We start from the raw sequence: 55878 nt of genomic DNA on the forward strand, positions 1-55878 counted from the left end.
CGCGACCAGCTCGGCCGCCGGGTACTGCTTGGGATCCAGCAGCGTCGTGCCGAGAAAGGCCACCTTGTCGTTCTTCGTGAAGGTGATGACGCGGTAGATCGTGTGCTTGGGCAGGGTCCGGCCCTCCCGCGCGGCTCGGAGCCGGACTTCCTTGCCCGGACGCGCCATCGACAGGTACGAACCGTCGGGAAGCTTCTCCTGGAGGGTGCCGAGGTGATTGGACTGGAGCCTGACCAGCAGGTCCGCGCCGGTCACGGTGAAGGCGTGCGCGAACTCGACCGACCAGAAGCCGCGGTCGGCGATGACCAGGTCTCCCGAACCGGTGTAGCCGGCCAGCGGGTAGGCGAGGCTCCGTTCGCCGTCGCGGTGGCCGCCGAGGCGGGCATCAAGCACTCCGTGTGTTCCGATCTAGTGATCTGGTTTTGAGGTCGTGGGTCGCCACGTGAGGCGTCCCCTGTTTCAGATTGCGGTGTTCGCCTGCGGCAGGTCGCGCGTTCGCGCTGTCCTGTGGGCATGGGTGATACCCGGCTGGAACCTGTCGTGCTGTCGGAGGCCGAGCGGCTGACGCTGGAGAACTGGGCCAAGCGCCGCTCGACCGCGCAGGGGCTGGCCGTTCGCGCACGGATCGTGCTGGCGTGCGCGAACGGCTGGAACAACACCGTGGTCGCCGCGCGACTCGATGTCGGCAGAGGCACCGTGCGCCGCTGGCGCACACGGTTCGTGGCCCAGCGCCTGGACGGACTCGCGGACGAGCCGCGGCCCGGGGTGCCGCGGACCATTACCGACGCCCAGGTGGAAGAGGTCGTGGTCCGCACCCTGGAGCAGACTCCCCCGGGCGGGACGCACTGGTCGAAGCGGGAGCTGGCCAAGGTCGTGGGAATCTCCCCGGCGAGCGTGCTGAGGATCTGGCACGCTTTCGGCCTCCAGCCCTGGCGCACGGAGACCTTCAAGATCTCCCCGGACCCGTTCCTGATCGACAAGGTCCGTGACGTCGTCGGCCTCTACCTCGCTCCGCCGGCCAACGCGGTGGTCTTCGCGGTGGACGAGAAGCCGCAGATCCAGGCCCTTCAGCGGACCGCGCCGGTCCTGCCGATGGTCCCGGGAGTGCCCGAGCGGCGGAGTTTCGACTACGTCCGGCACGGCACCGTCGACCTGTTCGCCGCCCTGAACACGGCGACGGGCAAGGTGATCACGAAACTGTCCGCGCAGCACCGGGCGGTGGACTTCCGTGACTTCCTCGACGAGATCGACCGCCAGACCGACAAGCACCTGGCGGTCCACGTGATCTGCGACGACCTCTCCGCCCACAAGGCGCCGGTGGTGCACAAGTGGCTCCTGGCGCATCCCCGCTTCCAGCTCCACTTCACCCCGACCTACTCGTCGTGGATCAACCAGGTCGAGCGGTGGTTCGCCGAGTTGGAACGGCGCTGCCTTGAACGCGGCGTGTTCTGTTCCCTCGACGACCTCAAGGCCGCACTCGAAAACTGGATCAAGGTCTGGAACGACGAAGCCCGGCCCTTCAAGTGGACCAAGACCGCCGACCAGATCCTCGACCGGATCTGCCGCTACTGCGACAGGATCTCCGAACCAGATCACTAGGCGAGGACCACCGCCCTCACCTGGGGGAACCCGAAGGGGAGGCCGCCCGTGGTGGACGGGCCGTCGAAGCTGTCGCCGTTGCTCACCGAGTCGGGAAGGTCGAACTGGGTGCCGTCCAGAGCGAGCAGCCGTAGCCCGCGCCACCATGCCCCGGGTGTGTCCGGAGTGGCGAGCGGACCGGCCACCTCTCTGAACAGGGTCTCCAGCACGTCCTCGCCGAGCCGGGACCGCGCTCGGCATAACGAGGACCGGTTCACCCTGGCCAGGGCCCGGCTGCCCGGTATCCCGCTGGTCAGCACGCGCAGTACCTCCTCGTACGACTCCCGGGCGAACAGGCACAGGGCCAAGACGAAGTACACGACCAGCCGTGCCGGTAGGAGGCGGCGGCGTTGTTCGGTTCGGTCGTGCTTGGCTATCGCCGCGTCGACCAGCTCAGCGGTGAACACCTTCGTCAAGATCCCGAACCGCACCCGTTCCCCGGCACTGCTCTGCCCCTCCACACAAGGTCAACGGCACTTGACGCTCTGGGGGCACGTGAAGTTTCCCCATGATCTTAGACACTCGTTCGTTATGCCGCGAGGGCGTGTTGATGCCGCTGCCTGGTCTCGGCCGGGGTGAGGTAACCGAAGATCTTGTGCTTGCGCAGGCGGCGGCGGTTGTAGAAGGTCTCGATGAAGGTGAAGACCTCGGCGCGGGCGGTGGCCCGGTCGGGCCAGGTCCGGGTTCCGATCTCTTCCTTGAGCAGGGCCCAGAAACTCTCCGCCGCGGCGTTATCGAAACATGATCCGGTGCGTCCGCAGCTCTGCCGTAGCCCCAACTCCCTTATTCGATCGCGGAATTGAGCTGAGGTGTACTCGCTTCCGCGATCGCTGTGGACCACGCATCCGGGCTCCAGACCGCCTCGGCCGTGGGCCATGGCGAGGGCGTCGACGACGAGCTCGGCGCGGTGGTGGTCGGCCATGGCGTAGCCGACGATCTCGCGGGTGGCCAGGTCCAGCCAGCAGGCGAGGTAGAGCCAGCCCTCGGCCGTCGGGAGGTAGGTGATGTCGCCGACCAGCTTGGTGCCGGGGCGCTCGGCGTGGAAGTCGCGGCCGATCAGGTCCGGGGCCGGCTTCGCCTTCGCATCCGGCCGGGTCAGCGAGCGGTGCTTGCGGCGGGTGACGCCGCGGATGTCGCGCTCGCGCATGACGCGGGCGATGCGCTTGTGGTTCACACGGTGCCCCAGACGCCGTAGTTCGGCGTGGATGCGCGGGACGCCGTAGGTCTTGCGGGAGGCGATGTGGAGCACGGTGATCTCGTGCGCGAGTGCGTCGTCGGCCGCCTGGCGCTCTCGGCGGGCGGCCTCGCCCTCGTGCCAGGCGTAGTAGGAGGAGCGGGTCACGCGCAGCACCCGGCACAGCAGCACGATCGGGTAGTTCGCCTTCTCCGCGTGGATCAACCGGTACAACGTGGTCACCGGTCGCTCTCCTTCACGAAGAAGGCCGTCGCTTTTTTCAGGATCTCGATCGTCTGCTGCTGCTCGCGGTTCTCCCTGCGCAGCCGGCGCAGTTCCTCGCGCTCGGCGCTGGTCAGCTCGCCCGTGGCGCCCTCGCCCCGGCCGGCCTTGGCCTGGCGGTACCAGCCCCGCAGGGACTCGGAGCTGATGCCGAGTTCCCGGGCGACGGCGGTAACCGTCTTTCCCGAGGAATCGACGAGCGCGATCGCGTCCCGCTTGAACTCCTCGGTGTACCGCTTCGTGTACTTGCTTCCCACCTGGTGCTACTTCCTCTGGAACCTCAGGTCCCAGTCTCCAGGTGTCCACGATCAAGGGGAAGCTTCACACGGGCGCATCGGGCCGGTCGCTTCTCAGCCCTGGCCGATGTCGAGCACTGCGACGACTCCCTCAAGGATCTTGACGAACTCCTCCACCGGGATCTCCACCACGAAGACCGCGCCCGCGTCCTCAGGATGGTTGAGCAAGTGTTCCTGACGCCAGAACTCCAGCGTGATCACCAAACGGTCCTCTTCACGGAACAGGTGCGTCGTCACGTTGTCGATGGTGGGCCCCCAGAGCAGGGTCCGGAACTGGCTACGCAGTCCGTAGTCGGCCTCGGTCTCATCGTCATCGCCCGCACGGTGCATGAGACGCCGGTGTGTGGCCTCGGCGGACATGCCAGCGAACGGCATGGGGGAGCCTGCGCCCGATCGCAGCCAGGCGGCCGTGTCCAGCACATCACGGCGGAACTGCGGGACGTATGCCGTGTTGTCGTCGCAGGTCAGCCACTTGCCAGCGGCCCAGAGGTCCACTCGGCACAGCTGGCCTTGCTCGCCGACCTCGGCGGCGAACCTGAGCTTGTCTCCCAGAACCATGTTCACGTCAGTGACCGTCGCAGGTTCAGCCCTTCACACACAACCGAATACCCCGGCAGCATCCGTTCGCATGTCATGCGGGACGCTGCCGCCTGTCCGTGAACAAAGCCACGTAGCGCGAACAGCTAAAGCAACTGCATTGGCCGGCGAAGGCCCCCGCGACCACCGGCCCCGGCCACACACCACCCACCGGGCCGAAAGTTCCCAGGCCCTCGCCGGAGTCGATCCGGCGGGGGCCTGTTTTGCATTCTGGGCGGGCGGGCCTCAGATCACGTTGTTGAACTTGGTGCCCTCGCCCGAGTACAGCGATGTCGTCTGACGGCTGAAGGGGGCGGTGGCGGAGCCGGTCGAGCGGTAGACGTACGTGCCGCCCGACCCGTACGCGATCAGGTCCGGGCGCCCGTCGTTGTCAAGGTCACCGGCGCCGACGAGCTGGGAGAAGGCGCCCCAACCGCCGCCGACCTTCACGCGGGTGGAGAAGCCGCCGGTGCCGTTGCCCTGGTACAGCCAGAGGACGCCGTAGGTGTCGCGGGCGACCAGGTCCCCGGGGGCCGTACCGGCGATGCTGCCGACGGCCGTGAGTTGGTTGTAGATCTGCCAGCCGCCGCCGACCTTCACCCGTGGCGCGTACGGCTTCGCGTAGTCGCCGGTGCCCTTGTAGAACCACAGGACTCCGGCGCCGTCCGTGGCCACCAGGTCGGGACGGCCGTCGCCGTCGAGGTCAGAGCCGCCGGCGAGCTTGTTGTAGATCTGCCAGCCGGTACCGACCTGCACGCGCGGCGCGAACGTGCCGTCGCCCTTGGCCAGGTAGAGCCACTGCACGCCAGAACCGTCGACCGCGATCACATCGCCGGGGGCGGCACCGCCGACGTTGCCGACGGCCTCGATCTGCTTGTAGATCCCCCAGCCCGCACCGATCTTGGTGCGCTGGGCGGACTTGACCTGGCCGTTGACCGGACGGTCCCGCAGGTCGTCGCGCCACAGCACGCCGGAGGCGTCCCGGGCGAGGACGTCCGTGGAGCCGTTGTTGCTGTAGTCGTGCGGGTTGGCCGTGCGGACGACGTTCATCAGCCAGCCCTGGTAGGCGGGATCGCCGACGCCGTCGAGCAGCGTCGCCTCGGCCTCCACCCCGTACGTGCCGTTCGGCGCGTCCACCCCGCCGATGACACCGTCCCAGGCGAAGGAGAAGCGGGTGCCGGACGCGGGCGCGGTCAAGCGCTTCGTGAACTCCTTGCCGGTGACGGTGTGCGTGAGCGTGACGTCCAGGTAGGCGTCGGCCCGCGACAGCGTCCAGCCCAGGGTCACCTTGCCGCCGGTCTTGTCGAGGTCCACCGTGCCGGGGACGTGCACCTGCTGAATCTCCAGCGGGGGCACCACCTGGCCCGTCTCGGCGACCTTGGTGACTGTCGGGGTGCCGTCCGTACCGGCCGCGACGCGGAACAGCCCGTCGCCGTCGGCGTCCCGGCTGCCGCTCAGCACCGCGCTGCCGTCGGCCGAGGGCGCCGACTCCAAATCCGACGCCGTTACGCCGAGGTCGCGGGTCTCGCCGCTGGTCAGGGAGACGGCCTTGGCAGGTGCCCAGTAGGCGCCGTACACCAGCCAGTCGCCCACCAGCTCGTAGTACCACTCGTCGGCGCCGTGGCCCAGGAGGGTCTTCTTCTCCTCGCCCGTCTTGCGGTCGACGGACGTGACGTAGACCTCGTCGTTGTCCGTCTGGTCGAGCCAGGCCACGTGCGAAGCGGAGAACGTCAGGTGGCCGGAGTCGTTGTTGTACCCGGACTTGGTCGAGGAGTAGGTCTCCGTCACCGTCCCGGCCGCTACGTCGACCAGGGCCCGGTGGCCGGTGCGCGCGTCCGGCGGGCCCGCCGCGTACCTGACGAGAACGGAGCCCCCGAGGACCGTCGAGCCGCTGAACTCGGTGGCGTCCGTCGGCACGCCCGTAATCTTGCGGGTGGTCGTCGTGGCGCCGTCCTTGGTCACGACGTGCAGTTCGGCCTGGCCGGCCTCGTTCATCACCTGCGCGAGCACGCTCGTCGGGCTCAGTGTGGCCACGTAGCTGCCGTTCAGCGCGCCGAGGTTGATGTCCACGCCTGGGGCTGCCGGGTCGGCCATGTTCCACAAGGTGATCGACTGCATGAACACGGGCCAGCTGTCATCGCCGACGACGGCCACGTCGTTGCCCGCCAGGGCGTAACCGCCGTCCTTGGGATGCCGGAGCCGCTTGGAGGCTCCTCCGTCGTACGGCGTCCAGACCAGGTCCGTGATGCGGTCGACGTCGTCGTAGTCGTACGTGAAGAACCCGCTGGTGCCCGCGCCCGCGAGGTAGGAGCCCTCGGGGTAGACGGGAAGAGTGGCGTCGGCCTGCTCGGACGAGGCGGATGTCGTCGCGAACGCGGCCGGGGCGGTTGCCAGCGTGCCGGCGCCGAGGGCGGTGACCGCGAGGACGGCCGTGACGGCGGTGGCGAGGCGGCTGCGGGTGGTACGGAGTTGCAAGGTGAAGCCCCCACGAGTCTGAGTCGGACACGGAAATGCCGTGTCCGACTCAGACTCGCGAGCGGCTCGAATGGTTGTATGGAAAGCCCGGGGGTTTCGGGTCAGTACCCCGCTGGGCAATCTTCATCACTCCTACCCGCAGTGTGTTATCGACCCTGCCGTCATAGGCATGGCACCGATCGCGAGGCACCCCTCCTCGCACGGCTGGGGCAACGAGGGCACCGGACGGTAGTCGGTCCCCGCGGCAGCGATCCAGAGGAAACACCCCGCCAGAAGCGCGGCCACAGCCGCGCCGGAGATCATCAGTCGGTGCATGGACGGACCCACGCCCTGCCCGGGGCCCTGCGTCATGCCGGGCTCGTCCCTCGTCGGGGTGGTCACGGTCACGTGGCCGTGTACGGCGACGGTGAGCGCCAGGTCGTGCAGGTGCCCGGACTCCTCCTGCAGTACGACGCGCGCAAGACTGGATCGCTTGCTTCTACGCCGCTTTCGCAAGCTCGGCCTCGGCATACGCCCGGAGCTGCTCAGAGGAAATCTGTGCCAGCTGATCGAGTGCCGACTGAAGCATGGCCTCAGTCCCCAGGACGGCGGGGTCCGGCACGTGGAGACCCAGACGGCGGCGGATGGCCCCCTGCCGGGGCTCCGACCGCCGATGGAAGTCAATGTTCCGCAGCTGGCTCACCAGGTCCTCGATCAGGCTGGGCGTGTAGAAGTGGGTGGTGCTGGCCGGGCGCTTGACCCTGCGCCATGTCTCCATCCACTTCTCCCGGTCGCGATTGAGTACGCCGCACCCCTGGATGAAGGCGGCCATCTGCCTCTCGTCCACCGGCAGCATCTCCCGGTTGAGGATGCGCGAGATGCTGCTGAGCGGCAGCATGTGGGCGCCGCCGGCAAGGTTCTGCATCTGTGCGTACGGCTGTGCTCCGAGGTTCACATGGAGGGCGGCCAGGCCGTTGAGCAGCGCGGCAGGCGTGCTGATGCCCTCCACGTACACCTTCCTCCGCCCTCCCCGCTCATCGCGACGGGCCTTGAGCCGCAGGATGAGGTCCCTGACGTGAGTGTCCGTCCTACTTCCGCAGGCGATGAGGTAGGCGGTGATGGTCCCCTCCGACGGAGTCGACTTGCCGACGCCGCCCGCTTGAGCGTCGCCGCGGACACCTTCGACCCCGCGGCCATCTGTTCGTAGGTCGGGGTTCCGGCGCGATCGCGCTCGACGCGCAGCAGGTCGGCGAGCATTCCCCGGTGGGGGCATGACCCAGATACGCCAGAAACCCGCCACGGGATGATCTTGGGGGCCGGGCGACTGGCTACTGGGTGTCCCCCGTGAGGGCGTTGACTCGGTTCTCGTGCTCGCGTCGGGCCTTGCGCTGTGCCGGGACGATCGGGGCGCCCTGGGTGCCGTCGAGGGGCTGGCAGCGGGCGAGGAGTCCGCGGTGCACGGAAGGGATGGCGCTGACGCGCAGGGTGTAGCCCTGGCCACGCTGTACGGTCACGCCGTGGTCGAGCGCGGCCCGCTCGGCGGTCTCCAGCTTCGAGAGGGCGCGGAGGAAGTCGGCGACCTTGCCCGGCATGTCGAGGGTGACCGGCAGCTCCGGGGCCGGTGCGTCCTCGGGGCTGCCGCTGGTGTGCTCGGGCATGAGGTCGGCGACGGCCGTGCGGATGGCTCTGCGGCTGACGCCGTGCTCGCGGGCCAGGGCGGCGAGGGAGCGGCCTTCCAGGTACGCGGTGCGGACCGTGTCGGTCTTCCCGGCCGGGACGGCGGGACGGCGTCCGCCCTTCCTGCCCTTGGCCTCGGCGGCGCGCAGCCCGTCGTAGGTCAGCTCGCGCTGGAGGTCACGCTGGAGTTCGCCGGCGGCGGCGAGGGTCTGCACCATGAACTTCACGGTGGATAGCAGCTCTCCGGTGCGCGGGTGGCGGACGGTGAGGTCCATGCCGGAGAACGCGCCGTCGTGGATGCGCAGCGCGACTGGTCGCGGTGGAGGACGTCGAGGACGTCGAGGATGTGTCCGGTGCCGCGTACGAGGCGGAACATCTCGGAGATGTGCACGGTGTCGCCCGGCCGCGCGTAGGTGAGCAGTTCGCGGAACTTCGGGCGCTGGAGGGAGTGGAGGCGGCTGAGAGGTGCCCGGGTTCTCCTCGAAGACGACCGGGTCCTCGATGCCGGCCTCGTCGAGGACGAGGTTCTGCCGGGCGGTGGACTGCTGGTCGGTCGAGACTCGCTTGTAGACCAGGTTCGCCACCGAAGGGCCCCTTCCGTACGGAGGATCGGCCCCTATCTGTCGTCAAACCCTGTCAGCAATCACCATCGGATCCGATTGGATTCGCGCAGCCGTGAACCCCCGGATTGCGCGGGTTCATTGGACGCGTCGGGCGCCTGTCGGCAAACGATCGTTTGCCGACAGGCCGGGCCGGCTTGATCCGGCCGCCCGGGTCCACTGTGCTTGACAGCGGACTGTCCGGGCGGGTCGGGCGGTGGGAGGCTGCGGGTCGTGTCTGGGTTGATCTCGGACAAGCTCACCGAACCAGCCGATGAGGGAAGCGATCTGGAGTGCGGGCACGCCCTCGTTCGCTGTGCGGGCCTTGTTGTGCCACCGACGGAATGGGCTTGCCCAGGTGACGAAACGCGGTCGACGGTCGGCCGGGCATCACGGCTCTGCCTGCGCTCGCACCGCAGCTGGCTCCCGTTAGCGGTCATCACCCGGGATCGCGGACACAGCTGCGCGGGATCGACGCCTGGCGGAAGCCACGTTCCTGCAGGTCAGTCAATTCCGTCGGTTGCCCTTGTTCATGCACATTGATCGTGCAGCTCTACGCGTCCTGCCGCGCGGATGCGGGCGCGGGTGCGTCGGCTTGAGGCTTGGGGGCGGTGGGTTCGGGCAGGGCGCGGAAGAGGAGCCAGCTCAGGGCAGGCATGGCGATCAGGGGGGGGTGAGGGCTGTCTTCAGGGAGGTGGAGTCGGCCAGGTGTCCCAGCAGGGGGCTGATGAGGCCGCCGATGCTGACGGTGAGGCCGAGGGTGACGCCGCTGGCAGTACCGATACGGGAGGGCAGGTAATCCTGGCCCAGGGTGACCTGGAGGGAGAAGGGGACGTACAGGCCGACGGAGGTGAGGGCCACGAAGAGGAACATGGCCGGGCCGGGTGCGTAGATCACTCCGGTCACGGCGGCGACGGAGAGCAGGTAGGACCAGCGGGAGACATGGACGCGGTCGTAGCGGTTGGCCAGGGACCCTCCCAGGACCGAGCCGACTGCGCCGCCCAGGAACGGCAGGAACAGGGCGATGGTGCCCGCGGTGGTGCTGCCCTGCATGCGCTGCTGGGCGTAGAGGGAGATGAAGGTGCTTAGGCCGGTGAAGACGATGGAGCGGAAGACGACCGCCAGGGACAGCTTCACGAACGAGGCCACATCATCGGCGCCCCGCGGTGCCTCCGTCTTGGACGCGCCGGCCTCGGGCCGGGCGAGCATCCGGAGCACGGGCACACACAGAGCGGCGCCGGCGAGCGCGGGCAGGACCAGGACGGGCGTCCAGCGCAGGGAGCCGTGTCCGATCACGGCCGACACCATGAGCGGGGCAAGTGCGAAGCCGATGTTGCCGCCCAGGGAGAAGCAGCCCATCGCGCTGTGACTGCCTTCGCTGGCCAGCCGGGCCACGCGGGCCGACTCCGGGTGGTAGGCGGCCACCCCGATCCCGGAGACAGCGACGAAGAACAGGGTGAGCTCGTAGGGCCGCTCAGGCCGCTGAGCGCGATGCCCACCCCGCCCAGCAGAGTGCTGACCGGCAGCAGCCACGGCATCGCCCACCGGTCGGTGAGCGCCCCGAACACCGGCTGGGCCACCGACGACAGCAGGGACGCGGCCAGCACGATGCCGGAGGCGACCGCGTAGGTGTAGTCCCGTTCGGCCACGAAGAACGGGATCAGCGCCGCGACGGCGCCCTGGTAGATGTCGACGCAGGCGTGTCCCACGGCCAGCAGGGAGATCGATGTATTCCTTCGCACCCTCCCAGGGGTGTGACCGAGAAACGCGCCAAAGGGGCAACGGGATGATCTTGAAGCCCTGATCCGCTCGGATTTACGTGCGGCGACGTGCAGCGGGGTCGCGTTCGGCGACGTGTCGGGCGACCGAGTCGACGCCGGGGCGGGCGTACCGCTCCAGGGAGCGGACGGATGCGTGGCGGGAGCGGGCCAGCAACATCGGGGTGGAGGTGCCGTCCTCGGCGTCGTGTGTCAGGGCACTGTGGCGGAGCCGGTGGAGCGTCCAGCCGTCCAGGTCCTCGATGTCCTCGGGTGAGGCGAGCGGGTTGGCCAGCAGCCGGGTGTTCTCCTCGAAGATCTCCTCGGCCCGCCGGTAGGAGAGTCGGGCCCGGCCGGTCTCTGGGCACACGTCCAGCGTCGGCGTTCCGGTCGGGGCCTTGCGGTCGGTGAGGAACAGCGGGCCGCGGGTGCGGCGGGCGATGAGGCGGGGCAGGAGCTGGGCGGTGCCGGACTGCCAGTGGATCCACTCGGTCGCCCCGCCCTTGGCGGTGATCCTGCCGCGCTTGTCCTGCGGGTAGAGGTCTTCCACGTTGAGGCACAGCACCTCGTCGGCCCGTGCGGCGGACTCGTAGAGCATCTTCCACTGCGTCTTCTCCCGCAGCGCGATGTCGAGGCGCCACAGGGCGGCGATCTGGTTCTCCGCGAGAGCCTTGGTGCGGTCCGGCGGTGCCGGCCGCCGCTCGATGCCGATCGTGGGATCGCCTTCGATCCAGCCCTGGCGCTGCCACCAGCCGATCGCCTTGCGGGCGATGGACAGCTCTCGGTTGACGGTGTCGGCGTCCATCTCGTCAGCCCGCGCGGCCGCCAGCTCGGCCAGGACCTCCGGCAGTGCCGGGTCGTCGATCGCGGCGACGGGGAAGACGGGTGGCTTCGCGCCTCGCCGGGCGGGTCCGGTCGGCGCGGGTTCGCCGGTGAGCATCCATCCCCATGTCGTGAGGGAGATCCGGTAGATCCGCGCGGAGGACTTCGCGATGCCCACGCCGGTGAGGTAGCGCTCGACCGCCGCGGTGTACGACGCCGGAGCGGCGGACAGGGGTACGACCCGGGCGCGCGGCACACGCAACGCGCCCCCGGCTCCCAGCTCGGTCACTGGTTCGATCGTCACGTCCGTCCCGCCCTTCCGGCACTGCCGCAGTAAATGCATACACCTCGCCCCGGCGGCCGGAATGGCCAGCCGCAGGTCGCGGTGATCACGGTAGGGGCTCCGCCGCAGTAAATCCGGCATTTACTGCGGTAGTTCTTCCGGCCCCCGCTGAGCGGCTGCGGTCAGCTGGTCGGCGAGGTTCTTGAGCGCCTGTCGTAGTTCGTCGGGGTGATGGATGGTGAAGGGCCATTCCAGGGAGGCGAGCAGGTGTGCCATACCGTCCAGCCGTTCTGCCCGTGCGTGCATGAGGACGCTGGTGGGCTGGGCGGTGAGGGTCACCGCTGAGCGAGGCAGCCGGCGGGCGATCGCATCGAGGGGGCCGTGGATCGTCACCTCGACCTGCCAGCGGTAGGGCCCCTGGGCCAGGCTCGAGGTCAGGTGGGCGACGGCGTTGAAGCCGCCGGGGGTAGTGAAGTGGCGGGTTCGGGGCGTGACGGAGGTGATGCGATCGATACGGAAGGTACGCAGGCTGTCGCGGAGGTGGTCATGGCCGACGACGTACCAGCGGCCGGTGTGGAAGACCACACCGTAGGGGTCGATGTCGCGTTCGGTGTGCTCCTGGCGCCAGGACTGGTGGTGGATGCCGACGGTTGTGCGGGCGCGGGAGGCCTGGGCCAGTGCCAGCAGGACGCCGGTTCCGGGTGCCTGCCCGACGACGGCGTTGGCGGTGAACGAGAGGGTATCGCGCATGGCGGAGAGCGGTTCGCGCAGGACGTGCGGGAGCACCCGCTCGATCTTGGCCAGGGCACCGGCAGTGGCCGGTGCGGCGGTGCCCATGCCCAGACGTTCCGCGGCGAGCAGGCCAAGGACGACGGCGAGAGCCTCATCGTTGGTGAGAACCAGGGGCGGCATCCGGTAACCGCGGGCCAGTCGATAGCCGCCGTAGCGGCCCCGCTCGGCCTCCACAGGGATGCCCAGTTCACGCAGGTGGGCGGTGTACCGGCGCACCGTGCGGACGTCAGTGTCCAGACGGTCGGCCAGCTCCGCCCCGGTGAGCCGGGCGTTCGACTGGAGGAGCTCCAGCAGGGTCAGCACACGTGTCAGGGGATGCGACATGGATCACTCGACATTTCAGGGCGGAATCTGTCCTGTATTGACTCTACGCTCCCCGCAGCACTCACTTCAGGGAGATCACATGGCCACCTTCGTACTCGTTCCCGGCGCCTGGCTCGGGGCATGGGCCTGGGAAGACACCGCCGACGCTCTGCGGGAGCGCGGCCACACAGCGCTGCCGCTGACGCTGACAGGCCTGGCCGAGCACGCCGACCAGGGCGGACCCCAAACGGATCTGGACACGCACATCGCGGACATCACCGCATTCGTCGAGCAGAACGATCTGCAAGATGTCACGCTGGTCGCCCACAGCTACGCGGCTGCCCCGGTGACCGGGGCAGCCGGACGTCTCGGCGACCGGCTGGAGCGCGTGGTCTACGTGGACAGCGCCCCGTTCGCCTCAGGCATGTGCATGCTCGACCTCATGCCACCGCAGGCAGCGGACCAGCTGCGTCACCAGGTCTCCGCTTCCGGTGACGGGTGGCGGCTGCCGATGCCGCCCTTCGAGGTCCTGGGCCTGTCCAGCAGCCTCGACGGGCTCGATGAAGGCCAGCGGGACGTTCTGCGCGCGGGTGCCACCCCTCAGCCGTTCGGCACCTACACCCAGCGCCTCGCTGGCCCGGCCGAGCTCAGCACCGGTGTGGACCGTGTCCTGATCGCCTGCCATGACTTCACTGGCCTGCTGGACGCCGGGGTGCCGATGCTGGCCTTCCTGAACCAGCCGCCATGGCGGCGCTTCCACCTGCCCACAGGGCACTGGCCGATGCTGTCCGCGCCCGCCGAACTCGCCGGCACCCTCGACGCGGCTGTCTCCGACCGCGCTGGATGAGAGGCACTGCCCGATGCTTGACCACGAAAGCGTCCGCAGGCTGCGGGCCCACGCTCAGGCCCTGGCCGACGGAGCACGGGAGACCTCTGCCGAGGCGGTCGTCCGACGGGTCTTCGCCATCCAGGCCCAGGACACCACGGCAGCCGACCTGGGCATCCGGGTACGCGGGGTGGACATCACCGCCCGAGCCATCCGCACGGCATACGAGAAAGAGCGGAGCATCGTCCGCAGCTGGTACATGCGCGGCACCCTGCACACCATCCCCAGCGACGACGCCCGCTGGATCCTGCAACTGTTCGCACCTCGGATCCTTGCCACTGTTCCCTGAGGCCGTGATGCCGATCTCGAATTCTCCCCAGTGCTGCTCTTCGTCCCCCAGTTGGTCCTCGAAGTGAACCAACTGGGGGGAAGGGGAGAAGAGCTCACGGTTGCCCGGTCGGTGGGCGCTCGACTATTGGCAGTTCCAGACCAGCTCACGAGGGGATCAGGGCTGCCACCCCGTCGAGGATCCGCTCCAGGCCGAAGTCCAGGGGACTCCCCTCCCGGGGCGTGAAGGCGCCCGCCGCAATCGCCTCCGTCAGGGCGGGGAAGCGCTCCTCGTGCCGCTGCAGGACCTCGGCCGTCAGGTGCGCCCACTCTTCGTTCGCCGCGTCGTCGTGGTCGACGTACTGCTGGGCGACATGGCGAATATGGCCTACGAGCAGCAGGAACGTGTCATGCCGCTGGGTGGCCGGCAGCCCCGTCCCGGCCAGCGCGGCCAAGGCCGAGTCGAGCCAGCCGAGTTGATGTGGGCCCATGATCTGGCGGCGCGTGCCGGTCGCCGTCAGGATCCAGGGGTGGCGGCGGTACATCGCCAGACACTGCCGGGCCCACTCGGTCAGCTGCGGGCGCCAGCCGCCGGGGATGTCGGCGACCGGGGCCGGGGGGCCGATCGCGAGGTCGACCATCAGGTCGAGGAGTTCCGTCTTGCCGGGAACGTATCGGTAGAGCGCCATCGCGGTGACGCCGAATTCCTTGGCCACCCGCGCCAGCGAGACCGCGTCCAAGCCCTCCCTGTCGGCGATCCCGATAGCCGCCTCCGCGATCCGGACCGCGCTGAGCGAGGGCTTCGGGCCCCTGCTCGGCAGCTCCTGCTCGCCCCACAGCAGCACGAAGCTCGCCTTCGCACCGGTCTGCTTCCCGGTCTGCTTCCCGGCCACCCGCACCTCACCTGTCGATCCCCTTTGACACCCCACTCTAACTGTTTATAACGTATAGCCAACCGCTTACAGCATATACAGTTTGCTCGAACGGGACACCCAGGGAGTCGTCATGATCGCCACCATCGCCGCCACCTCCGCAGCCGTCCTGCTCGCCGCACCCGCGGCCGGTGTCCTTGGCCACCGCGCCCTCAAGCGATCCCGCAACGCCTCCCTGATGAAGATCGACACCCCGAACGGCATCGACGAGCAGGGCTTCGTCCGCATCGGCGGCATCGAGCAGTGGATCTCCGTACGCGGCGAAGATCTGGCCAACCCGGTCGTCCTGGAACTTCACGGCGGCCCCGGAGCCTCGACCGCGATCTTCGGACCCCGCACCAGGTCCTGGGAGAAGCACTTCACGATCGTCCGCTGGGACATGCGTGGCGCCCTCAAGACCCTCGGCCGCAGCGGTCCGGAAGGTCAGGGCGACATAGCCTTCGACCGGATCTACGCCGACGCGATCGAAGTCACCAACCACATACGCACCCGCCTGGCCGTCGACAAGATCGTCCTGCTCGGCCACTCCTACGGAAGTGCCTTCGGCCTGCGGCTCGCCCGAGCGTTCCCCGAGCGCTACTCCGCATACGTCGGCACCGACCAGAACATCCACGACGCCGGCCGCGACGACTCCGTACACCAGGACCTGCTCACCCGCCTGCGCGCGGCCGGAAAGCACAAGGAACTGGCGGCAGTCGAGGCGCTCCACCCTGATGAGCAGCGGTGGACGGCCCGCGAACGCGCGATGCACGCCAAGCTGCTGGCCACCAGCGACCCGCTGACTCTGGACACGATGAAGAAGGTCGTCATGGGGTCCCTGTGGTTCTCGCCGCTGCACTCGCTGCGCGAACTGGGGCGCTTCATGAAGGGCATGACCCTCTCGGAGCAGATCACTCACGCCACCGCCGGGTCCGACGACTGGGCGGACGGGACGACGTTCGAACTCCCCTTCTTCATCGTTCAGGGCGAGAAGGACGTACTCACATCGCCCGAGCTCGCCCGCCGCTTCTTCGACGACGTCCAGGCACCCGTCAAGGGCTTCGCGCTGATCGAGGACTGCAGCCACTTCGCGGCCTTCCGGCGGCCGGAGCGATTCCTGGAACTGCTGCTGACCCACGTACGCCCGCTGGTCGTCAGCGCGTCGCCTGCTGCAGCAGGCGTCTGACCGGGATCCGGCCAGACGCCCAGCTGTCCGGCCCCCTCGAGCCACCCCGCCCGTGAGACTGGTGGGCTCGCATGTTGCGGTGTCGCGTATTCGCGAGCCGCTCGACGTGCCGGACACGGTGAGTGAGGTTCTTCAGCGTTGTAGCTCCAGGGTGAGGACCGCCTTGGCGATTGACGTCATGCGGTTGGGGCTGCAGCGGGATCTGCGGAAGATCCGCCAGGACTTCACGCGGGCGACGCCGCGTTCGACGGGTGCTCGTGCCGCGGCCAGGGCACGTTTCGGGTCCTGTCGGTGGGAGTGAGTTCCTGGAGGGGCCTGCGTTTGATGCCGGTGGTCAGCCACAGGCCGACGCCCAGGTAGGCGAGATCGGCCACGATCGGAACGCCCTGGCGCTCGCAGATTCGGATGATCCGGTGGGTGCGTGCGGCGGTCAGGTCGTGTGTGCGGCCCGGCAGGGCGGGCGAGAGCCACAGCAGCCGGCCTCCGGGGTCGGTGACGACCTGCACGTTCACGCCGTGGCGCCGGTGTTTGTGGGAGTAGTCGGCCCGGCCGTCGCCGACCCGGTCGCACTCGGCGAGGGTGCCGTCGAGCAGGACGAAGTCGGGATCATGGTCGCGCAGCGTCTTGAGCAGACCCGGTGCTCGTTCGGCGAGCAGGTCGACGACCGTGCTGGTGTAGGCGTGGGCGGTGGACTCGCTGATCCCGAATCCGGCGGCGATCTTCGCAAGAGTGGTGTGTTCGCGCAGGTACACCAGTGCCACCATCGCGCGCTGGGACGGACGGAGCTTGCAGCGCCGGTCGCCCTCACGGGTGACGATCAGCATGGTGACCCACTCCACGAGTGCATGCGGCAGGTCAAGTGCGACAGGATGGATGACCAACGAGGCCCCCGAGCAACGTGATTGAGACTTCAGACATCTCGATCAACAGCCCGGGGGCCTCGCTCGTTGCGCTTCACGCACCATCACCCGATCGGTGGCCACCTCGAAGAAGCTCAGTGAGCCTCTTTCATCCTGTGCTGGTGGGTGAAATGGGCTGGTCAGCGGGTGTGGTAACGAGGCAGGGCCCCTCGTCGTTGGCGTGGTGATTCCACTCATCACACCGGCGACCGAAGGGGCCCTGTTGGTTCCGTATCCTGCCACGCTCGATGTCTCGCATGAGCTCGTCGAACATGTCGCCTGGCTGCTGTACGAGCGCCGCCAAGCACGCAACACCCGCTGGCGCAAGCTCGGCTGCTTCCAGCAGGCGCTGCTGACCCTCGTCCATCTGCGCAAGAACGAGACGTTCTCGCAGCTCGGAGCCGGATTCGGGATATCCCAGGCCACCGCCTGGCGCTACGTTGACGAGGCATTAGACGTTCTGGCCGGCTGGGCACCGGGCCTCCAGGAAGCCCTCACCGGGCTCGGTGAAGGCGACCATGTCATCGTTGACGGCACCCTGATCCCTACCGACCGGATCCACGCGGACGAGCCGTACTACTCGATGAAGCACCGCAGGCACGGGATGAACGTGCAGGTCATCGCCCGGTCCGACGGCACACCGCTGTGGTTCTCCCGCGCGACGCCAGGCCGGACCCACGACCTGACCGCGGCCCGCGCCCACGGCATCCTGCAGGCCTGCCTCACCCGGCAGATCCTCGTACTCGCGGACCGTGCCTACCAGGGCGCCGGCGCCACTTTTCGCACCCCCTACTACCACCACCGCGAACAGCCAGAGCAGTACCAGCAGTTCAACCGCGACCACGCCAGACTGAGAGCCCCCGGCGAACGCGCCTTTGCCCAGCTGAAGTCCTGGCGACTGCTTCGCCGAGCCAGATGCTCCACCCGCCGCATCGGCACCATCGTCCAGGCCGTCCACACACTGCTGACCTGCAGCTATTCAGGATGAAAGAGGCTCAGTGATCGCTTGGGGATCGTGGCGGCCGCGGGCCCTGCTCGATCGCGAGGACTCACAGGTCGGTGCGGCCGTTCGCTTTCGCCAGAAGCCGGAAATCGGTGCCAGCCTGACACTGTCCCCGTGCTCAGCGTGCCGTCCGGGTCGGCAGCTTCGTGGTGGAAGCCCGAGCAGCAGGAAGCCGCCCGGGAAAGCACGCGGGAAGCCTTCCTGGGCAGCTCTGCCCAGCCTACGGGCCCGTCGCGAGCCGAGCCCCGGATTTCGATCAGGCGCTTGCGATCATCTTGTCCACCATCTGGGTGAAGCTATCTCGCCCGGGATTTCCTACTGCTTAAAAGGCGGGCGCGGGCCACTGCACATCGTCACACAGTGCCAGGTCTGGCTCTCCCACTTCCACGCGCAGCAGTATTCGGAGTTGGAAGCCCGCTGAGATTCGCGGTCCACGAACTTGCTGATGATCTCACCGTTCTGGACCCGATTGACCTTCACCTGCTTTTCAAGGTCGACCTCAAGTGCCAACTCAGCCGCCGCGAATTGAACGTAGTATTGCTCCGCAGCGCCAGGGTACTTGTCGAACACCTCTTGAAGGTCCCTGAAGAACTCGACGTCCTTCTCGGGGCCTACGGTGACGTCCGCCATGATCGGCTCCCACTCACTAAGACCGCTCACCGGGAGAATCCGATGAAGCGCCTACCAGTCGGTGGCGCTTTATCATTACCCACCAGTCACGTTGATGCCACTCGGGTACGGCAGGGGGCGCGGAAGATCCTCGAATTTGCGGCTAGTGACAGCGTCGCGCCACCGGCCGCCGGACGTGTGTCAGCCGCCTCTGACAGCGGCGGTGTGCTCGTAGGGGAGCGCGGTTGCCCATGCGGGAAGGATGCGGAGATCCCGCCTGGTCCGGCAGCGGTGAGTCACGCTGTGGGGTGACGGCCCTGGCCGGAGCGGGGGCCCTGGCGGCGAAGGTGTGCTGGCTGCTCAGCGAACCGGAACCGGGTCCGGGCGCCAGGCCGGCGCGGGAGGTGGTTTGTGCGGGGCTCCACGCCGTCCTCCCTTCCGCCGGGCCGGGGGCGTCGGTCTTCTGCGGTAGTGCAGCCCGACGAAGAAGAGTTGGTGGTGCCGGACGGCGGTGAGCCGCTCCCGCACGTATGCCCCTTCCGTTGGCCGGCCGTCGGCTGTCTTCGCACCGAGGCGGGCCTGGCACCAGCACAAGCGGCAGTAGTCCCACTTCAGTGGCTGGACGCGACGGCAGCCGGCGCATTCCCCCGCGTCGTGCCCACGGCCGAACATGTAGCAGGCGGGGCAGAGCCGTCCACGGAGGTCGCCCCAGGCCAGGCAGCCAGGGCAGGAACTGGTGGGCTTGACGTAGCCCTTCGGGAAGCGTGCCACCGGATCACTCCGGCGGCAGCGACCGGCCGTCCCGGCGCTTGGGGATCACCTTCGGCGCGGCGGTCCCCGAGCCGACAGCGGTCCGGACCGTCTCCTCCTGGCCGGGGCGGTGCACCTTCTCCAGCTCGGGGACCAGGAGGTCGCCGATCTCGCAGCCGAGGACGACGCAGATGACGTCCAGGTCCTCCAGCTTGAGAGAGACCGGATGGCCGGACCACAGCCCGGACATCTTCCCGGCGGAGATGACCAGGCCGTGCTCGGCAAGGCTCCGCTGGAGCTCGGAGGCTTTCCAGATCCCCTTGTTCGCGGCGGTCAGCCGCAGGTTCCACTTCATCGCAGAAGTCCTTCCAGCCGCTTCGCGGCCCGCTGTTGCCCGGCCACCCAGGCGTCCTCGACCCGGGTCTGCTGGACGTGGACGTATCGCATGGTCGTGGCGATCCAGGAGTGTCCGAGGACTTCCTGGATTGCGATCAGGTCGAGTCCGCCGAGGTAGAGCTCGGACGCGCAGAAGTGCCGCAGGACGTGCGGGGTGAGCTTGTCGCCCCACTCCGGCAGATGCGCCATGGCCGCGGCCTTGAGCCCGCCGCGCAGGGCATCGTCGCCGACGCGGCCCGAGGAGCCGTCGGCGCATCTGCGTTCGGAGGGAAACAGCGGGGCGCCGGGGCGGGTGTGGTCGTCGTCGAACTGGCCCCAGACGTCCTCGATGAACCAGCGGAGCGTGCGGTCGGCGCCGTTGATCAGGGGGACCATCCGCTCGCGCGGGCCCGAGCCCCGGGCGCCCTTGCCGTGGCGGACGTGGAGCTTGCCGAAGCGGCCCAGGTCCCACTTGATGTCCGCCAGATCGAGCTTGCACGCCTCGCTGACCCGCAGCCCGACCTGGGACATCAGTTTGGAGGCGGTGTAGTTCCGGGCGGTCGGGGCGAACTTCCGGCAGGTCGCCAGCTCGCCGCCCCACCCGGCGAACAGCGTCTTGACCTCCGGCCCGGACGGCGGAATCCGCAGCGCCGCGTCCTTCGACCCGCGCGGCCGGTTCATCTCGTCGATCGGGCACTCGATCACCCGACCGGTCATCCGGTGGATCTCGACCTTGTGCCGCAGCTCCAGGAACAGGAAGTACGTGGTCAGCGCCTGAGAGCGCCCCAGCCGGGTGCCGCTCGGCGAAGCCCGCAGCACCTTCCCGAAGTACGCGTCGGCGTCCGGCGGCTCCATCTCCCACAGCGGGCGGCCGAACCAGGACCGCATCTGCTCCAGGTGCCCGACGTCCCCGCGGATCGTGCCGTCCGCCAGCCCCGCCGAGGCCCGCGCCAGCACGAACCCCGCCAGCACGTCGGTCTCGAACTGCTCCAGCTCCTCCGCCGTGGCCGGCGGCCGGACATCGCGCAGGTCCCGTACGACAGCCAGCGCCAACCCGAGCCCCCTCACCTTCACCCCGATCGTGAACCGATCGGACACGGTGAGAACGCATCAGGAATCCCGAAGTTACGTCAGCCCGCGAACAACTGCCGGAGAGAAGACGAACCCTCTGGCCACGAGGTCGAGGACTCAGCGCGGCTCAGAGCAACCCACGGGATGTCGCACAGATGTGCCGGAGCTGACCCCTGCGCCAGGTCAAGGGGCTCCGAACTGGTCGTCAACCAAGGCGGCCGCGCTGAGCATCCGCGTTGCGAAGGACACCCTCTTGCAGCTCCTACGCGCCGTTCCCGAGCCGCCTCCGGCCCTGGCCAGAGTGCTTGGAGTAGACGATTTCGCACTCCGCAAAGGAGATTCTTACGCCACCATCCTGGTCGACCTGAAGGCCCGGCGGCCGCTCGACGTGCTGCCCGGGAGGGACGCCGCGCCGTTGGCCACCTGGCTGCGCGGACATCCTGAGGTGGAGATCATTTACCGGGACCGGGCCGGCGCCTACGCGGAGGGCGCCCGGGCCGGAGCTCCGCAGGCCATGCAGGTCGCGGACGGGTGGCATCTGTGGAGCAACCTCGCCGAGGCCGTGGAGAAGACGGTTGGCGCCCATCACGGCTGTATCCGGACGGCGTTCGCGATACGCCCGGTCGCGAAGGAGCTCGTCGCAGGTGGCCTGGTCACGAAGGAGCCGCACGCGGTCGCGACCGACCCGTTCGTTCCTCCGCGGAACCCACGACGTCGGGGGGCGCCCACGGCGCCTGGTGGCTCGCACCACCGAGCGTTACGAGGCAGTGCAGCAACGGCTGGCCGAGGGGAAAACGCTGGCCGCGATCCGCCGTGAGCTGCGGTTCGACCACTCCACCGTGCAGCGCTTCGCCCGCGCCCGCAGCCTCGACGAACTCCTGGTCAAGGCCACCAACCCGGGCGATCATCCTGGACGAGTACAAGTCCTACGTGCACCAGCGGTGGAACGCCGGATGCCACGACATTCCCCGGCTCCACCGCGAACTGCGCGAGCAGGGCTTCACCGGCGACGTCCAGTGCGTCCGTCGCCACTTCCGCCCGTTCAAGAAGCCGCACAGCCCTCAGCCCAAGCACCCGCCAGTGCTCCCTCCCGAACCCCGGCCGGCACCGAAGCCCCACCGTGTCGTCCGCTGGATCATGACGAACCCTGGCGCGCCCGCTGATGCCCCAGGGCTGCAGCCGCAACGGCTCGCCTCGCCCGGCCTTGCGACTGCGCTGCCCGCTCCCGCCCCCTGCCACCGGATCTCTGACCCGGGTTACTAGGGCGTGTGTCGAAAGTCCCGCCTGCCCGGCGGTGTCCGGCACGCACGCTCGCCGCGTTGTCGGGATCGCCCCGATACATCCAGTATCGGGGCGACCCTCCGCCTTGCGATCGCACGCACCGGACACCGCCGGGCCTGCCCTTCGGGCAGACGGCGCTACTTTTCGACACACGCCCTAGGTCCAGGCGGTCGCGTCGTACACGGCGTCGCAGTAAGGATCGTCGGCGTCCGGGGCGCGCAAGTCGGCAAGGGATTCAGGGGCGTCGGGGTTGAGGAGGGCGATCAGTTTGGTGGAGGCCCACCAGCCCACGGGACGGGCCGCTCCCGACTCGGAGTCGGTGGTGGCGACGTCGATACCGATCGTGCCGCGGTCCGGCAGCGCGAGGTAGAGGCGGACCACTCCGTGATCGCGGGCGTCGAAGCCGGCAAGGCGGTAGAGGTCCGGAGCGGCGCCGGCTGGCGGCTCGTGCCAGTACGGGTCGCCGACGAGGTCAGCGACCACGTAGTCCAGGCCGTCGTCCTCGGTGACCTCGACCTCATCGGGCAGAACACCCGCCATGGCGAGGTCCTCGGCGGTCAGGACGTCCGCCTGGGTGTCGTCCGCCCAGCGGGCAGCGCGTCGCAGGGCCCCTACGTACCACCAGGAGCCGTGCGTCGCGGGTACTTCTCCCGCGCGGTGGGGCAGTTCGATCTGGACGGACCGGGTCGTGGCGTCTTCCAGCCGGACCCGGATGAGTCCGGGTTCCGGCAGGAACGTGCGCAGCCGCCATGCGGTGCCGGGGATGGGTGCGGCGATGAATCGGCGCAAGGCGAGCAGGATGTCCGTCGTGTCTCGGTCCAAGGCCTCGGGTCCCCTTCCAAGCGGGCGGCTTCGGTGCTGCACGGATCAGAGTTGGTTGACCCAGTCCGGGCAGAGTGTCTGTCTGCGGCAGTAGGCGGTGACGGTGCCGATCGGGCGGCCGTCCGGCGTGTTCTGGCCGTTGGGGCCCCGCTTCCCGCGCTCGGCGATGCTGGTGGTGGTCATGCGGACGGTCCCACCGCTGGTGATGACGGCGTCGTACTCTGCGCGGTTTCCCCGGACGCGGTCGGCTTTGCCGTCGTAGGGCGCGTTGATCACCTTCTGCGTGCACACGTTGTGTTTCGAGCATGCGTGCTTGAGGCCGAAGTCGTCGGTTCCCCTGCGCGTGGGGATGTCGTTGTGGTCCCAGTCCAAGGTCGACCAGTAGATGTGGTGCCACGGAATGCTTGGGTCTGCGGCGGATGGTGCGGCCGGGCCGCCGGTGTCAGGCGGAAGCGGCACACGTTCCGCAAGGGCCCGCTTGGTGCCGTATCTGGCCACGTAGGCGTCGTTGGACATGATCTCGACATCAGCTGGGGCCCCTGCTCGTCCCACGGAGCGGTCCTGAACCGCCTGCACACCGGTCCCTGAACCAAGGACGGCGGCCACAGCGGCCACGGGAAGGGCCATGAGCGACACTCTCATTAAGCGCATGGGGCAGCCCCTCATTGTTGATCTGTCGGACAGGCGCACGCGGCGGGGGCACGAACCCCGCAAGAGACAACCAGACGAATGCCCTCTCGCCGGGCAACTGTCACAGACTGGGACCTGGATGGGGTAGTGGAACGCGGCTACCGCAGCCTGATGGTGCTGCCTGTGGCCGATGAAGCGCGAGGCTCGGCGCCCCCCGACACCGCGAGCCGAGCGTCGGCCGGCAGTCGCTCGTCGTGGACCAGGACCTCGGCGCGCGTCAGTTCCCGGCGGAGCACCCGGCTCTGCCGCGCGCCCCACGGGCGTAACAGCTCGGCCCTCGCCGTCGTGGCCGCGGCCGCCAGTCGGCGCCAGACGCCCTCGCGGGTGAGCTCGTTGTTGTACAACGGCTCCATGCCCCGCCGAACCACGGCCACCCGGTCCGCCAGCTACCGCCTCGATCACCGCGAGCGTCCGCAGCATCCCGGCCGTGCACGTGTCCTGATCCTCCCACGACACGTACCGGCACTCGCCGGTGAGGAAGCGGTCCAGGACGCCGAGCTGGGCCAGCGCCTCGGCAGTCGCGACTGCCAGGACCTCGATCCGGTGGCCCGAGCTTCGGTAGGCGGCCGACAGGGCGCGGACCTCGTCCTCGGAGACGAGCGCGGACTCGACGACCGCGTCGAACCCGTGGCGCCGGACGTACTCCTCGACCTCGGCCTGCCAGCGGCTGGTGTCCGGGCGGACCTTCACTCCGGCGGTGCGGACGTCCGTCTCCAGGAGGGCGCGGGGTAGTGGTGGTGGACGGGCTTGTAGAGGTCGCGGCCGACACGTACGGCGCCGCCCCGGCGGTCGAGGGCCGCCTGGACCAGATCGCCGGCCTCGGTCTTCCCGGCTCCGGACGGACCGCTGACGACCACCACCGGTTTCTCTTGCCGTACGGCGCTCTGCGTCGCCGCCGGGAGGATCAGCCGGTGCAGCCCCGTCCTGGTGCTCCTCCTCGCTCAGCACCGCCGAGGTGGCGTGCGATTCCAAGGGGCCCTCCCCGGAGGGCTGTTCGCGGCTTCCGTGCTCTACTCAGGCCACGCTAACAGATCTTCGATCGGGTTAAATGTGCGAGTAAAAATTGAGGTTAAGTCTGCTACTGTTCAGGCTGGAGGTAGAGACCCATGGCATCCGAAGAAGAGCTGTTCGCGTCCATCGACGCCCTGCTGGAGGAGGAGCCGCAGCTCCCGCCCCCCGCGGAGCGCGCCCGACTGCGCGAGGCCGCCGGCATCACCCAGGCCCGCCTCGCTGAAGCCCTGAAGCTGAAGTCGACGCAGAGCATCAAGAACTGGGAGAACGGCCGCAGCGAACCGACCGGCACGCGCCTGGCGGCGTATCAGCGGTTGCTGAAGGGCTGGGCGGCGAAGTACCCCGCGCCCGGCACCCCCGCCGTCATCCCGGCAGCTCCGGCCCCGGTGGCCACGCCACAGCCGGAGGTGACCGAGACGTTCACCGGCCCGGCCGCCCCCAAGCCGCAGGCGGAGACCGCCACGCCGGTACAGGCTCCGGCCGCGCCCGAGCGCCCTGCCCGTCCAGCCGCGCGCCCCACGTCAACGTCGCGGCGCCCGGCGACGCAGAAGGCTGCCGCGCCCGCGCTGGACCCGCGCTTCCCCCACGGCCCGCTCGCGGTGCTGGACGGCGACGGCTCCGCGTACGGCGTCGGCGGCATCGTGCTCGACTGCCCGGCGACCACGATCGTGGAGCTGGTGGAGTGGACTCTGCGCGAGTCCGGCCTCGGAGCCGCGAAGCTGAACCGCCACGGCAAGGACGCCGACCCGCTGATCGTCCTCACGGCGACCGCGGCCGTGAAGTTCGGACTGCCCGAACACCTGGAGGACCGCCGGGGCCTGCGCCTGCCGGAGGACCACCCGGTCGTCAAGCAGGTACTCAAGGCGAAGTGGCAGCTCACCCAGCGTGGCTTCGGCCCGTGGGCCCGGGTCTATCGCAAGGCGCAGGGCCGCGAGAGGCAGTGCGTGCAGCTCGCGATCCTGCCGTGGGACGCCCTCGACTCTCGCTCCTGGCCCGGCGTAAGCGAGATGGAGCCGGCTGACGTCGCCCGCGTCCTCGGCATCTACGCCCAGCGGGTTATCACCCCGCGCGGCTCCACGGCCGTCTCCGGCCTGGAGCTGATGACCGCGCTGCGCCCACCGACCCGCCCGGTGCGCGACGAGGAGACCGGCAACTGGATCTCCGGCCTCAACCCCGGTTCGCTGGGTACGGAGCCGATGGACCCGGCGCCGCCGGAGGGCCAGCCCGAACACCCCGCGATCCACCGGATCGGCTGGAAGGGCGGCTTCCTGTACGAGGAGGCGTACCAGTGGGTCCGCTCGGTGGACACGCTCACCGATGAGGAATGCCTGCTCCCCTATGCGGTGGGCCTCGACTTGAACACGGCCTTCCTCGCCGCCGCGGCCCGCCTGGTCGTCGGCCTGTCGGAGCCCGAGCACTTCGTACGCCCGAAGTTCTACCCCAAGGTCCCCGGCTCCTGGCTGGTCGACTTGAGCCACATCGAACTGGACCCCCGCCTGCCCAGCCCGTTCACGCCGACCGGCGAGCGCCCGACGGGCCCGGCCTGGTACCAGACGCACACCGTCGCCTACGCCCAGGAGCTCGGCTTCAACGTCGAGATCCTGGAGGCGTACCTGCGCAAGGAGACCGGCGCGTACCTGGATCCGTGGCACGACCGGCTCAGGACCGCGTACGTCGACACCCTCGCCGACCTCGGCGTCACCAAGGACCTCACGGACGTGGAGTTCCTGGCGGCGATGGAGCGACACAAGGGCATCGACCCGGCGATGGCCGCGGTCCTGGCCGCGATCAAGGCCACGGTCAAGGGCGGAATCGGAAAGCTGTTCGAAAACCCGCAGGGCAAGAACTACAAGGACGGCGAGCCGTGGCCGGCCATGCAGCGGCCGACCTGGCGCCCGGACATCCGCGCCGCGGTCATCTCCAAGGCGCGGGTCAACATGCACCGCAAGCTGCTGAACATGTCCCGGATGACGGGCCTGTTCCCGCTCGCGGTGCTGTCCGACTGCGTCGTCTACCCGAGCCCCGGCAGCAGCCCGCTGGACTTCCTGCCGTACGCGGCGTCCGGCAAGCCGCAGCCGGGCGGGTTCCGCCTCGGGCCGACGCCGGGCCTGGCGAAGCTGGAGGGCGTCCAGGAGATGCTCTGGGCAATCGACCTCATGGAGAAGGGCCTGAACCCGGCCCGGCACATCAAGGGCGGCGACGCCGTCCTCGAGGACGGGGAGTAGGCCGTGGGCGAGATCGACGACGCGATCGCGCGGGCCGACCAGGAGGCGTTCACCAAGGACCCGCCCAAGACCCTCAAGGGCCAGGTCGGCTTCCTGCGAAAGCACCTCAGTTCCCAGGAGATCGGCGAGGAAGTCGGAGTCACGGCCGACTCCGTCAACCGCTATCGGCGCGGGGCCCGCAAGCACGCCCGCGCCGACGTCGCCGCGAAGATCGAGGCGATGGTGCGCGAGCGCTGGCAGCCGGTGGTGCGCAAGCGCCGGCAGAAGAAGGCCGCCACCACCGGCGGGATCACGGTGGAGACCCGGGCCCGGTTCGGCTACACGGCGCCGGTCGGCACGACCGACGACGGACGCTTCCGGCGGCTCACCGTGCACCTTCCTCCGACGTACGCGCAGCGCCTGTTCGACGCCCGCAACGAGGGCGCCAGCGACCAGGACATGCGCAGAATCATCGCCGAAGGATTCAAGGAAGTGTATTTCCAGGACGGCGGAGCCCGCGCTACGGGACTTTCGGACGTGGAAATCAATGACATCGACTACCTGGATCTCGACTACTAGATCCAATGCCGTGTAGTTAGCGTTGTGTTTCGGGTGTCAAGAGGTGCGGGTGGTCAGGATGTCGATGCTGATCGTGGCCTTGTAGGTGGTCCGGTCGACGGCGCCTCTGACGTTGTACTTCGAGATGGCCCGTTTGACGACGCGTGGCCGGGTGCGGATGCGCCGGGCGGGCATGAGGTCGGCCAGAACCCGGCGGCCTATCGTGCCGACGAGGTCGACGGTCGTGTGGTCGAAGATGCCCGCGGCCTGGACGAGCAGGTCGCGGGCGGTGTTCAGCGCGATGGAGAAACTGGCCCGGTCGGGGTCGGTGTCCGGGCGGATGCCGGTGGCATCCGCCATGGCCAGTCGCAGGACCTGGTAGGTGACCAGCAGAGCGAAGACTTCCTGAGCAACGCCGGCAGGGGTCCGGGCACGAAGGACCCGGCCGCCCAGAATGGTGGATTTGATCTCCAGGTAGGAAGTCTCGACCTCCCACCGCTCGTGGTAGAGCCTGATCAGCTCGGCGGCGGGGTGCGGGTGAGGGTCGGTCAGGGTCGTGACGAGACGGTATGCGCAGGTGCGGCGCCCCTGGGAAGTGCTGAGGGTGATCTCGCAGTCGACGACCCGGACCGGAACGGCTCCCAGCCTGGACAGATAGGAGCCGTCGGGGAAACGTCCCAGGACCGGCAGCCTGCGGTGCTCCTTCACACGGACCAGAACATGCGCACCCGTGCCGGTGATCGCCTCGACCAGTGCCTGGACGGCGAAGTTCCGGTCCAGCAGGACGATCATGCCCTCGCGCAGGCTGCGGACCAGGCTCGGGGCATAGGACGTCTCCCCGTTCGCGGTCGGGCCGAACACCGCGTCCAGAACGGTACGGGTGCCGCAGGACACCAGAACCAGCAGCCGGAGCGAGGGGTATCCCGCGCCGCCGTTGTTGCAGCGGTGCCTGGCGAACTCGGCCTGGTTCGCGGGACTGTCGGGCACGGCTGCCAGCGTGCCGTCGACAGCGCAGACAAGAAGCCCCCGCCACCGGGCTCCCGCGGTGCCGATCCCGGCGGCCGGTCCGCGCAGCAGGTTGAACAAATTGCGCAGCGGAGCGGTCCCGACTCGCCTGCGGGCCTGGGCCATGGCACCGGCCGTCGGAGCCACTGTCCGCAGTCCGTCCAGCCCGGCCGTCAGCCGCTGCCACACCTGCTGCCAGCCAATCCCGGGGAATAGAGCCCCGGCCAGCAGCAGGTACACCACCACACGCGAGGGGAGATCCCGTATCCGCTGCTGTGTCCTGCCGGCCTCGGCCAGCACTTCATCGACCATCTCGAACGGGATGATCCGCGTTAACTCCCCCAGATGGCCCGGCGCGAACGGACCTGCGGCAACCGCTACTTCATGAGCAATGACAGACTTGGCGTCCATGGGGCTCCTGCTGAACAGTGATCTTGGTCGACACGGTTCTAGCAGGAGCCTCATCTCTGCTTCAGCCTGCTTGACACATCAGCCCCGCCTCTAACTACACGGCATTGCTACTAGATCGGAGCGAATGCGTGTCCGCTGAATTCCCGCCCATCGACCGCGACAAGAGCCCGCTGCTCATCGCCGACGATGACCGGGTCCGCATCGCCGACGCGCTCCGCCGCAGCCTGCACTTCGCCACAGCCGGCGCCGGCGACGACACGGTGCGGTTCGCCACCGAGGCCGACAATCAACTACACGCTGACCCTCAAGGACGCAGAGCCCATCGACGACTACCTGCTGCCCGAGCCGGTTCCCACCGAGGCCATCGCCGCCGCGATCCTCAACCACCCCGGGTTCGTAATCGCCACCCCGGACTCGCCGCGCGAGGACAGCATCACCGTCCAGACCCGCAACCTGGTACGCCACCTCCTGGTCCTGGACGTCGGCCACAACGTCGGCAGCGAGCAGGACCTGTCCACCCCGGCTGTCGACGTCGCCTTCGCCGCCGACCAGCTGCTCTCCAGCGACCCGAGCGACTCGGAGCGCGCCACCGCCGAGCTCCTCAACTACGTGGCGGCCACCTGGGACAAGCGGGACCACCCGCTGCGCGACCACGCCCAGGCCGTCGCCCGCTCCCTGCGCACCCGGTAGAAGGATCCGTCCATGCCCGCATCCACGGCCCACCGACGCGCGTACCGTGGCGGTAAGACCCGCCGGGAGGACCAGCCGATGAGTGCGCAGCCCGACCACGCCCCCCTCACGCCGTACGGCCCCGCACCCGGGGCTCCGGCCGAACTCCTCGCCCAGCTGCGCGCCGACCGGCGCGCGGACACCTGGGTGCCGGCTTTCGAGCGAGAGTGGGCGGCCGCGCTTGAGGAGTCCCGCCGGACGTTCTCCCTCGCCGGGCTCTACGAGGTCGTCCAGGACTGGCAGGGCCGCCTCGCCCACGCCCCGGCCATCGATGCGTTCGTCTCCTCCGGCTACGACGACAGCGAGTTCATCGGCATGGCGGAACTTCGGGGAAGGCGTCGGTGACCGGACAGCCGTACGCGGTCCGCTTCTCCGCGCCGGCCGCAAAGGTCCTCGATACCTTGCCCGAGCACGTCGAAGACACCGCGTGGGACGTTCTGGACGCCGCCGCGGCCGACCCGTGGGGCTTTCGCCAGTGGAACGCCGACGACCCCGAGGGCGAGGACGTGCGCTACGCGTCCGTCGGACAGCTGTCCCTCACCTACTGGGTGAACAGGCGCCTGCGCCGCCTGACCGTCCTGAACATCGTCTGGCTCGGGTAGCCCCCCGTGACAACGCTCCGGCCCCGGCATTGCAGTTGCCGGGGCCGGAGCGTTGTCGTATCGCAGCCATGGCGTATCCACCGATAGCCACCCGCTGGGCATCGCCCGCACATCAGCTGCGTTCGGCGTCCATGGTTTCGAAGGTCTCCCGCATCAACTGATCCATGACTCCGGGCCGTCCGGTCAGGGAATCGAAGAGGTCGGCGAGCAGCCACAACACGAAGCCGTGCACCAGAGCCTCCTCCGGCGGAATCTGTCCGAACCGGTCGCGCCACCCCACGGTGTCCATGCCCATCGCCGCGGCCATGAGGACTCCGGTGACCATCGGCACCTGAGCCGGGTCGGCCATCTCGAACGTGGGAAGCCTGCAGATCACAGCTGGGATCAGATCGCTGAGCGGATCAAGCCGATCCTCGCCACTGGGCTGTTCGGCGATCAGGTATCCGGTCAGCACACCCACCAAGAACACCGTGCCCCGGGACACCTCCTCACGCCCGTAAGCGTCCACAGCGGCCTTCACCCGCTGCTGCGCCTCTTGCCGGTCCTTGGCCGAAGTCCGCTTCTCCAGGACCCGGTATGAGTCCCACGCTGCACGGATCGCCTCATCCGCGACTACGCCGTCACTGGTCATAAAGCGACCGTAGGCGAGACAACGCGCTGCCCGGGATCCCCTTCGAGGCATTCACCGACGTCGCGGCCGCTCTAGCCCCGCCGATCCCTCGGCCACTGCACCGAGCCAGCGCAGCGCGCATCCCCGGCAAGTAGCTCACCAGGAGCCGCAGGCGCGCTCAGCACCGACCTGGACCTCGCGCCGGCATTCTCGGCAGGCCGTCCACGATGCAGCCCTCCTCTCCCGGCCAGCTGAAGCCACACAGCGACTGGAAGAGGCCGCGTCAGGTATCGGTGGTGCGGGAGCCGTAGCCGGGTTCCACGTGTCCGGCGTCTCGCTGTAGTACGGGGCGCCCTCCGGCCAGTTAGACGGCTTCTGTGGTGGTCCCAGCGCATACGGAGGTCAGGACCCTCCCAGCGGGGAAACGCCCGTGCCTCAGCCATCCGGTCCCAGCTGCCCGGCTTCTGTTCCCGGACCAGTGAACGGAACACATCAGCAGCAGGCGCGCCAGATCCCGAGCAGGGACCAGCGACCGAAGCTCAGCTCCCGTCGCTGGCTTGAGTCGCTGGAGGAAAGCGCAGGTCAAGGGACTATGAGGGCACCCGTCAGCGACTGAAGCGACTGATGCTCCGCATATCAACGATGTAGGTCGTGCGTGTGCGCGTTATATATAGGCGTCTTGAGTCGCTTCAGTCGCTGTTCTGATGCAGAGGCATCACTTGACCTGCACTTCTTTCAGCGACTCAAGCCAGCGACCGAAGCGACTCAGTCTCGCCTCTGCCTCTTCAGTCGCTCAGTCGCTGCCTGCCGCGACTCGCCTGCTGTCACGGTTGCCTGATCGAACGGGTACTTTCGCTAGGCTGTCTCCGTTGTTGAGTCGCTTCAGTCGCTATTGGAGGAATTGAAGTGACCCCTCAGGTCCCGACACTTCCGTTTTATGCCGCGAGGTCCAGCCGTTGATGGCAGCGGACCCTCGCCTGGTACGGCGTGATGTAGCCGATGGTCGAGTGGAGCCGCTCCCGGTTGTAATGCTCCGCGATCCACCGGAAAACGTCCTGCCGAGCCTGCGCCCGGGTCTCCCAGACGGTCGTACCGATCTCTGCTTTCAGGACGGCGAAGAAGCTCTCGGCGGCAGCGTTGTCGAAGCATGAACCGGTGCGTCCAGCGCTCTGCCGAATATCCAACTCGCCCAACAGGGCGCGGAATTGGTTTGAGGTGTATTGCGATCCGCGATCCGAGTGAAAGATCGCGTTGCCTGCAGTATGTCCGCCCGCATGGGCCATCCGGATGGCGTCCGCGACCAGCTCGGTGCGCATGTGGTCGGCCATCGACCAGCCCACGACCTCCCGCGTGCACAGGTCGATCACCGTCGCCAGATACAGCCATCCCTCGGCCGTCGGCAGATAGGTGATGTCCCCGACGAACTTCAGGCCCGGCATCGGCGCGGTGAAGTCCCGCAGGATCAGGTCCGGTGCGGGCGGCGCCGTGCGGTCCTGCCTCGTCAGCGACCGCGATTTCCGTCGCGTTATCCCGGCGATCTCGCGCTCCCGCATGATCCGTGCGACGCGTTTGCGGTTCACCACGTGCCCCTGGTCCCGGAGTTTCCGGGTGATCCGCAGAGCCCCGTAGGCTCCCCGGGACCCAGTGTGGATCGCCTGGATGCGGCGGGCCAGGTCCTCCTCCGCGTCCGCCTTCTCCTGCCGTGTCTCCTTGCTCTGGTGCCAGGTGTAGTAGCCGGAGCGATCCCAGCCGAGAACATCGCACATCCGCTTCACCTTGTGGGCGTTCCGGTGCTCGTCGACGAAACGGAAGCGGATCACCGTGTCGTCTCCCGCGCGAAATAGGCGGCGGCCTTCCGGAGGATCTCGTTGTCCTCCTTCAGCCGGGCGTTCTCCCGCCGCAGGCGCCTGAGCTCCTCCTTCTCATCAGGAGTCATGCCGGCACCACCCCCGCCGTCCACAGCCTGGGTGCGGGCCCGCTCCTCGCGGACCCACTTGCGCAGGGTCTCCAGATGGATGCCCAGGCCGTGGGCGATGTCGGTGAGAGAACGCTCCGGCGAGGAGTGCACGAGGTCGACCGCGTCCCGCTTGAACTCTTCGGGGTAATTCTTCCGCTTTGCCACCTTGGATCACTTCCCCTGGATGACGAAACATCCAGCGTCCAGGTGTCGGAATTCCGGGGGTCACTCCAACCGGATCAAGGCCCGCCGGATGCGGCAGGACTTCTTCTCATTCGCCCCCACCCACAAGCCCTGGCTACTCGGCAACCACCGTCCCGAGGTCGGCACCGGCGGCTTCGCTTTCTGGCGACGAATGAGGATGATCCCCTTCGAACGAACCGTCTCCGACGACCGGAAGATCGACAACCTCGCCGACATCCTCGTGGCCGAGGAAGGCCCCGGCATCCTCAACTGGCTCATCGATGGAGCCCGCCGCTACCTCTCCGGCGAGAAGGACCTCACCGGCCCGGACAAGGTCCGCATCGCCACCACCGCCTACGCGGAGACCGAGGATCACACAGGCCGCTTCTTCGACGAGGCCTGCGCCCTACATCCCGAATGCCGCACCGAGCAGAAGACCCTCTACGACGCCTACCGTGCATGGTGCAGCAGCGAAGGCTGCCTCGCGATGAGCAACCGCACCTTCGCCTCCCGAGCCCGCGAACTCCTAGGGCTGTCCTCCCCGAAAGAGATGATCTTGTCGAATTCGAGGAAGTACTACCCTGGAATCGGACTGCTCGCCCAGGAGGAAACGGCATGAGTTCCCTGATCAGCGAGAACGATCTCAAGCACGAGACCGACCTCATCTGGCTCGAGGACATCACCCGCCTCGACTACGTCCGTCAGAGCCTGGACCGGCTCCCCACCCGCTCAGGAAAGCCCGCCTACCACCGCGACGGACGCATGGTCGGCTATGCCATCCTCGGCTCCAACGCCAAGGCCGCCCGCGCCTCCGGCACGTTCCGCCGCCGCGTCTTCTGGCTCCTCCCACACGACCGCGACGCCGAACCCAGCGGCCTGTACGCCAGCTCCGCACCAGCCGAAGCAGTCGACCCAGGCACACTCGCCCCCAGGTCAAGGGCAGGAAGACCGAACGCTCCGAAGGCGGCCCCCCATCCAGCGCCATGCAGGAGCTCGGAATAACGCTTCCGCTCTGATCTCCGCCAAACAGAGACCGAAGCGACTCAAGCGACTCAACTTCCGACATGGTCGATCGAACCGTGTTGCGGGGGTCTGCACGCGCAAGACGGGAGAAGGACCGAAGAGGACAGGTCACCGAACGGTTCTGGCGGCGCCCGCCGCGCAGCATTTGCATGGCCCTTTGCAGGAGCCGCGAGAGCGGAAGACCGACGCGACGTTCTGGCGGGCGGGCCGGCGTGTCCTGCCGAAGGTCGAAGGCAAGGTGTCCCGTTCCTCGACGTTGATCGGTACTTGGCCACGTTGATCTGTATACGGCCTGGCCCGCTCGCGGCAAGAGCATCCCCTGGCGGTTCTGGTGCGCCGGGGACAACCAGTGCGAGGCCCGGGGTTCCGCCCCGTCCGTCTTCGGCAAGGGCGAGGAACAGCCCTCCACCTCCAGCGGGCACTGCCCTTTGTCGCTGGGTGAGGGAGCGCCGGGCATCCTGGCGCGGCGGCTGGGGCTGTGGTTGTCTCAAGGTCCGACTGGCTAGGGGGTGTCACATGGATGTGGCAGGGAGCATGGCGTTATCCGCCGTACAGATACTGACCGGCCTGGCGACAGGGGCGGCCACGGCGGTGGGGAGCGAGGCGGGCCGGGCGGTGGGCGACCTCGTGCGGGCGCGGCTGGGTACTTCCGAGGAGGGTCGCGCCGCCCTGGACGGGGTCAGCGCCGACCCCGCGGATCCCTCGGCGGTCCGGGGGTTGCAGGAGGCGATCCGGGAGGCGCTGGCTGCCGATCCCGATTTCCAGACCCGCTTGGCTGCGGTGCTTGCCGGCCCGCCGCCCGACGCGCCGCCTGCGCACGCTGTCAGCACCCAGTACACCGGAAGCATCATCATCGGGGGCGGCAGCAAGGTACGGAGCAGCCAGATCTCGCTGGGCCCGCTGACCATTACCAATACCCGCGTCACCCGTGCGTCCCTCACCGGGATCGCCGCCCTGCTGGTCGCGTTGCTGGCCCTGGGCCTCTACGGGGGCGTGCAGTTGCTCACGGGTGACGATTCCCCCCGCTCGGAGGGTGGGGCGTCGTCTGGCCCGCAGTCCCATACGGCAACGCCTTCGAAGTCGGCCTCCGGTACCCCGGATGATGCCGCTCCGGTGGTACGTGACGCGGAGAGGGGCAAGCAGATCCTCCCGGACGCAGCGAGCCTGCCGCAGGGCTGGGCCGTCGCGAGCGGCTCGCCGACGACGGAGCAGTGTCGCACCAGCCGCGTCGGCATTTCGAAGGACGGGGAGTACCACTACATCTGTAAGACGGGCCCGGTTCTCGACCTGCAGTCGGGATACGACCCGGGGCCCGGGGTCGGCTACAACAAGGTGTACGTCGAGGTCCTGGCATACCCCTCGGTGGCTGCGGCGGCCGTGGGCTTTGTGGGAGTGGAGGTGGAAAACGCTGACAGCAACGAGGCGAAGCAGGTAACGCAGGCGACCCTGCCCTCCTACGGTGACGAGTCATCGGCCATCACCATGAACGCCACCGTGCCCGGCAGCGGTTTGCACATATCAGAGGGACGTGCGGCAGTCCGCTGTGGAAGCCTCGTGGTGCGGGTCGTCGTCTCTAACGACAACGGCAGCACCGTCGACCTCGACGCGCTCAACGCCTTCACCCGGACGGTGACCGTACGAGCGCAACAGGCACTGGATAACACGACGCCCACCGCCGCCGTCGAACTGTAACGGCCTGCCCGAGCTGCACCGTGGTTCGGCCATGGGACTGGTGGGCTCGCATGTTGCGGTGTCGCGTATTCGCGAGCCGCTCGACGTACCGGACACGGTGAGTGATCGCTTGGGGATCGTGGCGGCCGCGGGCAACTACCAGAGCCAGCGGTTGGCTTTGTTCACTTCTAGGGGCAGCGTTTGTCCGCCGGTTTGGGCAGCAGTTGCGGATCTTGACGCCCGCGAATGTTCACGAGAATTAGCAGCGCCCGCGGGGCGTCACTGCCCGGTCGGCGCTGGCCGGGTGAGTCCGGCTCCGACCCTGGTCAGCATCTGGCCGAAGAGGTGGAGAGCTCGTGCCCGTGTCGGCGCTCCGCGCACTGTGCCCGTCCAGTAGGCGTCAGTGAGTTTCTCGGTCACCGCGAGGGTCTGGCTGTCGTCTTGGGCGGCCAGCACGAGGACGAATCGCAGGTAGTCACCGATGTCGGTGCCTTGGGGGTGCTGGTTCATGAAGGTGTGCAGGCGCGCTGTCAGGGCGGGCAGGGTGCGGTCCGTCGGGAAGACGACGGCGAGGCCAGCGAGAGCCAGCCGAACTGCGAAGCACTCGCCTGACCAGCGGGCCAGCAGATCAGGGGTGTGCAACAGGACTGCGTTGCAGGCCCGGGCCTCGCTGTCGGGATCAGCATGTTGCGGGGCGGCTGGCCAGCTCTCGGCGAGGTGGCGGTCGGCGACGGTGGCGGCGCGGAACAGCAGGCCGACGGCTTCGAACCGCTGTCGGGCGGGAACCCGGTCGTCAACCGCCAGGGCCGCGAGCAGGTCGAGGCCGTCGGCGGTGTAGGGCTGGCAGGTGTCCTGGTGGAGGATCTCGTTGTAGAACTCGGCGAGGAAGGTCCGGTCGTCCCAGGCGGGATCGATCTCCGAGTCGAACAGCATCGCCGCTTGGAGCGGCATTCGGTCCGGCAGGCGATCGGCGATGACGTCCCGGAAGAGCTTCCGGATCGGCGGACCGCAGGCGATCGCGTCGTGCTGGGTCTGCTCGGGTGCGGCCTGCGTGTCCATGACCAGCGCAGCCTACTGGAGCATCTTGTGTCGACGGCCCGGCGCCCGGAGGACGACGGGCCGTCGAGGCAGGCAGCGGCAGAGGTCAGCCGGCCTTGGCCGACTCCTCGGCGCGAGCGCGGGTGCTGGCGAGTCGGTAGGAGTCGGTTCCGGTCTCGATGATGGTCCCGTTGAAGGTAAGGCGGTCGACGATGGCCGCGCAGAGGCGGGGGTCGGTGAACGTCTTGGTCCAGCCGCCGAAGGACTCGTTGGAGGCGATGGCGACGCTGTTCTTCTCCTCGCGTTCGGTCAGGACCTGGAAGAGGAGTTCGGCGCCGCGGCGGTCGAGTTCCATGTAACCGAGCTCGTCGATGCAGAGGAGGTCGACGCGGCCGTAGCGGGCGATCGTCTTGGAGAGCTGCTTCTCGTCGGCGGCCTCGACGAGCTCGTTGACCAGCTTCGTGGCCAGCACGTACTTGACCCGGTAGCCGGCCATCGCAGCCTCGGTGCCGAGCGCGATCAGCATGTGGGACTTGCCGGTCCCGGAGTCGCCGATCAGGCAGAGCGGCTGACTCTTCTTGATCCATTCGCAGCTGGCGAGCGTGTGGATAGTGGCCGCGTCGATGTTCGGGTTCGCGTCGAAGTCGAAGGTCCGCAACGACTTGTCCCGGGGGAACCCGGCCGCCTTGATCCGCCGTTCCGAACGGCGCCGGGACCGATCGTCGCACTCGGCCATCAGCAGCTCGGCGAGGAAGCCGCGGTAGGTCATCTGGTCCTTCAGCGCCCGGTCGGCGATGTCGGAGAACTCGTTTCTGATCGAGGGAAGCCGCAGCAGGCGGCAGGCGGCAGGCGGTGTCGATGGCTGTGGTGGCGGCCTGCTCGGTCAAGCCTCGCTGGCGGGGCAGGGTCACTGTGCTTCTCCCTCGCGATGTTCACCGCCGCTGGCGCGGCGGCGTCGGAGCAGTTGGTCATAGTGGGTCACCGAGGGCAGCGGCCTGGTGTCCGGGGGAAGATGCGCGAGCCGCCACTCATGCAGAAACGTCACGGTGGCCGCGCCGCCTGCGTCCGTCGGCGAAAGGTGCCTGGCGGGTTCGTCCTCGGCCTGGGCGACCTTGCGGGCCTCCAGCGCGACCGCGTCCGCCGTCAGAGCCCCGGCCCGCAGAGCCATCGCGAGGCCGGCGACCAAGTGCTCGTGCGAGACGTGGCGGGCCAGCAGCAGCACCTCGATCAGGGCCCTGGTTCCGGCGGTGTCTCCGTGGGCCCTGACCGCCGCTGCCCACCAGGCGTCATGGACAGGGGTGAACTTGCCGGCGGAGCGGGCCTGTTCGAGGGCGGTAGCGCCGGGGAAGGCGCCCGGCTTGCGGATCAGGGCTTCGAGGTAGTGGTCCAGATCCAGGCGGCAGCCGCCCTTCGCGATCAGACGCTCGTGCCGGGCCACTTCCACGTTCCTGTCGTAAACCACCAGATGAGAGGCGTGCAGCACAACCCGGACCCGCTTGCCGATCAGCCGGACCGGCACCGAGTACCGGTTCGTCCGGACGGCGATCTGGCTGTAGCGGTCGACCCTCGGAGTGAACAGCCGGCCCGTCTCGAACGGCTCCTCGGGCAGCGGCATCAGAAGCGGGCGCTCGACCTGGAAGTACTCGTCGATGGTCCGCGGCCGCGAACCGATCCGGCGCCTCCCGTCACGCAGATCCCACTGATCGACGAGTTCGTTCAGCTCGGCCAGCGAGTCGACCTCGGGAACCGGGGTGAAGTGGTTGCGGCGGAAATAGCCGATCTGCCCCTCCACTCCACCCTTCTCGTGGGCGCCCTCGATGCCCGGCCGACAGTAGAAGCTCTCGATCCCGAAGTGCGACCTGAACGCGATCCACCGATCGGCCTCCACCCTCGCCCGGCTCAGCCCCAGCACCCGGGCGACGGCGGCCTTCAGGTTGTCGTAACGGACCTTGCTCCGCGGCACCCCACCCAGCGTCCGCAGCGCGTGCACGTGCCCTTCGAAGAACGCCTCCTGACCGCAGGACGCGAAGACGCGATGGACAGCCTTGCCCGAGTAGGACAGGCGGAAGGAGAACAAATAGCAGGTCACAAGCTCACCGGCGAGCCGGACGGTCACGTCGCCGAAGTCGACCTCGGCCTCCATGCCGGGCTGGTGGGTCTGCGGCACGAACGCTTCGACCGGCGCCTTCCCCGACTCGACGAGGATCTGCGGTTTCCGGTCGGCGACGTAGCGCCGGACCATCTGGTAGGAGACGTCCGCGGCGTGCTCCTCGACCAAGCGGTGGAAGATCCGCGTGACCGTGTGCCGCTGCTTTCGCGGCGCATCCAGGTCCGCCTGGAGCATCCCGTCGATCACCGGCTTGTACGGATCCAGCCCGGTCGGCCGAGGCGGCAGCTGCTTCCTCGGCTCCGGCCAGACCGAGTCCACAGCCTTGCGAACCGTCCGCCACGACACGTTGTACTTGCGCTCGATCTCCCGGATCTTCATGCCGCCGCGGTGGTCGCGACGGATCGCCGCGTACAGCTCGACCTTCGACATCTGCGGCATGACCAGGCCCTTTCACCAGGAGCATCCCGATGCTGCCCTGGCAAGCACCCCGGTGACTTCAAAACTCGTGAACATCACCCGACCGTGGATCTGGGCGCCTCCCAAACCCGTGAACAACTGACTTCACAACCCGTGAATAAAGCCAAGGGTCGAGGAACTCGGCCCAGATGAACCTGTTATAGCCGTCGAAGGCAGGTGGATCGATCTTCTTGAGTTCGTCAGCGAGCATGCTGAGCTCGGCCAGGGCTTCGTCCTCGCGGTCATCCGGATTGCTCAGGATCTCGGACTCGCTGACGTGCAGGCCGTAATGGTGAAGGGTCCGCAGCCACAGGTCGATGGAGGAGTTGGCGAACCATGCCTCGCCTTGCGGAAGGACGTAGTGGACCGTGCCTGACCCGGGTTCGACGCCGAACGACCATTCCATGCCGGGCACGAGGTCGCCATGGTGATTCTGGGTGAGGCGGTAGAGCACTGGTGTCGCTCCTGCCGCGGGCCTCTCTACGCCACCAGTTCCCCCGCGGTTCCGGCCGGCTGGGACTGGGAGATCGACCATCAGCAGCCCGGCGACTGCGCCAACGGGCACCTGATGCCCCTGACCGGCACCGCCACCGTCCCTGAAGACCTGCCCAACGCGCCCCGCGTGCTGCTCGTCCTCGGAACCTGACCGCGAACCGTCGGCGCCCAAAGCAGGCCCGTCACCCCGTTGCGGGTCTCCTGGTGACGGTCGGGATACGGGCCGCCACGGCGCCCGGCGTGGGGTCGTTGGGCTGCTCATGGACCACAGGAACGTTCCAGCGCAGAGAAGTTTCGCCGACGTGCGGGCGGGCGGCGGAGGGTGGGTGTCGGATTCTCCGATCTACGACGCCCTCGAGCGGCAGTGGCGCCAGGAAGGCCGGGAGGTTCCCGGCGGCGAAGGAACCGCGCCAGCAGGAAGGCACCGGTCGGCAGGCGCAGACCTGTTCCACCGCGGCTGACCGGACCGGCGGTGCCGCCGGTACGGCCGAGAGATCTGAACCAATACCGGGAATCAGGCCGCGACGAGCTCCTGCTCGCGGTCCGGCGTTTTGACCTTGGGCTTCTTGTTCGGCAGTGAGAGCCGGAAGACCTTGCGCCACGCGGAGAACACCTGCTTGGGGAGCGGCCCGGTGACGTACTCCAGCTCGTACTTCTCGAACAGCGCGCGCACCTTCACCGCGACCTCGGCGTACCGGTTGCTCGGCAGGTCCGGGAACAGGTGGTGCTCGATCTGGTGTGACAGGTTGCCGGTCATGAAGTGCATGGCCCTGCTGCCGCTGATGTTCGCCGAGCCCATCATCTGGCGCAGGTACCACTGGCCACGCGTCTCGCCCTTGATCGACCGGCGCTCGAAGACCTGCACGCCCTCGGGGAAGTGCCCGCACATGATCACCGAGTGAGACCAGATGTTGCGGACCAGGTTCGCGGTGAACGTGGCGGCGAGCGTGGTGAGGAATGACGGGCCCGACAGTAGCGGGTGGATCACGTAGTCCTTGAGGACCTGCTTGCGGATCTTGCGGCCCACGGCCTTGGCCCGCGCGCGGAATTCCGGGTTCTTGCGGCGGCGCTTGTGCAGGTTCTTGCCGAGCTCCAGGTCGTACGCTGCGATGCCGTACTCGAAGAAGCAGGCGTTGATGAAGTTCCACAGCGGCTGGCCGAGGTGGAACGGGTGCCACTTCTGGTCCTCGTCGACGCGCATGATGCCGTAGCCGAGGTCGTTGTCCTTGCCGATCACGTTGGTGTACGTGTGGTGCAGCTCGTTGTGCGAGTGCTTCCACTGCTCGGACGGCGAGACGTGATCCCACTCCCAGGTGGTGGAGTGAATCTTCGGGTCTCGCATCCAGTCCCACTGGCCGTGCAGGACGTTGTGCCCGATCTCCATGTTTTCCATGATCTTCGCCACGGACAGACCGGCGGTGCCGAGCAGCCATGCGGGCGGGAAGATCGAGAACAGCAGTACCCCCCTGCTGACCAGCTCGAGCTTGCGCTGCGCCGAGATGACCCTACGGATGTAGGCGGCGTCCTTCTCGCCGCGGCCGGCGATCACCTCGTCGCGGATCGCGTCCAGTTCGCGGCCAAGCTCCTCGATCTGCTCCGCGGTCAGGTGGGCGGCGGGGTCGATGGCGGTCAAGCTGCTCCTACCGTTCGATGTCGCAGGTGCCCGCCGCGGCGGACACGCAGGTCTGGATGAGGACGCCCGGCTCAGCCTCAGTGATCTCGCCGGTGCGCAGGTCACGGACGGCGCCGGCCTTGAGCGGCGTGATGCAGCCGAAGCAGATGCCCATGCGGCACCCGGAGGGCATGAGCACGCCGGCCTCCTCGCCGATGTCCAGCAACGGCGTGGCGCCGTCCGCGTCGACGGTCTTGCCGGTGGCGCTGAACGTGACCTCGCCGCCGTCGCCGGCGACGACGATGCTGGGGCGGAAGCGTTCGGTGTGCAGGTGCTCTGGTACGCCGTGCTCGGCCCAGTGCTCTTCGGCGGCGTCGAGCAGGCCCGCGGGCCCGCAAGCCCAGGTCTTGCGCTCGGCCCAGTCGGGCACGAGTTCGTCGAGACGGGCGATGTCGAGCATGCCGTCTGTGTCGGTGTGCACCTCGGTGAGCCGCAGCTTCCTGTCCGCGACCAGGTCGTGCAATTCGTTGCGGAAGATCACGTCTTGCGGCTGTGGCGCGCAGTGGACCATGACGACGTCGTCGAACTCGATGTCGCGCAGCATGCCCATCACGGGCGTGATGCCGCTGCCGGCCGTCAGGAACAGCACCTTGGCGGGCTTGGCCTGCGGCAGCACGAAGTCACCGGTGGGCTGGTCGAGCTGGATCAGCGTGCCCGGTCTTGCCCTGCGGACCAGGTGGTTGCTGACCTTGCCCTCCGGGATCGCCTTCACGGTGATCGTGACGCGGCCGTCCTGGCGGTTCGTTGGCGAGGTGAGGGAGTAGGCACGCCACAGGCGCACCCCGTCGACGTCGACCCCGATCCGCACGTACTGACCGGCTGTGTGGCCGCGCCAGCCCCGTCCCGGCCTGATCACGATAGTCGCGGCGTCACCCGTCTCGGGGTCCACGGCCTCGATGCGCCCACGCAGGACAGCGCCCGCACGCAGCGGGCTGACCAGGTCGAGGTAGTCCGACGGCAGCAGCGGCGTCGTGACCATCTCCAGCAGTTTCCACGCCCTGCTGCGAAGGGCTGCACTCGTCATGACGCCAGCTTGCTGTGCCTCAAGGGGTAAAGTCCTGACCGCAAGACGTAAATCTGTTCGGCTGAATTGTTCGCAGGGAACAAAACGTGAGCCATGCAATTCGGAGGGCCAGCGAACTGGCCCTGGACGAGACGACGGTCACCGCACTTCGGGCCGCGCTGAAGACCACCGCCGACGAGGTCGTCCAGGCGATCATCGACGAGGTCCCTCCCTACGCCAACGCCCTTTCGGGCCGCATGGGCGCCACCATCCGCCGAGCCGTCCGCACTGCCCTGGGGCACTACCTGGACCTCGCGAGCGGGAACGCCACAGGCGGCGACGCCGGTGACGCAGCCTACGAGTTGGGCCGCGGCGAGGTGCGCTCCGGCCGTTCGATGGACGCCCTGCTCAGCGCATACCGCGTCGGCGCCCGCGTGGCCTGGCGATGCCTGGCAGCGGGTGCCGTACCCGCAGGTCTGCCCGCCGCCGAGGTCGCCAAGTTCGCCGAGCTGACCTTCGCCTACATCGACGAGCTCTCCGCTGCGAGCGCCGCGGGCCACGCCGACGAACTGGCCGCCCGGGGCAGGGCCCACGAGCGCCACCTGGAACACCTGGCCCGCGACCTCCTCGCCGGCGCGAGCCCGGACGTGCTGCTGGCCTCTGTGCAACGGGCCGGGTGGCAGCCCCCGGTTTCGCTGACCGCGGTCCTGCTGCCCGCCACCCAGGCCCGGCCTGCCTACCGCGCGCTCGACCCGAGCACCCTCGTCCTCGACGATCTGCCGGACGCCACCGGTGTGCTGCTCGTCCCCGATGCCGACCGATCACATCTCTTGCGGCAGCTCACCGACCGCACCGCCGTGGTCGGCCCGGCCCGGCCATGGACTCGTGCGTCCGCCTCGTACGCACGAGCCGTACGCGCGCGCTCCCTCTCCTCTGATATTCGCGACACCGAGGACCACCTGCCCGAGCTGGTGCTGAGCGCCGACATGGATGCGTTCGCAGACCTGCGTACCCGAGCCCTCGCACCGCTGCGGACCTTGCCTGTCGCGACCGCACGGCGGCTGGAGGAGACGTTGCGGGCGTGGCTGCTGCACCAGGGCAGGCGGGACGAGGTGGCGGCGGCGCTGTTCGTCCATCCTCAGACGGTCCGGTACCGGATGTCGCAGCTGCGGGAGCTGTTTCCGGATCTCGCATCGCCACACCGGGTCCTTGAACTGACGCTGGCGGTCGGCCTTCGGGTCAGCTGACGAGTACTGCCTCATTATCGGTGCCATCAGCTGGCTCATGCGGCCCGCCAGGCCGGCGGCCACGTTGGAGATTACGGATCCAGCCGCGAACAGGAGGCGTACATGTCCGCGAACACTGCTCCCGCTGCCCCGTCCGTCCACCGCCGCGCGCTGATCACGCAGCTGGCCGTCTACCCGACCATCACCGTCGCCCTCGGCCTGCTCGGTTCGGTCCTCGGTGGCCTGGCGCTGCCGCTGAAGACTCTGATCCTCACCGCGATCGTCGTCCCCCTGGCCGTCTACGTCATCGTCCCGACACTGATGAAGGCCAACGCCCGCCTCACCCGCCGCTGACCCGCGACCTACCGCCGCACCGTGCCGACACCCGCGCCGGTGAGTCCCGGGATGCACGCCACCGGCATCTGCGGAAAGCTCACCAGCACCGTCACCATCTACCTGTTGGGCGAGGCTTCCATGGCAAGGGCATCAGCGGCAGGAGATCACGACCATGGCACTGATTCTGGTGACCGGAGCCTCCAGCGGGCTCGGACGCGGTACGGCGAACGCGCTGGCCGACGATGGACACGAGGTAGTCGTCCACGTCCGCAACCCGGCCCGCCTGGCCGATGCCGGGGGCACCACCCGGTGGAAGGGCGTTGTCACCGGCGATCTCGCCGATACCGATGAGATCACCGGAGTCGCCCGGCAGGCCGGCACGTACGGACGGTTCGACGCGGTCGTCCACAACGCCGGCGTCATGAACCAGCCGCAACAGGCCACGGTCAACGTTGTCGCGCCCTACCTGCTCACTGGCCTGATGGACAAGCCGGGCAGGCTGATCTACCTCAGCAGTTCCATGCATCGCACCGGCTCCACCGACCTGCGTCGGCTGGCCATTGGCGACGCCTCCTACGACGACACCAAGCTGTGGGTCACCGCCCTCGCGCTGGCGCTCGCGTTCCGGTGGAGGGGCACCTCCAGCCAGGCGGTCGATCCGGGATGGGTGCCCACCCGGATGGGCGGCCCCGGCGCTCCCGACGACCTGGCCGCCGGGTGGCGCACCCAGACCTGGCTGGCCACCGCCCCCGAAGTGACCCCGGCCACCGGCGGCTACTGGTACCACCGGCAGACGCAGTCGTCTGCCCCCGCAGCGCAGGACCAGGACTTCCAGGCCTGCCTGATCAGCGCCCTGGAGGCCCGGACCGGCACCCGGCTGGACTGAGGCCATGCCCGCGGGATCGGCCCCTGCACTACCTGCTCGCGTACCCGCCGGTGGACCTTCTGGCCGACGCGATGGAGTGGGGGTGGTCCGATCCGCGTACGCGAACACCTCGTCGACGCCCTCGCCCGGCATCTGACGCACGGGCGGTACGGATGGCCCGCTGACGGGGACGACATCTCCCGCGACCTGGTGCTCGCGGAGGTGATCGCGGGCGGCCGCAGGTACCCCTAACCGAGCCGCTGAACGAAGGTCACCGGCCAGGCCTGTGTCAGGCGGCTTGGCCGAGGCCGGCGGCGGTCAGGTCCTGCTCGCGCAGTGGGGTGAAGTCGACGTCGAGTTTCGGGTCGTACGCGTCGGGCTGGATGCCGAGCTCGTGCGTGGAGTACTCGCCGAACCGGTTGATGTGCTCGGTCAGGTACGGCGAGATGTGGGCCAGGTCCTCCGGGGTCGATCTCCCACCCCTCGTCCAGCAGCTGCCGCACGATCTCCGCGATGTCCAGGGCGTTGTGGAAGATCACCGCGTTCGTGAGCAGAGCGTTGAACTTCATCGCCTTCTCCTACTCCATCGGGTCATTGCCGGCGATGACGCCGCGGTCGCCGAAGCCGATCCACTGCGAGAACCGGTTGAACGACTCCACGCAGATGCTCATCGCAGTCCGTGGCGTCGGCCGCCCACTCCAGGTCATCACGGGTCGGCGAGAAGAACAGATAACCCACCCCAGGCCCGGACGACAACAACATCACCAACGAACCTGAGCCGAACGGTGACGGGCCGGACCTCTCAAGGCTTCAAGATCACCCCGTTCCCCCTTTGACCCGTATCTCGGTCAGACCCCTTCAGGATTCGGTGGGCAGGAGCTGGACCAGGCCGACCCAGTTCTCCTCGCCCACCTTGGTCTGCGTGGCGCGGACCCTCCAGCGGCCGACGGGCAGCGGGACCGGTGCCTCGGCGGGCATCCCACCGTCGGGGTACTCGACGCCCAGGTCGGAACCTGCTTCGGCGGAGTCCATGAGCACCGCCGGACCGTCCGAGACCCAGGTGCCGCACTCCTCCCACACCGTGGCCGGGTCTGTGAGGACAGCGTCTGCTGCGGCGCTCAGTCCGGCCTCGGTTTCGGCGGCGAGCCACCGCAGGAACGCTCGGTGCTGGGGCAGATAGCAGCTGGTCGCCGGTTCGTCCGCCAGCACCAGTGCCTGCGCACCGTTCTCATCGATAGGGATCACACCGGCCAGATCGTCCACCGCACAGGCCCGGTCGTAGTCGTCTGGAGCGGCGGCGTCTCCCGCCATAAGACCACTCTCCGTGCACCCACCCCAGGAGGCCAGGGCGGAGACGGGGACGACGATCAGAGGACCGCCCATCGACTCCACCCAGACAGGGGAGGGACGGGAGGCATCGTCTGCGGTAGATGAAGAGGTGATCATGCAGTCAGTGTGCCCTCGCCCCCCTGACAACGTCCCCGCGCTCATTGGAACCCAGCACGGGGAAAGGCTCAGCGCCTGCGGCAAGCAGCAGTTACGGGACAGCCTTTAGGGAGCGGCACGGATGGTCACGGGACAGCCTTTAGGCTGCCGCGTCCAGAGCGTCGGCCCGTCGTTCAAGATCGGCGGCGATGTCGTCCCAGTCAGGCCCGTGAAGATAAAGGCTGCCCGCTGCCTCTCTCATCAGCGCTGGTTCATCGGACCTCTGAAGGAGAACGAGCCGATACGCGAGGTTACGGATCCGCACAGGCAGGTACCCGTCGGCCAGGCCCGGGCACAGTTCCCGCAGCATGGCCAGAATCGCATCGGCATGGGCGAACGTCAGCTCCTCGATGAAGAAGTCGACATGATGCTGACGGTCGCACGGCGGTGTGGGTCGGTACTCGTCCCCGAAAACGCATCGGGCGTGCTCCGTCAGGGTGGCGTGCATAGACCCGAGCCTACGGCGCAGTGATCCGCCGGACAGTACCTAGCCTAGCTTGAAGCCCGGTGCGAGCATCGCGGCCAGGGGCGCCTGCTCGGTCGGGATGTCGCCGGGGGAGAAGGGCACGGCGGCCGGTTCGGACCGGGGGCGATCGATGCTGATCCGCTCGAAGCTGGAGCCGTAGTAGAACCCGTCGTTGCCTGCCGGAAGCTCGACCGGCCGGGCTGCTGGCCGCTTGGCGCCCGGGGCGTCGTGAGGCGTGTGGTCAGCTGGCGTGGCGGTACGCGGCGCTGCCGACGATGCCGGATCTGTATCGCGAGCGGGCACGGTCAAGGGCCGCCTCAAGGTCCCGGGCCCGGTGGTCGTCGGTCCCAAGGGTGAGCTGGTGGACGGCCGTCTCGGCGGGCTGGAGACGCTCGGCTCGCAGGGAGAGCGGTCGGACTCGGGCGCGCTGGAGGCCGAGCGCGCCTGCGTTGGGGTGGCATGTGTGCTGAGAGCGTCGTGTCAGTCGTGGTGGTGGAACTTCACAGTGTGTGGAAGGCGTTAGCAGGGTGTTGCACGATGATGCGTGTCCAACGAGGGACGACGTGGCAGAAGCTGAGGTGGCACGAGTGGCGATGTGGGATCGGATCAAGGACCAGGCGACCAGAGGTCTGCAGCAGGCCCAAGGGGTACGCGGCGGCTCCGGCGGCCATGGGCCGTCCGGCGCACGGTCCGGGGGTGGTTCCAGGGCCGAGCTCGTGAGCGCGCTGAAGACGCAGCTCACGTCGCTGAAGACGGAGCTGAAGAGCGGCGCTTTCCGGGACGCCAGCATGGCCATGTGCGCGTTGGTGGCCGCCGCTGACGGACGGGTCGATCCGGCCGAGCGCCAGCACGTCGAGTCGCTCATCCTCACCAACGACGTCCTTCAGAACTTCCCCGCCGACCAGCTCCGCCAGCGTTTCAACAAGCACGTCGACCAGCTGTCGGCCGGCTTCGTCATGGGCAAGGCGGCGGTGCTTCAGGAGGTCGTCAAGGTGGCGAAGAAGCCCACCGAGGCACGGGCTGTCATCCAGACCGGCATCGTGGTCGCGGGTGCGGACGGCTTCATCGAGCCTGCCGAGGAGCAGATCATCCGCGAGGCGTGCGCTGCGCTTGGCCTGCCGGCGGCGGAGTTCGGCATCTGACCCGCTGACCTCGGCGAAGAGACGCGTGGCCGGGTACCTTCCGCTGGCCCGGCGGGTCCTGCGGATCGTCCCGGTCGACCAGTGAGGCATAGGTGGCGAAGACGACGGGCCCTGACCCGGCCCACAGGGCGAGCTGGATCGGGTTGGTGGTGGTCCATACTCCCAGCTCGTTGAGCACGGGGCCGTTCTCCAGCGAGCAGACCGCCACCATCGACGCCCGATGCCCCACCGCCCGCCACGCCCGCCGTGTCCACGCTTGCCCTGCTCGTCGTCCTGCTCCTGGTCATCACCGGCATCCTGTTCCTGGGCGCGATCGGTTACCCGATCGACCGCCACCCGCGGCTGGCCAAGCCGCTGGGCGCCTGCGGCACCTGGGCCGCCGCCCTCATCGCTACCGTCGCCCTGGTCGGGGCCTTGCGATTCTTCGACGATCCTGTCGCGCCGTCTGTCACGCGTCCTGCCTGTCACGTGGGCTGACCCGCGCCGATAGTCCGTAACCCGCCCCCCCGGCGTGACCGCACCCCGCGTGACAGCCGTCCGCCCGTCCGGATCGAAGGCGGGCACCCCCTTGACCGCCTTGCATCACATGGCCGCAGCCCCTTGACCACCTACGGGTCAAGAGGCCGTAGTCCTACCGATACCGCCTCTGGCGTCGCCTGTCCGGGGGCTTGGGGTTGTGGCATAGGGCGCGTGTCAGGACAGGGGGGTGGGGTGGGCCGGCGGGGCGGGGGGATGGCCTGCAGAAGTTCCCACAGGGGTCTGGAGCCGCCGGCCCATTGGGCAAGGACGATGCGGTCGACCAGATGCAGACGCTGGGAGCGGGCGAACTCGAGTGCCGGTTTGGAGAACCTGCCGTTGGTGACGAGGACGACGACGTCGCCCTTGTGCACCGGCCGGCCGGTGCCGTTGAGCACCTGCAGATCCGGCGTACCCACCGCGGAGCCGGCCAGACCGGCCTTACGGTGATTGCACTGAATCACCCAACGCCCATACGGGTCGGTCGCCTTCACATCCGCGCCGTTGTCCCCGGCACCACCGACCTGCACCGCGTCCGCGCACCCATCGCACCGCATCAGGTCCGCACCGCGTGCTCGAACTGCCGGTGATGCAAAGCGTCCAGCTGCGCCAGCGCATAACGCAGCCCCTGGGACCTGACTCGTTCCCACCGTGCCGCACGCTGCCGCTGGACCATCCAGCCCGCCACGGCCCCGCCCACAAGCAGTACCACGACGACCGGCACCCACGGATGGGCGGCCACGAAACGCACCACGCCCATGAGTAGCGTCGACGCCACCACCAGACCACCGACCACCAGGACCAGCTGCTCGTTGCCCGAGGCCTTGCGCGAGCGCCGCCTGCTCGTACGGCGCAGCACGGGCCGACGCCGACTCACCTCCCGCTCCCGTCGCGCTCCCACTTGATCGGGTAGGAGACCGTCGGCTGGGGACGGGGAGCGGGCTTGTCCCACCCGGGCCACCGGATCGGATAGGAGACCGTCGGTGCCGGAGAAGGCGCCGGCCTGTCCCAGCCGGGGAACTTGATCGGATAGGCCACCCTCGAGGTTGGCCGTGGTGCAGGTAACCGCTCCGTCCCCGCTCCACCGCCGGCAGAAGTGCCCGACGAGCCCCCGAACACGAACACGGCCGCCACGATCCCGATGGCCAGCGCTGTCTGCTTACTCGTCCCCGCCGGCGCCCGCCAATGAGACCGCACCGACGTCCCGTCCCGCCTGAGATACCCCTTGATGAACGGCAAACCGACACCCCTCCCCGATCGACAACGCGCTCTCCCACGCGGCCGACCAATGTAGAGCGCCCCACTGACAATGCGTTACTTGAATCAAACCGAAAGTGATCTTGTCGCCTGCGGCGTTGCTCGGGTGGCTGCACAAAGGGTGGCGGCGGACTGGGTGCGCGGAGAGTTGATGCCGACCGCCACTTCGCCCGGCGTCTCCGTAACCCGGGTCGCCGGGTGCGGGGGCGTCAGGGAGGCGCCCCGTCCCGCGCACGCAGGAGAGACGGGGTCGGCGCTGTCAGCCCAGGAATGCCATCAGCCGGTCGTTCAACTGCTTCGGCGCAGTGAGCGGTGGGCGGCCCTGGGCAGTCCTCGCCCTGTGGGAGCCCCCGGCGGGCTCTGTCGGCGACCTCGACGGCGTGGTGGCACGGCTGTGCTCCGCGCGCATGGCCAGCGGGCATGCGCAGATCGGCGGCCGGCGGCGATGAGCCCGCGTGGGCCTGAAGGACTCGCGCTTATCGAAAGGCCGACCTTGAGTTACTCGAAGCGTGCCAGCCAGTCATGCATAAAGGGCTGGTGAGCATGGGTAGGGCTGCTTCCCGTGCAGGAGACATGGATCATGACCTATGAGGAAACCCGCGGTACCGCTCCGGCGATCACCGCGGTGCTACCTCGGCCGCTGCCCGGTCTGATGGCGCAGGACGTCATGCCGTGGGAGCTGCGCCTGGGGGATGTGGTGCCGTTTGACGATGGGGTCGGGCGCCCGGTCCTCGACATACGAGCAGTTGGGGGAGGACAGCGCGGCAGATGCCTGATCTTTTCCGGCGTGCCCCCGCTGATGGTCAGCCTGCGCCTCACGGTCTACCGCTCCTGCAGCAGGCTGACCACTCAGCCTGTCCCTGGCAGGCGAGCGGCGATCGTCTGAACGACCTGCGAACCTCGCCGAGTGGACCGCGACCAAGCTCCGCTGGGGCCTTTCGCCGATCAGAGCGAGATCGATGTAATCCGCGCCTTCCACGGACCAGACACCGGACCGCCTGCCGGCGGCCACAGGAGGCGTCTCGCCGGGCCCGCCGGCGCCTACCGAAAAGCCAGCTGACCGACTCCCGGGAGCGCGGGGGGCCCGGAACGCAATGCCCCCCGCAATTGCTCCTCAGCAGTTCGGCGAGCGCGGCGGCGATCCGGCCCTTGGGCGCGCCGCTCGCCGCGGCGAGGGTGTCGCCGGCGGTCTGCAGCCGCGGGTCGCCTTCGTAGGGGTGTTGCTCTTGCGGGGGCCCTGGGGTTCGTCGGCGCGTCGGCCGCCGCCCTTGCCTTGGCCGGGAGGGTTGTCACGGCGCTCGTTGACCTCATGGCGGGGCCAGAGTCGGGTGCCGTAGACGGTGGTGCCGCCCGAGAGGTAGCCCTGGGAGGCGTAGGCGCGGACCGTTCCGGGGGTGATGCCGAGGACCGAGGCTACCTCCTTGTCGGTGAGGAGGTCGTCGGGGTGTTCGCCCGCGGGCAGCGGGGGGATCGGCTTGCCGGCGATGTAGGCCTCGCCCTGGGCCTGGTCGTAGACCAGGGAGCGGCTGTCGGGAAGCAGGGTCGGACGTGATTGCGGAAGTCGAGGGCGTCGCGGCGGCGCCAGGTGGCCAGCGGCACGCCGAGCCGGCGGGCGACGTCGGCTTCGTTGATGACCGGTCGGTTGTGGGGGATCACGTCGTCTCCTCGAGGCTGCTGCGCCGCGGACGCGGCCTGTATGGGGAAGGCGCAGGGACGGTTCGTTTTCGGGCCTGAACTTTGTGAGAAGCCGGCGGTGTGCCGGGTCGCTCCTCGAGCGGCCCTCCGCCGGCTTCGCTCGTTCCGGGGACAAGAAGCTGTCGGACCACCGCGGGTGGCTGGACGGCCTGGGCGACACCGAGGTGTGGCTGGAGGGACTGGCGGCCGGAAAGATCGCGGACTTCGCGGGCGAAGCGGAGGCGGCCACTCGCCCCCCTGTGTCGCGACGCCGCGAACGGGCGGCGCCGGTTCCGCCCCAGGGGCGCTCTGCGGCGTCTCGTACCGGCGACAGTGTCGCCGTCAGTGACCCTCGCAGGTGGCCCTCAGCCCGTGAGGAAGGATCCCTCGCGACAAGCGTGGCAGACGAAGACGTAGCCCAGCTGGCCGCCGAGGTTCATCGCGGTCTCCCAGTTCATCCCCTCCTCCAGGTGTGCCGCGAACTCCATCGTGCCGGTGCAGGAGGGGCACACGGGCAGTCGGTCGTCCTCAAGGTAGGAAGGGCTGCCTCCGAGCGACCCGAGTACTTCGCGCTGCTTCCCGAATCGTTCTTCGGGTTCCCACTTCCATCCCGAGCGGGCAAGGTCGTACGCGTCAGGCTCGATCCCTTCCTCCTCGCAGGCCTCCTCGGGGTCGATCGTCACGACATGAGTGCGGATGGCCGAGGTGGCGGGCAGTAGCGTCACACCCGCCTCGGGCACGGCCACTGGTAGCAGTTCCTCCCGGGGAAACAGATAGACCCGGCTCGCGCTGGAGGTCGCCTCCCAGAATTCGCACGCGCCAGGGTCGTTCTGGCACAAGAACACCGACAGGACAGCGCCCTCGACGGGGAGATGGGCGAAGAACTGCAGCGGCCCTCCGCAGCCGCACACGGGCCAGGCGAATCCGGCCGGAGCCAGCGGCACGCCCCCGGTACGCGGGACGTCGGAATCGGCCGGTGCGGGGCCGTCGTAGATCATCAGCGCTGTCTGCATGACGAGAGGCTACTGGCGGCGGTCGCCCGGCTGGAGGAGGAGTATGTCGACGAGCTCACCGTGCTCGACAGGCGCTACCGCGTGGTGCGGGCCGAGGAGTACGTGGCCATCGACGCGCACGGCGGCATCGAAACGCCGCGGCCCACCGACCCCGAACCCCTCACCCCCGACTGGAGCCCCGGCGCCGGCGCCGGCGCCCGCAGTCCGCGGGTCGACGACGGCCTCGTCCTGGACCCGGGCGCACCTCTCGCCCCGCTTCAGGCGGCGGAGCGAGTCGCCCTGCGCTCCCTGGCCTACAGCGGGACCAGGTTCCCCGGTCCCATGCTCGCCGACTCGGCGCGGGCCGTGGAGAGTCGTCCGGACGTCCTGCTAACAGGACGCTCCGAAACCGATGAGCGGCTTCGCGGGCTCCCTCCGCCAGGACCTCGACGCCGTCACAGCCGGCCTCACCCTCAAATGGAGCTCCGGCGTCGTCGAAGGCCACGTCAACCGGGTCAAGACCTTGAAGAGGGCGATGTATGGCCGGCCTCGTTCGAACTCCTGCGGACCCGCATCCTCACTCAGTCATGACTCGGGTGGCCAGTAGACGCGGGTGTGCAGGAACGCGGCGATCGTGGCCGCGTCCCGGGGAGAGGAGAAGTGGAGCAGGGCCGACTCGGCGGCGGCGTCGGCACCGTCCTCCTGGTCCTTGCCCTCGCCACCGGCCCCGACGATCCGCCCGTCCTCGTCGCGCTGGATGTGGACCTTGCGCTGGCCGTGAGTGAGGGCGCGGGAGGCGAGCTGCTCGACCAGCCGCTCATCATGACTGCGCAGGCCTTGGAGGACCGCTACGAGGGGCGGAAGCTGGCGGCGGCTCACCCCGATAGTCGACCCCGCCGCCACGAGCAGCCCGTTCCCAGGCCGCGTCCACGTCATCCAGGACGGCGACGCCCACCTGGCCCAGGCAGTGCTGATGACCGACGAGGAAGCCGTCGTGTGGGTTACCGCGAGGGCGGCCGGAGAGACCGAAGCCGGTTGACCCGCACCGGACACTCCACGGGCCTGGGGGATCAGCCATGCCCAGCTCGGGGGTCGCACCGTCAACGATGGCGCGACCCCTCATCGTCACGCGCCCGGCTGCGGCTCCTCCACAGGATTGGTCAGTCGCCTACGTTGTCGTCGTCGGCGGGCGCGTCGTCTGTCTCTACTGCGCGGGCTTCCTGGGTGTCGGAAGAGTCCGGCTGCTCGGCTTCGTCATCAATGGCTTCATCGCGACCATGCGGTTGATGCAGGTCGACGGCGATGTCCAACTTGGGCATGGAGTCCGCCATCTTCCGGGCGAGGCGCTGGACCGGCGTGTCGATGCGCCGCAGTCCAGTCATCTGCCGGGCGAGGCGCTCTGCGGGGCCGTTGATCAGTGCTGCCTGTTGAGCGGCGATCTGCTTGGCGAGTTGCTGTGCGGGGCCGTTGATCAGTGCTGCCTGTCGAGCGGCGATCTGCTTGGCGAGTTGCTGTGCGGGGCCGTTGATCAGTGCTGCCTGTCGAGCGGCGATCTGCTGAGCGAGCTGGGTGGTGGCCGTATCGAGTTTCGCGAGGGACGGCGCAAGCTGTTCGGCGATCAGGCGCTCAGCCGAGGTTGGAACAGCCAGAGCTCTGCGCTTGGCACCCGCCACGATGTCAGCGCCCTGCTTCTTGAGAGCCTGCAGAATCCTCATGTGCGATCTCTCGGGTTGGTGTCAGTGGTGGTGTGTGTCAGTGGCGGAGGTTGTGTGAGTGGGTCTTTGTGGCTGGTCAGAGAGTTGTCGCTCGCTGTTTCTCGCTGTCATGAGGCGAGAGATTTCACTGTCATGAGGCGTTATCTCATGGTGGGTGATGCTGTCTCAGGTTCGAGAGTTCTTATGCAGTGAGACGGATGGGCCTGGTCTGATCGAGGGGTGGAGTCTGGGGATCGGGTGTCGGGGGAGACAACGGGGCTGCCTGAGGCTTCGGCCAGGGTTCTTCGCGGGCCGGCAGTACGTCGGCTGCTGGCGTTGCGTCGGGAGGGCGCGCTGTCGTCCCGGCATGTCCGGTCGATGGCTGAAGCGCTTCATGTGAAGGAGCGGACGGTGTGGCGGTGGCTGGCCGCTGCCGAGCGCGACGAGTGTGCGGCTGAGTGTCCTGGTGAACGGGCGCAGTCCCGTGACCGGTTCACGGTCACTCCGGAGGTCCGTGCCTTGCTCGCATTGTGGAAGGGGAACGTGGCCGCCGTTCACCGCGAGCTTGCTGCCCGCGCTGTGAGGGGACAGGGACCTCCTCCGCCCTCGATCCCCACTCTCCACCGGGCGATCCGGCGTGATCTGACGCCGGGGGAACGGGCCGGGCTTGCCGGCGGTGAGCGCGAGGCTCGCAGGCACGATGTGTTCTTGTCCCGGCCTCGGGGATGGCGGAACCAGGTCTGGGAGACCGATCACGTCCAGGCCCCGGTCCTGGTCGACGTCGAGGGCACCGTCCGCCGGCCGTGGATCACCTGGTTCGTCGACTGCGCTTCGAACACGATCATGGGTGTCGCGGTCACACCGGGGCATCCCTCACGGGAGTCCGTCCTGGCCGCGCTGCGCGCCGCGGTGGTGCGCGAGGAGCCGTTCGGGCCACAGGGCGGCCTGCCGGAAAAGGTACGCGTGGACCGGGGCAAGGACTTCCTATCGAAGACCGTTGCCGCCGCGTTCAACGCCCTCGACGTCACCGTCGAGGACCTGCCTGCCTACACCCCGCACCTGAAGGGCACGGTGGAGGGCCTGAACCGGGCCGTGGAGTCGATGTTCCTTGCCGCGCTGCCCGGCTACACCCGCCAGCCGCGCCCGGGCCGACGCCGGGCGCGGCCGAAGGACGAGGTGCTCCTGCACTTCGAGGACTTCACCACACGCCTGTTGGACTGGGTGGGCTGGTGGAACACCTCCCACCGCCCCGGGCCCTTGAAGGGCCGCTCCCCGCTGCAGGTGTGGGAGACGGATCCGACGCCGCTGCGTGAGATCGGCGCGGACGAATTGTGGACGTTCACCCTGGAGGACGACGGTCGGTTCCGGGTGCTCTCCACCAAGGGTGTCCGCTTCAGGAACCGCGACTACGTGGCGGCGTGGATGACGGGCCTGGCCGGTGAGAGGGTCCGGGTCCGGTTCATGCCGCATCACGACTGCCGCATCGAGGTGTTCGACGCCGCCACCGGCCGATACCTGGGCCCCGCCGAACTGGCGGACGCCGCCACACCAGAGCAGATCAGCGCGGTCCGTACAGCGAGGGCCGCCCGCACCCGCCGGCTGCGGCAGGACCTTGCCGCAGCGCAGCGTGAGCGCTACGCCGCAGCCACCCGGCCAGGGAAGCCCGAGCGGCTTGGTGCGGTGACCGGGGCGGAGGCCGGCCGGGAGCTGGCAGCGGCCGAGCAGTCGGATCTGTCGCGGCTGGCGTTGCCGGATCTGATCCCGCCTGCTGCGCCTCCGGCCGGCTGGCGCACGCCGCCTTCCCTTGTGGCCCGCACCCACCGCGCCCCTGCAGATACACCGACCGCTGACGAGCAGCCCCGCTCAGGCACCGCTGGCGCTCACAGCCCAGGCGCTGCCGCCGGTGCCGGTGCCGACGTGACCGGCGGGGGAGAACCGCGGTGACTGCCCCGACGTATCAGTACGTTGATCTGCCCGATGCGCAGATCGTGACGACCCGAGCTCTGCTGACCGCCAGGGAGAACATCGCCGACACGGTCGCGGCCCGGGCGATGATGTGCATCCACGGCGGTGCCGGGTTCGGG

General features: G+C 68.7%; 54 protein-coding genes and 9 pseudogenes (2 of these 63 running past the window's edge). 24 read left to right on the top strand and 39 right to left on the bottom strand.

Annotation, left to right across the window (positions count from 1 at the left end; translation table 11 throughout):
• A protein-coding gene (locus tag OG361_RS40800) for an IS4 family transposase (RefSeq protein WP_405861896.1) crosses the window boundary here: on the bottom strand, window positions 1-393 show its start. It extends 510 nt beyond the left edge of the window; only the first 393 of its 903 coding nucleotides appear in the window; its start codon is at window positions 391-393; its stop codon lies off the left edge, out of view.
• A 120-nt stretch (window positions 394-513) separates the two neighbouring features.
• Between OG361_RS40800 and OG361_RS40805 the strand changes: the two genes are divergently transcribed.
• The gene (locus OG361_RS40805) at window positions 514-1599 is read left to right on the top strand and encodes an IS630 family transposase (protein WP_405861898.1); all 1086 of its coding nucleotides are present in this window, start codon (window positions 514-516) and stop codon (window positions 1597-1599) included.
• Here OG361_RS40805 and OG361_RS40810 read toward each other — a convergent pair.
• From OG361_RS40810 to OG361_RS40860, 11 genes and pseudogenes are all read right to left on the bottom strand, one after another.
• Window positions 1596-2099, bottom strand: a complete 504-nt coding sequence (locus OG361_RS40810; protein ID WP_405861900.1) for a transposase domain-containing protein — start codon at window positions 2097-2099, stop codon at window positions 1596-1598. The two genes, OG361_RS40805 and OG361_RS40810, sit on opposite strands and share 4 nt — an antisense overlap.
• Window positions 2100-2167: 68 nt before the next feature.
• The gene (locus OG361_RS40815) at window positions 2168-3055 is read right to left on the bottom strand and encodes an IS3 family transposase (RefSeq protein ID WP_405852257.1); all 888 of its coding nucleotides are present in this window, start codon (window positions 3053-3055) and stop codon (window positions 2168-2170) included.
• A complete protein-coding gene (locus tag OG361_RS40820; RefSeq protein WP_405852256.1) occupies window positions 3052-3351 on the bottom strand; it encodes a transposase in 300 nt (99 codons plus the stop codon). Before OG361_RS40820 ends, OG361_RS40815 begins: the two co-directional genes overlap by 4 nt.
• Before the next feature lie 93 nt (window positions 3352-3444).
• Window positions 3445-3948, bottom strand: coding sequence for a hypothetical protein (locus OG361_RS40825; RefSeq protein ID WP_405862702.1), 504 nt, complete (start codon window positions 3946-3948; stop codon window positions 3445-3447).
• Window positions 3949-4212: 264 nt separating this feature from the next.
• On the bottom strand, window positions 4213-6441 hold the full coding sequence (locus OG361_RS40830; RefSeq protein ID WP_405861902.1) for an FG-GAP repeat domain-containing protein: 2229 nt from the start codon (window positions 6439-6441) through the stop codon (window positions 4213-4215).
• A 478-nt stretch (window positions 6442-6919) separates the two neighbouring features.
• Window positions 6920-7429 (bottom strand): hypothetical protein, encoded by a 510-nt coding sequence (locus OG361_RS40835; protein ID WP_405861904.1) that lies wholly within the window; start codon window positions 7427-7429, stop codon window positions 6920-6922.
• Window positions 7430-7748: 319 nt separating this feature from the next.
• Window positions 7749-8372 carry a hypothetical protein gene (locus tag OG361_RS40840; RefSeq protein WP_405862760.1) on the bottom strand — a complete coding sequence of 208 codons (624 nt, stop codon included), beginning with the start codon at window positions 8370-8372 and terminating at the stop codon, window positions 7749-7751.
• Window positions 8321-8488, bottom strand: coding sequence for a hypothetical protein (locus OG361_RS40845; RefSeq protein WP_405861906.1), 168 nt, complete (start codon window positions 8486-8488; stop codon window positions 8321-8323). The genes OG361_RS40840 and OG361_RS40845 overlap by 52 nt, the downstream gene beginning before the upstream one ends.
• Window positions 8489-9249: 761 nt before the next feature.
• Window positions 9250-10438 (bottom strand): annotated as a pseudogene (locus tag OG361_RS40850) (MFS transporter).
• A 73-nt stretch (window positions 10439-10511) separates the two neighbouring features.
• Complete coding sequence (locus OG361_RS40855; protein WP_405861908.1) at window positions 10512-11579, bottom strand: tyrosine-type recombinase/integrase; 1068 nt, start codon at window positions 11577-11579, stop codon at window positions 10512-10514.
• A 120-nt stretch (window positions 11580-11699) separates the two neighbouring features.
• A complete protein-coding gene (locus tag OG361_RS40860) occupies window positions 11700-12653 on the bottom strand; it encodes a helix-turn-helix transcriptional regulator (RefSeq protein WP_405861910.1) in 954 nt (317 codons plus the stop codon).
• A gap of 100 nt (window positions 12654-12753) precedes the next feature.
• Here OG361_RS40860 and OG361_RS40865 point away from each other — a divergent pair, with 100 nt between their 5' ends.
• Together OG361_RS40865 and OG361_RS40870 are read left to right on the top strand one after the other, a co-directional pair.
• Window positions 12754-13500: an alpha/beta fold hydrolase gene (locus tag OG361_RS40865; protein ID WP_405861912.1), complete on the top strand. Its 747-nt coding sequence runs from the start codon at window positions 12754-12756 to the stop codon at window positions 13498-13500.
• A gap of 13 nt (window positions 13501-13513) precedes the next feature.
• Window positions 13514-13828: a DNA glycosylase AlkZ-like family protein gene (locus OG361_RS40870; protein ID WP_405861913.1), complete on the top strand. Its 315-nt coding sequence runs from the start codon at window positions 13514-13516 to the stop codon at window positions 13826-13828.
• Between the two features lie 145 nt (window positions 13829-13973).
• On the opposite strand, the gene OG361_RS40875 is transcribed toward OG361_RS40870, so the two are convergent.
• Complete coding sequence (locus OG361_RS40875) at window positions 13974-14699, bottom strand: TetR/AcrR family transcriptional regulator (protein WP_405861915.1); 726 nt, start codon at window positions 14697-14699, stop codon at window positions 13974-13976.
• Between the two features lie 112 nt (window positions 14700-14811).
• Between OG361_RS40875 and OG361_RS40880 the strand changes: the two genes are divergently transcribed.
• Complete coding sequence (locus OG361_RS40880) at window positions 14812-15903, top strand: alpha/beta fold hydrolase (RefSeq protein ID WP_405861917.1); 1092 nt, start codon at window positions 14812-14814, stop codon at window positions 15901-15903.
• A 132-nt stretch (window positions 15904-16035) separates the two neighbouring features.
• On the opposite strand, the pseudogene OG361_RS40885 reads toward OG361_RS40880, so the two are convergent.
• Window positions 16036-16784 (bottom strand): annotated as a pseudogene (locus OG361_RS40885) (transposase family protein).
• Between the two features lie 199 nt (window positions 16785-16983).
• On the opposite strand from OG361_RS40885, the gene OG361_RS40890 reads away from it, so the two are divergent.
• On the top strand, window positions 16984-17790 hold the full coding sequence (locus tag OG361_RS40890) for an IS5 family transposase (protein WP_405852188.1): 807 nt from the start codon (window positions 16984-16986) through the stop codon (window positions 17788-17790).
• A 330-nt stretch (window positions 17791-18120) separates the two neighbouring features.
• On the opposite strand, the gene OG361_RS40895 is transcribed toward OG361_RS40890, so the two are convergent.
• The 3 genes from OG361_RS40895 to OG361_RS40905 all read right to left on the bottom strand — a co-directional run bounded on the left by OG361_RS40895 (window position 18121) and on the right by OG361_RS40905 (window position 20637).
• Window positions 18121-18435 (bottom strand): hypothetical protein, encoded by a 315-nt coding sequence (locus OG361_RS40895; protein ID WP_157881380.1) that lies wholly within the window; start codon window positions 18433-18435, stop codon window positions 18121-18123.
• Between the two features lie 754 nt (window positions 18436-19189).
• The gene (locus OG361_RS40900) at window positions 19190-19519 is read right to left on the bottom strand and encodes a helix-turn-helix domain-containing protein (RefSeq protein ID WP_405861920.1); all 330 of its coding nucleotides are present in this window, start codon (window positions 19517-19519) and stop codon (window positions 19190-19192) included.
• Window positions 19516-20637, bottom strand: coding sequence for a tyrosine-type recombinase/integrase (locus tag OG361_RS40905; RefSeq protein ID WP_405861922.1), 1122 nt, complete (start codon window positions 20635-20637; stop codon window positions 19516-19518). Before OG361_RS40905 ends, OG361_RS40900 begins: the two co-directional genes overlap by 4 nt.
• Window positions 20638-20911: 274 nt before the next feature.
• Between OG361_RS40905 and OG361_RS40910 the strand changes: the two genes are divergently transcribed.
• Window positions 20912-21427 (top strand): transposase, encoded by a 516-nt coding sequence (locus OG361_RS40910; RefSeq protein WP_405862704.1) that lies wholly within the window; start codon window positions 20912-20914, stop codon window positions 21425-21427.
• A 620-nt stretch (window positions 21428-22047) separates the two neighbouring features.
• Here OG361_RS40910 and OG361_RS40915 read toward each other — a convergent pair.
• From OG361_RS40915 to OG361_RS40935, 5 genes and pseudogenes are all read right to left on the bottom strand, one after another.
• A complete protein-coding gene (locus OG361_RS40915) occupies window positions 22048-22713 on the bottom strand; it encodes a hypothetical protein (protein ID WP_405861923.1) in 666 nt (221 codons plus the stop codon).
• Window positions 22714-22758: 45 nt separating this feature from the next.
• A complete protein-coding gene (locus OG361_RS40920) occupies window positions 22759-23229 on the bottom strand; it encodes a hypothetical protein (RefSeq protein WP_405862762.1) in 471 nt (156 codons plus the stop codon).
• A 272-nt stretch (window positions 23230-23501) separates the two neighbouring features.
• Complete coding sequence (locus OG361_RS40925; protein ID WP_405862763.1) at window positions 23502-23756, bottom strand: hypothetical protein; 255 nt, start codon at window positions 23754-23756, stop codon at window positions 23502-23504.
• A 97-nt stretch (window positions 23757-23853) separates the two neighbouring features.
• A pseudogene (locus tag OG361_RS40930) lies at window positions 23854-24093 on the bottom strand (zeta toxin family protein); the annotation flags it as partial.
• Window positions 24090-24263, bottom strand: a complete 174-nt coding sequence (locus OG361_RS40935) for a zeta toxin family protein (protein ID WP_405861925.1) — start codon at window positions 24261-24263, stop codon at window positions 24090-24092. The gene OG361_RS40935 and the pseudogene OG361_RS40930, both read right to left, overlap by 4 nt.
• A 246-nt stretch (window positions 24264-24509) precedes the next feature.
• On the opposite strand from OG361_RS40935, the gene tap reads away from it, so the two are divergent.
• On the top strand, window positions 24510-26639 hold the full coding sequence (gene tap / locus OG361_RS40940) for a telomere-associated protein Tap (RefSeq protein ID WP_405861927.1): 2130 nt from the start codon (window positions 24510-24512) through the stop codon (window positions 26637-26639).
• 3 nt (window positions 26640-26642) lie between these two features.
• Window positions 26643-27197, top strand: coding sequence for a telomere-protecting terminal protein Tpg (tpg, locus tag OG361_RS40945; RefSeq protein WP_405861929.1), 555 nt, complete (start codon window positions 26643-26645; stop codon window positions 27195-27197).
• Window positions 27198-27233: 36 nt separating this feature from the next.
• Here the strand turns inward: tpg and OG361_RS40950 are convergent, their stop codons facing one another.
• The gene (locus OG361_RS40950) at window positions 27234-28592 is read right to left on the bottom strand and encodes an IS4 family transposase (RefSeq protein ID WP_405861931.1); all 1359 of its coding nucleotides are present in this window, start codon (window positions 28590-28592) and stop codon (window positions 27234-27236) included.
• 186 nt (window positions 28593-28778) lie between these two features.
• Here OG361_RS40950 and OG361_RS40955 point away from each other — a divergent pair, with 186 nt between their 5' ends.
• From OG361_RS40955 to OG361_RS40965, 3 genes are all read left to right on the top strand, one after another.
• Window positions 28779-29282, top strand: a complete 504-nt coding sequence (locus OG361_RS40955) for a hypothetical protein (protein ID WP_405861933.1) — start codon at window positions 28779-28781, stop codon at window positions 29280-29282.
• Window positions 29283-29360: 78 nt separating this feature from the next.
• Complete coding sequence (locus OG361_RS40960) at window positions 29361-29666, top strand: DUF6247 family protein (protein WP_405862706.1); 306 nt, start codon at window positions 29361-29363, stop codon at window positions 29664-29666.
• Window positions 29663-29923, top strand: coding sequence for a hypothetical protein (locus OG361_RS40965; RefSeq protein ID WP_405861935.1), 261 nt, complete (start codon window positions 29663-29665; stop codon window positions 29921-29923). The genes OG361_RS40960 and OG361_RS40965 overlap by 4 nt, the downstream gene beginning before the upstream one ends.
• Before the next feature lie 112 nt (window positions 29924-30035).
• Here the strand turns inward: OG361_RS40965 and OG361_RS40970 are convergent, their stop codons facing one another.
• The 3 genes from OG361_RS40970 to OG361_RS40980 form a co-directional block, all read right to left on the bottom strand.
• Entirely contained in the window at window positions 30036-30554 is a 519-nt protein-coding gene (locus tag OG361_RS40970) for a hypothetical protein (RefSeq protein ID WP_405861937.1), read from the bottom strand.
• Between the two features lie 914 nt (window positions 30555-31468).
• Window positions 31469-32353, bottom strand: a complete 885-nt coding sequence (locus tag OG361_RS40975) for an IS3 family transposase (protein ID WP_405861939.1) — start codon at window positions 32351-32353, stop codon at window positions 31469-31471.
• A complete protein-coding gene (locus OG361_RS40980) occupies window positions 32350-32655 on the bottom strand; it encodes a transposase (RefSeq protein ID WP_405861941.1) in 306 nt (101 codons plus the stop codon). The genes OG361_RS40975 and OG361_RS40980 overlap by 4 nt, the downstream gene beginning before the upstream one ends.
• 67 nt (window positions 32656-32722) lie before the next feature.
• Between OG361_RS40980 and OG361_RS40985 the strand changes: the two are divergent.
• The 3 genes and pseudogenes from OG361_RS40985 to OG361_RS40995 form a co-directional block, all read left to right on the top strand.
• Window positions 32723-33292 (top strand): annotated as a pseudogene (locus tag OG361_RS40985) (phage/plasmid primase, P4 family); the annotation flags it as partial.
• Window positions 33289-33689 (top strand): annotated as a pseudogene (locus OG361_RS40990) (DUF6009 family protein). The pseudogenes OG361_RS40985 and OG361_RS40990, both read left to right, overlap by 4 nt.
• Window positions 33690-34230: 541 nt before the next feature.
• Window positions 34231-35388 carry a hypothetical protein gene (locus OG361_RS40995; RefSeq protein ID WP_405861943.1) on the top strand — a complete coding sequence of 386 codons (1158 nt, stop codon included), beginning with the start codon at window positions 34231-34233 and terminating at the stop codon, window positions 35386-35388.
• 258 nt (window positions 35389-35646) lie between these two features.
• Here the strand turns inward: OG361_RS40995 and OG361_RS41000 are convergent, their stop codons facing one another.
• From OG361_RS41000 to OG361_RS41015, 4 genes and pseudogenes are all read right to left on the bottom strand, one after another.
• On the bottom strand, window positions 35647-36426 hold the full coding sequence (locus OG361_RS41000; RefSeq protein WP_405861945.1) for a hypothetical protein: 780 nt from the start codon (window positions 36424-36426) through the stop codon (window positions 35647-35649).
• An 85-nt stretch (window positions 36427-36511) separates the two neighbouring features.
• Window positions 36512-37316 (bottom strand): annotated as a pseudogene (gene istB / locus OG361_RS41005) (IS21-like element helper ATPase IstB).
• Window positions 37313-38953, bottom strand: coding sequence for an IS21 family transposase (istA, locus tag OG361_RS41010; protein ID WP_405861947.1), 1641 nt, complete (start codon window positions 38951-38953; stop codon window positions 37313-37315). Before istA ends, istB begins: the two are co-directional and overlap by 4 nt.
• Before the next feature lie 58 nt (window positions 38954-39011).
• A complete protein-coding gene (locus OG361_RS41015; protein WP_405861949.1) occupies window positions 39012-39377 on the bottom strand; it encodes an SUKH-4 family immunity protein in 366 nt (121 codons plus the stop codon).
• An 18-nt stretch (window positions 39378-39395) separates the two neighbouring features.
• Here OG361_RS41015 and OG361_RS41020 point away from each other — a divergent pair, with 18 nt between their 5' ends.
• Complete coding sequence (locus tag OG361_RS41020; RefSeq protein ID WP_405861951.1) at window positions 39396-39617, top strand: hypothetical protein; 222 nt, start codon at window positions 39396-39398, stop codon at window positions 39615-39617.
• Window positions 39618-39980: 363 nt separating this feature from the next.
• Here OG361_RS41020 and OG361_RS41025 read toward each other — a convergent pair whose 3' ends face one another.
• Window positions 39981-41099 (bottom strand): fatty acid desaturase family protein, encoded by a 1119-nt coding sequence (locus tag OG361_RS41025; protein WP_405861953.1) that lies wholly within the window; start codon window positions 41097-41099, stop codon window positions 39981-39983.
• Between the two features lie 7 nt (window positions 41100-41106).
• Complete coding sequence (locus tag OG361_RS41030) at window positions 41107-42162, bottom strand: ferredoxin reductase (RefSeq protein WP_405861955.1); 1056 nt, start codon at window positions 42160-42162, stop codon at window positions 41107-41109.
• A gap of 86 nt (window positions 42163-42248) precedes the next feature.
• On the opposite strand from OG361_RS41030, the gene OG361_RS41035 reads away from it, so the two are divergent.
• The 3 genes from OG361_RS41035 to OG361_RS41045 all read left to right on the top strand — a co-directional run bounded on the left by OG361_RS41035 (window position 42249) and on the right by OG361_RS41045 (window position 44589).
• Entirely contained in the window at window positions 42249-43388 is a 1140-nt protein-coding gene (locus OG361_RS41035; protein ID WP_405861957.1) for a PucR family transcriptional regulator, read from the top strand.
• Window positions 43389-43490: 102 nt separating this feature from the next.
• On the top strand, window positions 43491-43721 hold the full coding sequence (locus OG361_RS41040) for a hypothetical protein (RefSeq protein WP_405861959.1): 231 nt from the start codon (window positions 43491-43493) through the stop codon (window positions 43719-43721).
• 154 nt (window positions 43722-43875) lie between these two features.
• Window positions 43876-44589 (top strand): SDR family NAD(P)-dependent oxidoreductase, encoded by a 714-nt coding sequence (locus OG361_RS41045; RefSeq protein WP_405861961.1) that lies wholly within the window; start codon window positions 43876-43878, stop codon window positions 44587-44589.
• 837 nt (window positions 44590-45426) lie between these two features.
• On the opposite strand, the gene OG361_RS41050 is transcribed toward OG361_RS41045, so the two are convergent.
• Both OG361_RS41050 and OG361_RS41055 read right to left on the bottom strand, forming a co-directional pair.
• Window positions 45427-46014 (bottom strand): Imm21 family immunity protein, encoded by a 588-nt coding sequence (locus tag OG361_RS41050; protein ID WP_405861963.1) that lies wholly within the window; start codon window positions 46012-46014, stop codon window positions 45427-45429.
• 139 nt (window positions 46015-46153) lie between these two features.
• A complete protein-coding gene (locus tag OG361_RS41055) occupies window positions 46154-46501 on the bottom strand; it encodes a hypothetical protein (protein ID WP_405861965.1) in 348 nt (115 codons plus the stop codon).
• Between the two features lie 605 nt (window positions 46502-47106).
• Here OG361_RS41055 and OG361_RS41060 point away from each other — a divergent pair.
• A complete protein-coding gene (locus tag OG361_RS41060; RefSeq protein WP_356679820.1) occupies window positions 47107-47661 on the top strand; it encodes a TerB family tellurite resistance protein in 555 nt (184 codons plus the stop codon).
• Here the strand turns inward: OG361_RS41060 and OG361_RS41065 are convergent.
• Window positions 47660-47911 (bottom strand): annotated as a pseudogene (locus tag OG361_RS41065) (hypothetical protein); the annotation flags it as partial. The gene OG361_RS41060 and the pseudogene OG361_RS41065 sit on opposite strands and share 2 nt — an antisense overlap.
• Between OG361_RS41065 and OG361_RS41070 the strand changes: the two are divergent.
• Window positions 47908-48138 (top strand): hypothetical protein, encoded by a 231-nt coding sequence (locus tag OG361_RS41070; protein WP_405861967.1) that lies wholly within the window; start codon window positions 47908-47910, stop codon window positions 48136-48138. The pseudogene OG361_RS41065 and the gene OG361_RS41070 overlap by 4 nt on opposite strands.
• A gap of 233 nt (window positions 48139-48371) precedes the next feature.
• Here the strand turns inward: OG361_RS41070 and OG361_RS41075 are convergent.
• Window positions 48372-49054, bottom strand: a pseudogene (locus OG361_RS41075) (restriction endonuclease); the annotation flags it as partial.
• 960 nt (window positions 49055-50014) lie between these two features.
• Between OG361_RS41075 and OG361_RS41080 the strand changes: the two are divergent.
• A complete protein-coding gene (locus OG361_RS41080; RefSeq protein ID WP_405861969.1) occupies window positions 50015-50320 on the top strand; it encodes a hypothetical protein in 306 nt (101 codons plus the stop codon).
• Window positions 50321-51473: 1153 nt separating this feature from the next.
• On the opposite strand, the gene OG361_RS41085 is transcribed toward OG361_RS41080, so the two are convergent.
• Window positions 51474-52121 carry a hypothetical protein gene (locus OG361_RS41085; RefSeq protein ID WP_405851169.1) on the bottom strand — a complete coding sequence of 216 codons (648 nt, stop codon included), beginning with the start codon at window positions 52119-52121 and terminating at the stop codon, window positions 51474-51476.
• Between the two features lie 60 nt (window positions 52122-52181).
• Between OG361_RS41085 and OG361_RS41090 the strand changes: the two genes are divergently transcribed.
• A complete protein-coding gene (locus OG361_RS41090) occupies window positions 52182-52691 on the top strand; it encodes a DUF5954 family protein (RefSeq protein WP_405851168.1) in 510 nt (169 codons plus the stop codon).
• Window positions 52692-52697: 6 nt separating this feature from the next.
• Here the strand turns inward: OG361_RS41090 and OG361_RS41095 are convergent.
• A pseudogene (locus OG361_RS41095) lies at window positions 52698-52961 on the bottom strand (hypothetical protein); the annotation flags it as partial.
• A gap of 299 nt (window positions 52962-53260) precedes the next feature.
• Complete coding sequence (locus tag OG361_RS41100; RefSeq protein WP_405851167.1) at window positions 53261-53815, bottom strand: hypothetical protein; 555 nt, start codon at window positions 53813-53815, stop codon at window positions 53261-53263.
• Window positions 53816-54172: 357 nt separating this feature from the next.
• Between OG361_RS41100 and OG361_RS41105 the strand changes: the two genes are divergently transcribed.
• Window positions 54173-55738, top strand: coding sequence for a Mu transposase C-terminal domain-containing protein (locus tag OG361_RS41105; protein WP_405861971.1), 1566 nt, complete (start codon window positions 54173-54175; stop codon window positions 55736-55738).
• Window positions 55739-55782: 44 nt separating this feature from the next.
• Window positions 55783-55878, top strand: the start of a protein-coding gene (locus OG361_RS41110) for an AAA family ATPase (RefSeq protein ID WP_405851166.1). The gene runs 606 nt beyond the window's last position; only the first 96 of its 702 coding nucleotides appear in the window; it begins with the start codon at window positions 55783-55785; its stop codon lies off the right edge, out of view.

Source organism: Streptomyces sp. NBC_00090 (assembly GCF_045160815.1).
In the GTDB taxonomy this organism is placed as follows: Bacteria; Actinomycetota; Actinomycetes; order Streptomycetales; family Streptomycetaceae; genus Streptomyces.

Excerpts from the sequence above, each read along its gene's own strand:
- OG361_RS40840 (WP_405862760.1), bottom strand. The coding sequence starts at position 8,372 with ATGGACCTCACCGTCCGCCACCCGCGCACCGGAGAGCTGCTATCCACC.
- OG361_RS41000 (WP_405861945.1), bottom strand. The coding sequence starts at position 36,426 with ATGGACACGCAGGCCGCACCCGAGCAGACCCAGCACGACGCGATCGCC.
- OG361_RS40900 (WP_405861920.1), bottom strand. The coding sequence starts at position 19,519 with ATGAAGTGGAACCTGCGGCTGACCGCCGCGAACAAGGGGATCTGGAAA.
- OG361_RS40865 (WP_405861912.1), top strand. The coding sequence starts at position 12,754 with ATGGCCACCTTCGTACTCGTTCCCGGCGCCTGGCTCGGGGCATGGGCC.
- OG361_RS41105 (WP_405861971.1), top strand. The coding sequence starts at position 54,173 with ATGGCTGAAGCGCTTCATGTGAAGGAGCGGACGGTGTGGCGGTGGCTG.
- OG361_RS40825 (WP_405862702.1), bottom strand. The coding sequence starts at position 3,948 with ATGGTTCTGGGAGACAAGCTCAGGTTCGCCGCCGAGGTCGGCGAGCAA.
- istA (WP_405861947.1), bottom strand. The coding sequence starts at position 38,953 with ATGCCGCAGATGTCGAAGGTCGAGCTGTACGCGGCGATCCGTCGCGAC.
- OG361_RS41055 (WP_405861965.1), bottom strand. The coding sequence starts at position 46,501 with ATGCACGCCACCCTGACGGAGCACGCCCGATGCGTTTTCGGGGACGAG.
- OG361_RS40805 (WP_405861898.1), top strand. The coding sequence starts at position 514 with ATGGGTGATACCCGGCTGGAACCTGTCGTGCTGTCGGAGGCCGAGCGG.
- OG361_RS40970 (WP_405861937.1), bottom strand. The coding sequence starts at position 30,554 with ATGACCAGTGACGGCGTAGTCGCGGATGAGGCGATCCGTGCAGCGTGG.
- OG361_RS40925 (WP_405862763.1), bottom strand. The coding sequence starts at position 23,756 with ATGGAGCCGTTGTACAACAACGAGCTCACCCGCGAGGGCGTCTGGCGC.
- OG361_RS40995 (WP_405861943.1), top strand. The coding sequence starts at position 34,231 with ATGGCGTTATCCGCCGTACAGATACTGACCGGCCTGGCGACAGGGGCG.
- OG361_RS41085 (WP_405851169.1), bottom strand. The coding sequence starts at position 52,121 with ATGCAGACAGCGCTGATGATCTACGACGGCCCCGCACCGGCCGATTCC.
- OG361_RS41015 (WP_405861949.1), bottom strand. The coding sequence starts at position 39,377 with ATGGAATGGTCGTTCGGCGTCGAACCCGGGTCAGGCACGGTCCACTAC.
- OG361_RS40880 (WP_405861917.1), top strand. The coding sequence starts at position 14,812 with ATGATCGCCACCATCGCCGCCACCTCCGCAGCCGTCCTGCTCGCCGCA.
- OG361_RS41020 (WP_405861951.1), top strand. The coding sequence starts at position 39,396 with ATGGTGATTCTGGGTGAGGCGGTAGAGCACTGGTGTCGCTCCTGCCGC.
- OG361_RS41030 (WP_405861955.1), bottom strand. The coding sequence starts at position 42,162 with ATGACGAGTGCAGCCCTTCGCAGCAGGGCGTGGAAACTGCTGGAGATG.
- OG361_RS41050 (WP_405861963.1), bottom strand. The coding sequence starts at position 46,014 with ATGATCACCTCTTCATCTACCGCAGACGATGCCTCCCGTCCCTCCCCT.
- tap (WP_405861927.1), top strand. The coding sequence starts at position 24,510 with ATGGCATCCGAAGAAGAGCTGTTCGCGTCCATCGACGCCCTGCTGGAG.
- OG361_RS40955 (WP_405861933.1), top strand. The coding sequence starts at position 28,779 with ATGACCGGGTCCGCATCGCCGACGCGCTCCGCCGCAGCCTGCACTTCG.
- OG361_RS40950 (WP_405861931.1), bottom strand. The coding sequence starts at position 28,592 with ATGGACGCCAAGTCTGTCATTGCTCATGAAGTAGCGGTTGCCGCAGGT.
- OG361_RS41080 (WP_405861969.1), top strand. The coding sequence starts at position 50,015 with ATGACCTATGAGGAAACCCGCGGTACCGCTCCGGCGATCACCGCGGTG.
- OG361_RS40870 (WP_405861913.1), top strand. The coding sequence starts at position 13,514 with ATGCTTGACCACGAAAGCGTCCGCAGGCTGCGGGCCCACGCTCAGGCC.
- OG361_RS40920 (WP_405862762.1), bottom strand. The coding sequence starts at position 23,229 with ATGTCCAACGACGCCTACGTGGCCAGATACGGCACCAAGCGGGCCCTT.
- OG361_RS41045 (WP_405861961.1), top strand. The coding sequence starts at position 43,876 with ATGGCACTGATTCTGGTGACCGGAGCCTCCAGCGGGCTCGGACGCGGT.
- OG361_RS41100 (WP_405851167.1), bottom strand. The coding sequence starts at position 53,815 with ATGAGGATTCTGCAGGCTCTCAAGAAGCAGGGCGCTGACATCGTGGCG.
- OG361_RS40895 (WP_157881380.1), bottom strand. The coding sequence starts at position 18,435 with ATGGCGGACGTCACCGTAGGCCCCGAGAAGGACGTCGAGTTCTTCAGG.
- OG361_RS40960 (WP_405862706.1), top strand. The coding sequence starts at position 29,361 with ATGAGTGCGCAGCCCGACCACGCCCCCCTCACGCCGTACGGCCCCGCA.
- OG361_RS41040 (WP_405861959.1), top strand. The coding sequence starts at position 43,491 with ATGTCCGCGAACACTGCTCCCGCTGCCCCGTCCGTCCACCGCCGCGCG.